At 62.3% G+C, this 57,671-nt stretch carries 47 protein-coding genes (2 of these 47 only partly in view); 27 read left to right on the top strand and 20 right to left on the bottom strand.

The genetic code is table 11. The features are described 5' to 3' along the window. From ACQR1W_RS34780 to ACQR1W_RS34765, 4 genes are all read left to right on the top strand, one after another. Positions 1-685, top strand: partial view of a glycosyltransferase family 2 protein gene (locus ACQR1W_RS34780; RefSeq protein WP_434854993.1) — the 3' portion only. The gene continues 326 nt to the left of window position 1, outside the view; the window shows 685 of its 1,011 coding nt (coding positions 327-1,011); the start codon falls outside the window, past its left edge; it ends in the stop codon at positions 683-685. 189 nt (positions 686-874) lie between these two features. Continuing rightward, entirely contained in the window at positions 875-1,978 is a 1,104-nt protein-coding gene (locus tag ACQR1W_RS34775) for a DegT/DnrJ/EryC1/StrS family aminotransferase (RefSeq protein ID WP_434854992.1), read from the top strand. 2 nt (positions 1,979-1,980) lie between these two features. Further along, positions 1,981-2,667: a GNAT family N-acetyltransferase gene (locus ACQR1W_RS34770; protein ID WP_434854991.1), complete on the top strand. Its 687-nt coding sequence runs from the start codon at positions 1,981-1,983 to the stop codon at positions 2,665-2,667. Next, positions 2,664-4,409 (top strand): thiamine pyrophosphate-binding protein, encoded by a 1,746-nt coding sequence (locus ACQR1W_RS34765; RefSeq protein ID WP_434854990.1) that lies wholly within the window; start codon positions 2,664-2,666, stop codon positions 4,407-4,409. The genes ACQR1W_RS34770 and ACQR1W_RS34765 overlap by 4 nt, the downstream gene beginning before the upstream one ends. Before the next feature lie 129 nt (positions 4,410-4,538). Here ACQR1W_RS34765 and ACQR1W_RS34760 read toward each other — a convergent pair whose 3' ends face one another. Then, a complete protein-coding gene (locus ACQR1W_RS34760) occupies positions 4,539-4,994 on the bottom strand; it encodes a MarR family winged helix-turn-helix transcriptional regulator (RefSeq protein ID WP_434855105.1) in 456 nt (151 codons plus the stop codon). Between the two features lie 110 nt (positions 4,995-5,104). On the opposite strand from ACQR1W_RS34760, the gene ACQR1W_RS34755 reads away from it, so the two are divergent. The 3 genes from ACQR1W_RS34755 to ACQR1W_RS34745 all read left to right on the top strand — a co-directional run bounded on the left by ACQR1W_RS34755 (position 5,105) and on the right by ACQR1W_RS34745 (position 8,354). Next, positions 5,105-7,018: an FAD-binding monooxygenase gene (locus ACQR1W_RS34755; protein WP_434854989.1), complete on the top strand. Its 1,914-nt coding sequence runs from the start codon at positions 5,105-5,107 to the stop codon at positions 7,016-7,018. Positions 7,019-7,157: 139 nt separating this feature from the next. Continuing rightward, positions 7,158-7,403 (top strand): PilZ domain-containing protein, encoded by a 246-nt coding sequence (locus ACQR1W_RS34750; RefSeq protein WP_035980691.1) that lies wholly within the window; start codon positions 7,158-7,160, stop codon positions 7,401-7,403. 96 nt (positions 7,404-7,499) lie between these two features. Beyond that, positions 7,500-8,354, top strand: coding sequence for a tetratricopeptide repeat protein (locus ACQR1W_RS34745; protein WP_008967283.1), 855 nt, complete (start codon positions 7,500-7,502; stop codon positions 8,352-8,354). Positions 8,355-8,360: 6 nt separating this feature from the next. On the opposite strand, the gene ACQR1W_RS34740 is transcribed toward ACQR1W_RS34745, so the two are convergent. Genes ACQR1W_RS34740 through cpaB form a run of 4 tightly spaced genes read right to left on the bottom strand, consistent with a single transcriptional unit; the run spans position 8,361 to position 12,712 of the window. Next, a complete protein-coding gene (locus ACQR1W_RS34740; RefSeq protein WP_434854988.1) occupies positions 8,361-9,635 on the bottom strand; it encodes an AAA family ATPase in 1,275 nt (424 codons plus the stop codon). Beyond that, positions 9,632-10,396, bottom strand: a complete 765-nt coding sequence (locus tag ACQR1W_RS34735; RefSeq protein WP_434854987.1) for a CpaD family pilus assembly protein — start codon at positions 10,394-10,396, stop codon at positions 9,632-9,634. Before ACQR1W_RS34735 ends, ACQR1W_RS34740 begins: the two co-directional genes overlap by 4 nt. 31 nt (positions 10,397-10,427) lie before the next feature. After that, positions 10,428-11,897: a type II and III secretion system protein family protein gene (locus ACQR1W_RS34730; RefSeq protein WP_434854986.1), complete on the bottom strand. Its 1,470-nt coding sequence runs from the start codon at positions 11,895-11,897 to the stop codon at positions 10,428-10,430. A 17-nt stretch (positions 11,898-11,914) separates the two neighbouring features. Then, positions 11,915-12,712: a Flp pilus assembly protein CpaB gene (cpaB, locus tag ACQR1W_RS34725; RefSeq protein WP_008967279.1), complete on the bottom strand. Its 798-nt coding sequence runs from the start codon at positions 12,710-12,712 to the stop codon at positions 11,915-11,917. A gap of 615 nt (positions 12,713-13,327) precedes the next feature. Between cpaB and ACQR1W_RS34720 the strand changes: the two genes are divergently transcribed. The 3 genes from ACQR1W_RS34720 (at position 13,328) to ACQR1W_RS34710 (ending at position 15,524) form a co-directional block, all read left to right on the top strand. Next, positions 13,328-14,017, top strand: a complete 690-nt coding sequence (locus ACQR1W_RS34720) for a PilZ domain-containing protein (protein WP_434854985.1) — start codon at positions 13,328-13,330, stop codon at positions 14,015-14,017. A gap of 167 nt (positions 14,018-14,184) precedes the next feature. Further along, positions 14,185-14,340, top strand: a complete 156-nt coding sequence (locus ACQR1W_RS34715; RefSeq protein WP_434854984.1) for a hypothetical protein — start codon at positions 14,185-14,187, stop codon at positions 14,338-14,340. A gap of 254 nt (positions 14,341-14,594) precedes the next feature. Beyond that, positions 14,595-15,524 (top strand): aspartyl/asparaginyl beta-hydroxylase domain-containing protein, encoded by a 930-nt coding sequence (locus ACQR1W_RS34710; RefSeq protein ID WP_434854983.1) that lies wholly within the window; start codon positions 14,595-14,597, stop codon positions 15,522-15,524. Positions 15,525-16,620: 1,096 nt separating this feature from the next. Here the strand turns inward: ACQR1W_RS34710 and ACQR1W_RS34705 are convergent. The 3 genes from ACQR1W_RS34705 to galE form a co-directional block, all read right to left on the bottom strand. Further along, entirely contained in the window at positions 16,621-17,322 is a 702-nt protein-coding gene (locus ACQR1W_RS34705; RefSeq protein ID WP_434854982.1) for a fumarylacetoacetate hydrolase family protein, read from the bottom strand. A 29-nt stretch (positions 17,323-17,351) separates the two neighbouring features. Next, positions 17,352-19,157: an ABC transporter ATP-binding protein gene (locus ACQR1W_RS34700; protein ID WP_434854981.1), complete on the bottom strand. Its 1,806-nt coding sequence runs from the start codon at positions 19,155-19,157 to the stop codon at positions 17,352-17,354. A gap of 106 nt (positions 19,158-19,263) precedes the next feature. Continuing rightward, entirely contained in the window at positions 19,264-20,277 is a 1,014-nt protein-coding gene (gene galE, locus ACQR1W_RS34695) for a UDP-glucose 4-epimerase GalE (protein WP_434854980.1), read from the bottom strand. A 127-nt stretch (positions 20,278-20,404) separates the two neighbouring features. Here galE and ACQR1W_RS34690 point away from each other — a divergent pair, with 127 nt between their 5' ends. Then, positions 20,405-21,451, top strand: coding sequence for a glycosyltransferase family 4 protein (locus ACQR1W_RS34690; protein ID WP_434854979.1), 1,047 nt, complete (start codon positions 20,405-20,407; stop codon positions 21,449-21,451). On the opposite strand, the gene ACQR1W_RS34685 is transcribed toward ACQR1W_RS34690, so the two are convergent. From ACQR1W_RS34685 to waaF, 3 genes are all read right to left on the bottom strand, one after another. Beyond that, positions 21,433-21,957 (bottom strand): D-glycero-alpha-D-manno-heptose-1,7-bisphosphate 7-phosphatase, encoded by a 525-nt coding sequence (locus ACQR1W_RS34685; RefSeq protein WP_434854978.1) that lies wholly within the window; start codon positions 21,955-21,957, stop codon positions 21,433-21,435. The two genes, ACQR1W_RS34690 and ACQR1W_RS34685, sit on opposite strands and share 19 nt — an antisense overlap. Then, positions 21,954-22,550: a D-sedoheptulose 7-phosphate isomerase gene (locus ACQR1W_RS34680; protein ID WP_434854977.1), complete on the bottom strand. Its 597-nt coding sequence runs from the start codon at positions 22,548-22,550 to the stop codon at positions 21,954-21,956. Before ACQR1W_RS34680 ends, ACQR1W_RS34685 begins: the two co-directional genes overlap by 4 nt. 66 nt (positions 22,551-22,616) lie before the next feature. Then, complete coding sequence (waaF, locus tag ACQR1W_RS34675) at positions 22,617-23,675, bottom strand: lipopolysaccharide heptosyltransferase II (RefSeq protein WP_434854976.1); 1,059 nt, start codon at positions 23,673-23,675, stop codon at positions 22,617-22,619. A 137-nt stretch (positions 23,676-23,812) separates the two neighbouring features. Here waaF and rfaD point away from each other — a divergent pair, with 137 nt between their 5' ends. Genes rfaD through ACQR1W_RS34655 form a run of 4 tightly spaced genes read left to right on the top strand, consistent with a single transcriptional unit; the run spans position 23,813 to position 29,515 of the window. Beyond that, complete coding sequence (rfaD, locus tag ACQR1W_RS34670; RefSeq protein ID WP_434854975.1) at positions 23,813-24,793, top strand: ADP-glyceromanno-heptose 6-epimerase; 981 nt, start codon at positions 23,813-23,815, stop codon at positions 24,791-24,793. A 24-nt stretch (positions 24,794-24,817) separates the two neighbouring features. Beyond that, positions 24,818-26,287: a D-glycero-beta-D-manno-heptose-7-phosphate kinase gene (rfaE1, locus tag ACQR1W_RS34665; RefSeq protein ID WP_434854974.1), complete on the top strand. Its 1,470-nt coding sequence runs from the start codon at positions 24,818-24,820 to the stop codon at positions 26,285-26,287. After that, entirely contained in the window at positions 26,287-27,570 is a 1,284-nt protein-coding gene (locus tag ACQR1W_RS34660) for an O-antigen ligase family protein (protein ID WP_434854973.1), read from the top strand. Before rfaE1 ends, ACQR1W_RS34660 begins: the two co-directional genes overlap by 1 nt. A 31-nt stretch (positions 27,571-27,601) precedes the next feature. After that, entirely contained in the window at positions 27,602-29,515 is a 1,914-nt protein-coding gene (locus ACQR1W_RS34655; protein WP_434854972.1) for an SDR family NAD(P)-dependent oxidoreductase, read from the top strand. On the opposite strand, the gene ACQR1W_RS34650 is transcribed toward ACQR1W_RS34655, so the two are convergent. The 6 genes from ACQR1W_RS34650 to ACQR1W_RS34625 all read right to left on the bottom strand — a co-directional run bounded on the left by ACQR1W_RS34650 (position 29,501) and on the right by ACQR1W_RS34625 (position 40,333). Further along, positions 29,501-30,529, bottom strand: coding sequence for an MraY family glycosyltransferase (locus ACQR1W_RS34650; protein ID WP_434854971.1), 1,029 nt, complete (start codon positions 30,527-30,529; stop codon positions 29,501-29,503). The two genes, ACQR1W_RS34655 and ACQR1W_RS34650, sit on opposite strands and share 15 nt — an antisense overlap. Beyond that, positions 30,526-31,680: a glycosyltransferase family 4 protein gene (locus tag ACQR1W_RS34645; protein ID WP_434854970.1), complete on the bottom strand. Its 1,155-nt coding sequence runs from the start codon at positions 31,678-31,680 to the stop codon at positions 30,526-30,528. The genes ACQR1W_RS34650 and ACQR1W_RS34645 overlap by 4 nt, the downstream gene beginning before the upstream one ends. A gap of 120 nt (positions 31,681-31,800) precedes the next feature. Further along, entirely contained in the window at positions 31,801-33,024 is a 1,224-nt protein-coding gene (locus ACQR1W_RS34640) for an acyltransferase family protein (RefSeq protein WP_434854969.1), read from the bottom strand. A gap of 132 nt (positions 33,025-33,156) precedes the next feature. Beyond that, positions 33,157-36,267 (bottom strand): NF038122 family metalloprotease, encoded by a 3,111-nt coding sequence (locus tag ACQR1W_RS34635; RefSeq protein WP_434854968.1) that lies wholly within the window; start codon positions 36,265-36,267, stop codon positions 33,157-33,159. Between the two features lie 605 nt (positions 36,268-36,872). After that, a complete protein-coding gene (locus ACQR1W_RS34630; protein ID WP_434854967.1) occupies positions 36,873-38,000 on the bottom strand; it encodes an acyltransferase family protein in 1,128 nt (375 codons plus the stop codon). Positions 38,001-38,353: 353 nt separating this feature from the next. Next, positions 38,354-40,333 (bottom strand): acyltransferase family protein, encoded by a 1,980-nt coding sequence (locus ACQR1W_RS34625; RefSeq protein WP_434854966.1) that lies wholly within the window; start codon positions 40,331-40,333, stop codon positions 38,354-38,356. A 602-nt stretch (positions 40,334-40,935) separates the two neighbouring features. Here ACQR1W_RS34625 and ACQR1W_RS34620 point away from each other — a divergent pair. Further along, positions 40,936-42,876, top strand: coding sequence for an acyltransferase family protein (locus ACQR1W_RS34620; RefSeq protein ID WP_434854965.1), 1,941 nt, complete (start codon positions 40,936-40,938; stop codon positions 42,874-42,876). Positions 42,877-42,931: 55 nt separating this feature from the next. Beyond that, positions 42,932-44,167, top strand: a complete 1,236-nt coding sequence (locus tag ACQR1W_RS34615) for a hypothetical protein (RefSeq protein WP_434854964.1) — start codon at positions 42,932-42,934, stop codon at positions 44,165-44,167. Here the strand turns inward: ACQR1W_RS34615 and ACQR1W_RS34610 are convergent. The 3 genes from ACQR1W_RS34610 to ACQR1W_RS34600 form a co-directional block, all read right to left on the bottom strand. Then, a complete protein-coding gene (locus ACQR1W_RS34610; protein WP_434854963.1) occupies positions 44,070-46,085 on the bottom strand; it encodes a hypothetical protein in 2,016 nt (671 codons plus the stop codon). The two genes, ACQR1W_RS34615 and ACQR1W_RS34610, sit on opposite strands and share 98 nt — an antisense overlap. A 273-nt stretch (positions 46,086-46,358) precedes the next feature. Next, positions 46,359-47,093, bottom strand: coding sequence for an ABC transporter ATP-binding protein (locus tag ACQR1W_RS34605; protein WP_434854962.1), 735 nt, complete (start codon positions 47,091-47,093; stop codon positions 46,359-46,361). 71 nt (positions 47,094-47,164) lie between these two features. Beyond that, on the bottom strand, positions 47,165-48,049 hold the full coding sequence (locus ACQR1W_RS34600; RefSeq protein WP_434854961.1) for an ABC transporter permease: 885 nt from the start codon (positions 48,047-48,049) through the stop codon (positions 47,165-47,167). A 488-nt stretch (positions 48,050-48,537) separates the two neighbouring features. Here ACQR1W_RS34600 and ACQR1W_RS34595 point away from each other — a divergent pair, with 488 nt between their 5' ends. From ACQR1W_RS34595 to ACQR1W_RS34550, 10 genes are all read left to right on the top strand, one after another. Continuing rightward, positions 48,538-50,043: a PfkB family carbohydrate kinase gene (locus ACQR1W_RS34595; RefSeq protein WP_434854960.1), complete on the top strand. Its 1,506-nt coding sequence runs from the start codon at positions 48,538-48,540 to the stop codon at positions 50,041-50,043. Between the two features lie 11 nt (positions 50,044-50,054). Next, positions 50,055-50,777: a nucleotidyltransferase family protein gene (locus ACQR1W_RS34590; RefSeq protein WP_434854959.1), complete on the top strand. Its 723-nt coding sequence runs from the start codon at positions 50,055-50,057 to the stop codon at positions 50,775-50,777. A 106-nt stretch (positions 50,778-50,883) separates the two neighbouring features. Continuing rightward, positions 50,884-51,822, top strand: a complete 939-nt coding sequence (locus ACQR1W_RS34585; protein ID WP_434854958.1) for an NAD-dependent epimerase/dehydratase family protein — start codon at positions 50,884-50,886, stop codon at positions 51,820-51,822. Continuing rightward, complete coding sequence (locus ACQR1W_RS34580) at positions 51,819-52,427, top strand: SIS domain-containing protein (protein ID WP_035982336.1); 609 nt, start codon at positions 51,819-51,821, stop codon at positions 52,425-52,427. Before ACQR1W_RS34585 ends, ACQR1W_RS34580 begins: the two co-directional genes overlap by 4 nt. An 11-nt stretch (positions 52,428-52,438) precedes the next feature. After that, positions 52,439-53,437, top strand: coding sequence for an NAD-dependent epimerase/dehydratase family protein (locus tag ACQR1W_RS34575; protein WP_434854957.1), 999 nt, complete (start codon positions 52,439-52,441; stop codon positions 53,435-53,437). Between the two features lie 48 nt (positions 53,438-53,485). Then, positions 53,486-54,334 carry a transketolase gene (locus ACQR1W_RS34570; RefSeq protein WP_008970987.1) on the top strand — a complete coding sequence of 283 codons (849 nt, stop codon included), beginning with the start codon at positions 53,486-53,488 and terminating at the stop codon, positions 54,332-54,334. Continuing rightward, a complete protein-coding gene (locus tag ACQR1W_RS34565; RefSeq protein ID WP_434854956.1) occupies positions 54,331-55,254 on the top strand; it encodes a transketolase family protein in 924 nt (307 codons plus the stop codon). The genes ACQR1W_RS34570 and ACQR1W_RS34565 overlap by 4 nt, the downstream gene beginning before the upstream one ends. Positions 55,255-55,262: 8 nt before the next feature. Beyond that, positions 55,263-56,300: a zinc-binding dehydrogenase gene (locus ACQR1W_RS34560; RefSeq protein WP_434854955.1), complete on the top strand. Its 1,038-nt coding sequence runs from the start codon at positions 55,263-55,265 to the stop codon at positions 56,298-56,300. Positions 56,301-56,315: 15 nt separating this feature from the next. After that, positions 56,316-56,933, top strand: a complete 618-nt coding sequence (locus ACQR1W_RS34555; RefSeq protein ID WP_434854954.1) for a hypothetical protein — start codon at positions 56,316-56,318, stop codon at positions 56,931-56,933. Then, on the top strand, positions 56,920-57,671 hold the 5' portion of the coding sequence (locus ACQR1W_RS34550) for an aminoglycoside phosphotransferase family protein (RefSeq protein WP_434854953.1). It continues 292 nt past the right edge of the window; 752 of the gene's 1,044 nt are visible here — the first part of the coding sequence; its start codon is at positions 56,920-56,922; its stop codon lies off the right edge, out of view. Before ACQR1W_RS34555 ends, ACQR1W_RS34550 begins: the two co-directional genes overlap by 14 nt.

Below are 57,671 nucleotides of genomic sequence, written 5' to 3'. Positions count from 1 at the left end.
TCTGCAGGATCCGCCGGAGCTCATTCCGGACATGGTCGCGCTCTGGGAGCGGGGCTATCAGGTCGTCTATGGGGTCCGTGCTGACCGCGACGAGAACAAGCTTCTCTTTGCCTTGCGGAGGCTGTTCTATCGGATCGTGAATGCCTCGGCACGTTTTCAGGTGCCGGTCAATGCGGGCGACTTTCAGGTGGTCGATCGCACGGTCATCGAAGCGTTACGCCATTCGCGCGACTATTATCCCTATGTCCGCGGGATGATCGCGAGCTATGGCTTCCGCTCGATTGGCGTGAATTACAAGATGACGCGCCGGACCGCTGACAAATCAAAAGCCAATTGGTTCGTGCTCATCGACCAGGCGATCAATGCGGTGATCTCGGTATCTCAGACACCGTTGCGCATTGCCATGTTCGTGGGCTTTTGTCTCGCGCTGCTCAGCGTCCTCTATGGATTACTGCAGCTGATCCTCGTCCTTTTTCTCGGCGTCTCCGCGCCACCAGGCGTGACGACCCTGATGATTGCGGTCTTCTTCCTGTCCGGCGGCCAGCTCTTCTTCATGGGACTGATCGGGGAGTATGTCGGCGCTGTTCACGCCATGGTCCGAGAGCGTCCAATGGTCATTGAGAGGGAGCGGGTCAACTTCTTGGTGGTGCCCGGCGACGGAATCCGTGAAAATGGGACGCGCTGACCGGGATGATGCCCGCCGTGCGCCGAGCAGATCCTTGGAGAATTCAATGGGGACTGTAATTGCAGGAGAATTCTTCCACGACCGCAAGGCAGTCACGCAACGTGACACTAAACGAATGCTCCTGGGCATCCGAAGTTCGCACAGGGACCGTCTCGAGGATGCAGTGAACTTCGGAAGCGGAGCACTGAAATGAAGAAGATCGCTTTCGCGGGTCCGTCGATCACGGAGAAGGAGGTTGACTACGTCGTCGATGGTGTCCGCAACGGCTTCTATGACAACTACGATGCCCATATTCGGCGGTTGGAAAAGGCCGTCGGCAGTTATCTCGGTGTTCCCTATGTCCGCGGCCTCCACACCTGCACCGCGGCATTGCACCTTGCTGCGGTCGTGCTCGGCATCGGTCCGGGCGACGAGGTGATCGTGACGGATTTCAGCTGGGCAGCCACCGCCCACGCCATCGCGTATACCGGTGCCGAATGCGTTTTTGTCGATATCGATCCTGCAACCTGGTGCATCGATCCGGAGGCGATGGAAGCCGCAGTCACTCCGAAGACCAAGGCGATCATGCTGGTTCATACATTCGGCCATCCGGCGCGGATGGACGAGATCATGGCAGTCGCGCGGCGCCATAATCTGAAGGTGATCGAGGATGCAGCACCGGCGCTGGGCGCAATGTACAACGGCCAGAAGGTCGGAACGTTCGGCGACATTTCCTGCTTCAGCTTCCAGGGCGCAAAGCTGACCGTCAGCGGCGAGGGCGGCGTCATCTGCACCAAGGACGAAGCGCTCTACAAGCGCATTCACAACATGGCTTGGATGGGGCGCACTGACCGCGAGGCGACCTTCTGGTGCGATGCCGTCGGCTATCAATATACGATCGCCAACATCGCCGCCGCACTCGCGCTCGCGCAGGTCGAGCGCGTCGAGGAACTGGTCGGGATGAAGCGACGTATCCACGGCTGGTATAGCGAGCGACTATCCGGCATCGAAGGTGTACGTCTTCTGGTCGAACAGCCCGGCTGCCGCAGCAACTACTGCTATCCATCGCTCTTCCTCGAAGACAGTGTCGCCGCCGATCGTGACGCGATCATCGTCGGGCTGCGGGACCTCAACATCCATTGCCGTCCCGGATTCCCGCAGATGAGCGCATTTCCGATGTACCGGCAGAGGTTCGAGAATCCCATTGCCAAGTCGGTGTGGCGGCGCGGCATCTCGCTGCCTTCGGCGCTGAACCTCTCCGAAGAGGATGTCGACTTCGTCTGTCGCAACTTCATTTCCCTGATCGGACGTTAGCCGTGGGCGACGCGTCCGGTTCCGCCGACTGGCGCAAGGAGGTCTGCGAGCGTTTCAGCGCGCTCAAGGCCGCGCCGTTCTCGGCGTTGCGCCTGCCGTCGGTGCAGGGCACCGGTGTCACGCTGGCGCCGTTCACCGCCGACAAGGTGGCCGACGACGCCCTGATCGCCTTGCTTACCCGCTGGCGTACCGAGAACATCGGCGGCTTCACCAAGCTGTTTCGTCCCACCTTCGACGGCACGCGCGCGTGGTCGCGCAGCCAGTTGATCGAGCGGCCGGATCGGATCCTGTTTCTGGTGGTGGATTCCGATTCTCGCCCGGTCGGTCACCTCGGCCTGTCGAGCTTCGATTTCGAGGCCGGGACCTGCGAGATCGACAACGTCGTGCGCGGCGAGGCGACGGCACCGGCCGGTGTCATGACGGATGCGTTGGCAACCTTGCTAGACTGGACCTATCGCGGCCTGGGACCGGCTCAGATCAGGTTGCGCACGCTCGCGGACAACGCGAGAGCGCTGGCGCTCTATCATCGGCTCGACTTTGTTCCGTTGTCGCTCATCGCGCTCGAGAAAGTCGTCTCCGGTGAGACAACCGAATGGATCGAAACCGGCAAGAGTGGACACATCGACAGGTTTTTTGTCTTGATGGCCCATCGCTCGGAAGCCGGTGCAGCAGGGACGGCGAGGCCATGACCGGAGCGGAATATGTCGCGGAGTTTCTGGCGCGGCGTGGGGTCGAGCAGGTATTTCTGCTGACTGGGGGCGCTTGCGCCTTCATGGTCGATGCGGTGGCCAACCATCCGAAGGTTGGCTACGTCTGCTTCCAGCACGAGCAGGGCGCGGCAATGGCTGCGGACGCGGTGTGGCGGACCTCAGGCAAGCCTGGTGTCGCCATGGCCACGAGCGGGCCTGGAGCCACCAACCTGCTGACTGGGATCGCCTGCGCCTATTTCGATTCGATTCCCTGCGTGTTCATCACCGGACAGGTCAACATGCGGGAAAGCGCAGGCTGGGCCGGTGCAAAGGTCCGCCAGTTCGGCTTCCAGGAGACGCGCATCGTCGAGATGGCGGCGCCGATCACCAAATACGCCGTGCTGGTCAGGACCGCTGAGGAATTGAAGCGCGAATTGGCCAAGGCCTTCGACATTGCGTTGGAGGGCCGCGGAGGGCCCGTTCTGATTGACATTCCTATGGATGTGCAGCAGCTGGAGGTCGACGATGACTTCGCGCCACCGGCGGAAATGAACTCAGCGCCGGCCGACCTCGTCTCTGATGATCTCCTCTCCTTCTTCGAAGGCGCCGAGCGACCGGTGGTGCTGTTCGGGGCAGGTATCGGACTCGCCGGCGCTCAGGACGCCGCGTGCGCATGGCTGACACGACACGGCGTCCCGTTTGTCGCGAGCTGGAACGCGCTGACCTATTTCGATCACGACATGCCGAGCTATTGCGGCGCCATCGGCGTCTACGGCAACCGGGGCGCCAACGCTGTGATCCAGAATGCCGACGCAGTTCTGGTGCTCGGAAGCCGGCTCGATAACCGGCAGCGTAGCGGGAACGTAAGATCGTTTGCTCCGGATGCGCGCGTTCACGTCGTCGACATCGATGCGGAAGAACTCGTCAAGTACAAGGCTGATGGTTACGGCGTCACTCAGCTCGACCTGCGTGAGCTCGCGTCACTGCTGTCGAAGCTTCGCGCGCCGGCTCCCGCAGAGGCCTGGTGCGCTCACGTCTCGGATCTCCGCGCGCGCTATCGCGGCCGCAGCGTTGAGCACCTGACGGGCGAGGTTCGAGGACTGTCGCCTTACGCGGTGGTCCAGGAGTTGAACCGACTGATGAAGCGGGATGCGATCGTTGCCTGCGACACCGGCGCGGCTCTATGCTGGGTCTTTCAGATATTCCATCGTTCCGCGCAGACACTCTTTACCGCGGGCGGCAACTCGCCAATGGGCTACGCGGTGCCGGCAGCGATCGGGGCGGCAATCACCAATCCCGGCCGCCAGGTCTTCGCGTTCATCGGCGACGGCGGTTTTCAGCTTAACATCCAGGAATTGCAAACCATCGCACATTACGGATTGGATGTGGTGATCGTCGTCATGAACAATGGTTGCTACGGCATGATCCGCCAGTTTCAGGACAGCTATCTCGGCGGTCGCTATCATGCGACGATTGAAGGTTACAGCGCGCCTGATTTTTCAGGCATCGTTGCTGGTTATGGTCTTGCCTATCACCGGGTCGAGCGCTTGCAGGATCTCTCGCCGGCGCTGCTCTCGAAGAAGGGGGGCGTGGTCATCGATGTGATCGTGCCATCTGATACACAGATAGCGCCCAAACTCGAGATGGGTCGACCGATCAACGATCAATATCCTTATCTGGACGACGAGGCGTTCCGGCGCGACAACCCGTACTGGAACCATCCCCGCTCCCCCCGCGCGTGATGGTCGGCGTGCTGCAAAGGTCGAGCCGCTCCCATCAGCATGTACGCGGTGCCTTTGCTGTGTGGTCTCGTCGGCCGGCGTTTCGTTTGTTTGTATTGCTGATCGTATCTATGGCTCGGCACCCGCCGGTCAGCCCTGTTCCCCCGGTCCGTCCCGCAGCGGCGCGCGGCTGAGCTCGTTGCCGGCGGCGATCGCCTTCTTCAGCAGCCGTACCAACTCCCGAGCTTCCATCTCGGTCAGCCCGCGCAGCATGATTTGTTGTGCAGCCTCGACCGCGGGGGTGATGGCGCGAAAGGTCTGCTGTCCAGCTTCGGTGATCTGGAGCTCGCGCGCGCGCCGGTCGCGGCTGGAGGCCTGGCGCAGCACCAGGCCCTTTTGCACCAGACGGTCGATCACGCCGGTGATGGTGGTGCGGTCATACGCGATCAAGCCGGCGAGGGTGATCTGGTCGATCCCGGGATTGGCATGGATGGCGGCCAGCGCCGCATATTGCACGGGTGTGAGGTCGAAGCCGGCCTGCTCGACCTCCGCCAGAAAGACCGCCACCGCGATCTGCTGGAAACGCCGGGCGAGGTGGCCGGGCATGTCGTTGGTCTTGTCTTGGGTATCTGTCATCTCATCTCTCCAGGATATTGTTGACAAGTATACTGATGATCAGTATACTGATCAATATCAAAAAACGAGAGGAACGTGTCATGCAGTTTCATCTCAATGGATTCCAACCGGGCGATCCAGACATCGTCGACCCCGCAGCGCGGGTCGCCCCCTCCGGCGCGTCGGGCTCCGTTCCCGGCGAGGTCGATGTCCTGATCATCGGCTGCGGGCCGGCCGGCCTGAACCTGGCGGCGCAGCTCGCCGCCTTTCCTGACCTCACCACCTGCATCGTCGAGCAGAAGCCGGGCCGGCTGTTGCTCGGCCAGGCCGACGGCATCGCCTGCCGCACCATGGAGATGTTCCAGGCCCACGGTTTTGCCGAGCGCGTGCTGAAGGAAGCCTGCTGGATCAACGAGACCACCTTCTGGAAGCCGGACGAGGCGCAACGCGGGCACATCGCCCGCAGCGGACGGGTGCAGGACGTCGAGGACGGGCTGTCGGAGATGCCGCATGTGGTGTTGAACCAGGCGCGCGTGCACGATTTCTTTCTCGATGTGATGCACCGCTCGGCGGCCAGGCTGGAGCCCTATTATGCGCGCCGGCTGGCCGATCTGCGCATCGATCCTGCGGCGGGCTTGGACGACCATGGCGTCACCGTCAAGCTCGAGCGGATCGATCCCGCGCATGAGGGCGAGAGCGAGACGATCAAGGCGCGCTTCGTGGTCGGCTGCGACGGTGCGCGCTCGACGGTGCGCAAATCGATCGGGCGCGAGCTGCATGGGGAATCCGCCAATCACGCCTGGGGCGTGATGGATGTGCTTGTTGTCACCGACTTCCCCGATATCAGATTCAAGTCGCTGATCCAGTCCGCCACCGATGGCAGCCTGCTGGTGATCCCGCGGGAAGGCGGCTACCTGGTCCGGCTCTATGTCGAGCTGAGCAAGCTGGAGGTCGGCGAGCGCGTCGCCAACCGCAATGTCACCGTCGAAGAGCTGATCGCCAAGGCGCAGCGGATCCTCAAGCCGTACACGCTCGAGGTGAAGGAGGTCGCGTGGTGGTCGGTCTACGAGATCGGCCAGCGTCTGTGCGACAAGTTCGACGACGTGCCGGAGGCGGAGATCGCGACGCGGCTTCCGCGCGTCTTCATTGCCGGCGACGCCTGCCACACCCACAGCCCGAAGGCGGGGCAGGGCATGAACGTCTCCATGCAGGACACCTTCAATCTCGGCTGGAAGCTGGCGTCCGTGCTGCGCAAGCGGGCCAAGCCGGAGCTCCTGCACACCTACTCCGCGGAACGCCAGGCGATTGCGAAGGAGTTGATCGATTTCGACCGAGAATGGGCGGCGATCCTGGCGTCTGCCGCGAAGGGGGAGGGGTTCGATCCGGCGCAGACCCAGAGCTATTTCGTCCGGCACGGGCGCTACACGGCGGGCACCGCGACGCATTATCGGCCTTCGCTGATCACGGGCGAAACCAGCCATCAGCGTCTGGCCGAGGGATTTGTGATCGGCAAGCGCTTCCATTCCGCGCCGGTGATCCGGCTCGGCGACGCCAAGCCGGTGCATCTCGGCCATGTGCTTCAGGCGGATGGGCGCTTCCATATCTTCGCCTTTGGCGGCGCGGAGAATCCCACCGCCGAAAGCTCTGCCATTCGAGCGCTGTGTACCTTCCTCGGCGAGAGCCCGGATTCACCGATCCGGCGGTACACGCCGGCCGGCGCCGATATCGATGCGGTGATCGACGTCCGCGCGGTATTCCAGCAAGGCCATCGCGAACTCGCCATCGAGGCGATGCCAGCGCTGCTGCTGCCGCGCAAGGGACGCTACGGACTGTGCGACTATGAAAAAATGTTCTGCCCCGATCTCAAGAGCGATCAGGACATCTTTGCGATGCGCGGTGTCGACCGGACAGCAGGCTGCCTGGTGGTGGTCCGGCCGGACCAGTATGTCGCCCATGTGCTGCCGCTCGACGCCTATCGCGAGCTCGCCGCATATTTCGATCGCTTCATGCAATGAGGCGCGGGCCGCCATCATGGTCAACGAAATGCAAAGACGACGACTGGATTTCGCGACATCGCGCTAGCCAGATGCCAACGTTTCGGTCCTAAAACCGTCTTGTCACCGGATGGGTTGGTTAAGCGGGCGAGAGATCGAGATGTTGGCGAACCGTCGCAGAAGCGAACGCCGTTTGTGCAGAAGGCTTGCGAAGATCCATTGGGGAACGGGGAATCTGCCGCGCGACTGCACGATCACCGATATTTCCAACGGCGGCGTCAAGGTGGTGGCGGAATTCGTCGAGGTCCCGCCGCAGTTCACGATCATCTTCTCGCCTGATCATTCGCGCAAATGCCGGCTGGCCTGGCGGATCGGCTGCGAGTTCGGCGCGGAATTCATCGACTAGCCGCAGATCTGTGCCGCATTCGCTGGAACATCTTAACGCGACCTTAGGGTTAATATGTGAGCGTGCCTGACCTGTCGTCCTCGATTGATCAGTCGCATGAGCTTGACGCCGCTCCGCTCCGAACAACTTGTCAGACCGGCCGTCTTCGCGACGGCGTTCGCAGTGGTGCTGCTCGGCCTTGCCGCCTGCCAGACCACCGATCTCGGCGAGATCACGGGATCGCTCCCTGACAAGACCGAAAAGAGCGCCAGCTCCGACCCGCGCGCGGATGTGGAGCTCTATCGCGAGCGCTTCCGCAGCCATCCCAATGACCCCGAGATTGCGCTGAGATATGGCAGCGCCTTACGCGCAACCGGTCAGCGTTCGCAAGCCGTCGCGGTGCTCGAACAGGCAACCCTGGCCAACCCGACCAACAAGGCGCTGCTCGCCGGCTATGGTCGTGCATTGGCCGACAACGGCAATTTCCAGCAGGCCTTCGACGTGCTGAGCCGGGCGCATTCGCCCGAAGATCCTGACTGGCACATTCTGTCCGCGCAGGGCGCCGTGCTCGATCAGATGGGCCGGCAGGAGGAAGCGCGTCAGTACTACGAGACCGCCCTGAAGATCGCGCCGGACGATCCCTCCGTCCTCTCCAATCTCGGCCTCTCCTATGCGCTCTCCAACGACCTGCCGAGAGCCGAGGAAAATCTGCGCAAGGCTTATGGCCGCCCGGATGCCGATCCGCGGGTCAGGACCAATCTGGCCGTCGTCATCGGTCTGCAGGGCCGCGTCAGCGAGGCCGAGGACATCATGCGCGGCGGCGTGGCACCCGAGCAGGCCAATGCCAATGTGAGCTATCTGAAGCGGCTGCTCGCCCGCAAGCAGACCGCGCAAAAGGAGCCGGCGGCGAAGGGGCCGATGGCGAGCCAGCCCGACAAGGAGCTGGCCAAGATGCTCAGCCGGTCGGACTGACTTATCTCACGCCGATCTCACGCCGAGCAGCCTCGCGATCGGGGCGAGCAGCGAGGCACGCGGTGCCTTTGGATCGACGCGGCCGGTCAGGCGGTTGGCGATCTCCAGAAACAGTTTGGGCGTCCGGTTCAGCGCCGCGATCTCGGCGATCATCTGGCCGTTATTGGCGGCCATTCCGAACAGCTTGCAGTCGAACGGAATGGTTGCCACCGGTTCGGCTTCGACCGTCTTGGAGAAGCGCTTGAGATCGATCTCGGGCCGTTTCGGCATGCCGACCTGGTTGAGGCAGTACAGCGGCGGCCGGTCGTTCGGGCGCGAGGCCTTGAGCACGCTCAAGAGATTTCTGGTGTTGCGCAGATTGGCGAGATCCGGCTCGGCGACCACCAGGATGTCGTCGGCGTTGATCAGCGCATGCCGGGTCCAGGCAGACCATTGATGCGGGATGTCGAGCACGATGCATTGCTGGGTCATGCGCAGCGTGTCGAGGATGGCATCGAAGGCTTCGGCGCCGAAATCGTAGACGCGCTCCAGCGTGGCAGGCGCCGCGAGCAGGCTCAGATGCTCGGAGCATTTGGCCAGCAGCCGCTCCATCAGCGCAGTGTCCGGCCGGTCCGGTTGGAATATCGCGTTGGCGATGCCCTGCAAGGGGTCTTGGTTGTAGTCGAGGCCAGCGGTGCCGAATGCCATGTCGAGGTCGATCACGACGGAGTCGAGCACGAGGGTATTGGCCATCGCCCACGCGACGTTATGCGCGACGGTGGAGGCACCGACCCCGCCCTTGGCGCCGACCACGGCAATGATGCGACCGGTGATCACGGCTTCGGACGCGGAAAACAGGCTGCAGATCGAGCGGATGATGTCGAGCGTCTCGACCGGCCCGACCACGTAATCATTGACGCCGCGGCGGACCAGCTCGCGATACGCCACGGTGTCATCGGGACCGCCGATGACGACGACGCGCGTACCGGGATCGCAGACGCCGGCCAGCTCGTCGAGTCCTGAGAGAATATCGCCGCCGGGCGGCGCCTCCAAGACGATCACGTTGGGCGTCGGCTGCGAGTGATAGGTCTCGATGGCTCGCGCCATGCCGCCCATCTTGATGGTGATATGCGCCTTGCCGAGCCGGCGATCCTGACTTGCGGCCTGCATCGCGGCGGAGGTTCGGTCGGTCTCGCAGAAGGCCTGCACGGAGACGCGCGGGACCGGCGCAATGTGATCGTCGGCAGCCGGGTGCGCCGACCCGGGCTGCTCTTCCTGGCTTTGAGGGGAAGCGCTGGTCATTTGCCTACGTCGCTGAGTTTGGCCTTGTCGGCGTCCGGATAGCTGATCGAGGTCGACTCGCCCTTGCGATATTTCTCGAACGCGGCGGAGCGGCGCGGCGTGTAGGCGGCCGACTCGGAGCGCGGCTGTTCGAGATCCGCCGGGTTATCGATCATGGCGGCGAGATTGCGCTGCGTGGCGCAGCCGAAATTCTGATAGTGCTGATTGTCGCTATAGCCGGGGTTGTTCAAGTTCGGTCCCAGGTCGTCCGGCCACAATCCGCACGGTCCGGCAACGGCCTGGATCTTCGGATAGCTAAGCCGGATCGCCGCCAGCAGGCGCGGATCTTCGGGCTGATAGTTGTGCAATTTGATGGCGTGGGCGGGAACGCCGCCGGCCGTCAGCATGGCGCGGATTTCGCGATAGGTCTCGGCCGCGGCACGCGCGTTCGGCGTATCGACGGGAACATCGGCCACGACGGCGCCGGTGCCTTCGCGCAGCCAGGAGCGCGCAAGGCCGGCAATGTCGTTGCGCTGCGGCGCGGTCAGGCCGCCGCGGTCATTGCCGACGAACACGACGATCGATTGCCTGCCTTCTTCGATCGCGATCGGATGCCGCATCTTGTAGTCGTCCGGGATCGTCGCGACGACCTCAGTGCTCGTATAGGTGCAGGCTCCGAGTGAAAGCGAGAGCGCGCCAACGAGGCCGCCGATCAGGCGCAAGGTCCGATGGCTTGTCCGATAGCTCGTCAGATAGCTCTTGGCCGCCGCTGGTTTCGACATAGTGGATTCCCCGTCCCCTCGAGCCGACAAATCAATCGATGATGAAACCGAAGCCGGCAGTGCGCCCCGAGACCGGCTCGATCCGCGCAGCGACGCCGTAGAGACGGTTGAGGCGGCCGAGCAGCGCCGATTCGGAGTCCGTCGCCGGCGCGAAGCCGTCGTCGGGACGCGACAGTTCTTTCTGGGCAACGGCACGCACCACATAGGGGGTCACCATCACCATCAGTTCGGTCTCGTCGTTGACGTAGTCCTGGCTGCGGAACAGCTGGCCGAGCACCGGCAGCTGATCGACGCCCGGCAGACCATTGATCGCTTGCTTGGTCTGGTTCTGGATCAGGCCAGCCATCGCCATCGAACCGCCCGACGGAATCTCCAGCGTGGTCTCTGCGCGGCGGGTCCGGATCGCTGGGATCGTCACCGAGGAATTCTGGCTCGCGCTCAAGGCGTAAGAGACGGTGATCGCATTGTCGTTCGACAGTTCGGAGACTTCCGTCATCACGCGCAGGCTGATCCGGCCCTCGCTGAGCACGACCGGCGTGAAGTTCAAGGAGATGCCGAACTTCTTGAAGGTAACCTGGGTGGTACAGATGCGGGTGGTCGGGTCGCAGCCATAACCGCCCGGAACCGGGAATTCGCCGCCGGCGACAAAGGTCGCGGACTCGCCAGAGATGGCGGTCAGGTTCGGCTCGGCCAGTGTCTTGACCACGCCGGCCTGCTCCATCGCACGCATGGTGGCGGAGACCGAGGACAGGCCGCCGCCGGTGGCGCTGAGACCGTTGTTGGTGACCAGCGACTTGCCGAGGGCGGTGAAGGGATTGGCATTGTTGAAATTCACCACGGCGGTGCCGTAGTTCAGGCTGGCGCTGAGATCGATGCCCATCTGCTTGATGATCTCGCGGCGGACTTCCGCGACGTTCACCTTCAGCATCACCTGATCTCGCCCGCGCACCACGATCGAGTTGACGACCTTGTCCGGGCCGCCGACCAGCCGCGCGGCGATTTCGCCGGCCTGCTGCGCCTCGACCGGGCTCGAGACCGAGCCGGTGAGCATCACGCTGTCGCCGACACCATCGATCTTGACGCCCGGCACACTCTGGCTGAGCGCCTGGCGCACGCCGTTGAGGTCGCGCTTGATGGCGATGTCATAGGACGCGACCTGCTGCCCTTCGGCGTCGAAGAACACCACATTGGTCTGGCCGACCGAGGCGCCGATGATGTAGGCGCGTCGCGCCGAGCGCACGACCGCATTGGCGATCTTGGGATCGGCGACCAGCACGTCTTTCACGTCCTGCGGAAAATCGACCACGACGGACTTGCCGATTCCGAGTGACAGGAAGCGGACCTTCGACGATCCGGCCGACACGACAGGCGCGTCGGCATGGTCATCCGCTGCGATTGCCGGTGTAAACGCCGGGTTGAGCGTCAGGCCGGCGATGGCCGAGGCGGCGAGCGCACGGGCGATGGCGCTCCCCAGCTTCGATCGATGTTGCCCGCAATTCATCTTCCACTTCCTTTCGGTCACTTCTGTGCCGTTTGCGAGCTTGAGACGCCGTAACGCACGATTTCGATGGAGCCACCGCTCTTCGGCGCCTTCGCGTCCGCGCTGGCCTCCACCGCGTTGATGTCTGCGATGCTGCGCAGCGCCAGCGACAGCAAGCCGCTCTGGCGCGCGCGGGCGAGAGCCTCGGCCTGCTCAGGCTTCAATTCGAGCGTGACCGTCTTGCCCACCACCGTGTTCTGGCCTTCCTTTTCCTTCGGGGCCTGATCGATCGCGAGCACGCGGACGTTGGACAGGATGATCTCGGAGTTGATGACGTCGGGTCCGCCGGGGTGGTCGGTGTTCTTGTCGCGTTTCGACAGGATGACGTCGACGCGATCGTTCGGCAGGATGAAGCCGCCGGCGCCGGTCTCGGGCGATATCTCGGTCGAAACGGCGCGCATGCCGGCAGGAAGGATGGCGGCCATGAAGCCGGAGCCGTCGGCCCTCACCAGCTTCTGTTCGCGGATCGGCTCGCCGATCAGGAATGGGCTGCGCGCTATGGAGCCGACCAGCTGGTTCGCCGCATCAGGACGATCGCTGCGACGGATGAAGATGTTGCTCGCGGCTTCCGGCCATGTCTGCCAGATGAGGTCGCCTGGCTTGACGGGTTGCCCCAGTCCGATCTCAGCTTTTGCGACGAGGACTTCAACGGTCGGCAATTGCGCGACGGGTGCGGCAGGCGCCTCCTGCTGCTTATCAGCTGTGCTGACGAGATAGGCCGCGATGCCACCTGCGCCGAGAGCGATGGTCAGCACCACGATGCGTGCGGTCATCATACGCGTTACTACTCTTAACTCATACGCCGGGGATGCGAACAAGCCGCTGACGGCTCCCCCTGTCGCGTATGACTAAGCGCCAATAGTATAAGCGAACTTGCAATCTCGAGCCGATCGCGGTCGTCGCAAATGGCGATTGCGGCAATGGTGAACGCGGAGTTATTCCGGCAATTGTGCAATCAGGCGAACGCGTTGGCGCCCGTGCAAACACTGGATTGCGCGGCAGGGTTGGGCGCCTGTGCGCGTGGCGCTATCACCGGTTGTGGTGAGCTCATTGCAGCGCATTCTGGCGCGGATCAGGAGCTACGAAGTCGGCATCGTCGACGAGCGAGGCATGGTTGTCCAAGCTCAACTACACCCGTAATCGAACGGGGTCCAATCTTCAGGAAGCGGAAAGGGATCGGACATATCATCACTACGGGGGAATCCGACTCCTGCATTTCAAAGTTCGTTAGCAAATTTCCGCGCAGCATCCCCGCGTCAATACGGTCCTATTCCGAACTGCTTCGGCCGGCCTGCGCCTTACGTCGCGGCACGAGCCATCGCAGGCAGCAGCAAGCAACAGCTGGTCGACGGAAGGGAGCCGTTCTGGTCTTCGCGAACGAGAGGCGCGCAATGTCGGTGGCCCGATTCCTTAAACAGCGTGCGGTCAGGATCCAGTCGGTGGGCTCCTACACGCTTGGAAACTGGTATGATCCGCAAGGCAGACCGCGGTGTTTCGCCTGTCGTACCACGCGCGTGTCGCCCTTTCGCATGCTGCTTGATGCGCCCGTCGTCGGCAGGATCGGCGATCGCCTGACGTCGTATTTCCGCGATTTCGGCAAGTTCGACGGTGAGATCAGCGACACCATCCATGGCGGCTTTCTGCTCGAGCTCGCGATGACGCGCGCGCAGCGCGCGAAGTTTGCCGAGAAGCTGGTGTGGCTGGAGAAGAGGCAGAAGGATCCGACGGTTCGCGATTCCCGCAAGGACGCGCGCTTCGTGCCGAACTCGCCGCATACGGCGCTGACCCTCGCTGATGGCAGCAGCGTGCCGTGCTTCCTGATCGACGCCTCGCTATCGGGAGCGGCGGTGTCGTCCGAGTTTCAGCCCGAGATCGGGATGCCGCTTGCGGTGGGCAGTTGTGTGGGACGCGTCATCCGCCTGTTTCCGGATGGGTTCGCTGTCCGGTTCGAGGAGCGGATGGGAACCGCGGTTGAGCTGGAACGGCGTGTCATCACGCCGCCGTGGCGTCCGACGCGACCGAAGCTCTACGTGCCTGACCAGAGGCCGATCGAGCGCGTTCAAGAATTCCACTTGCTCTGAGCTTGCGTGTCGGAGACTCGACGCCACCTCGATGGCCTGGTGGGGGCGGGGAGCGGCGCACTGTGTGACCGAGCTGAGGCCGGGCAATGCCGGGCCTGACGGTTAACGCGACATTAAGCTCATCGTGAAAACTTGACCTGCCGGGTGCTCACGGCAGGAGAACTCCAATGGAGGCTCAGAAGACCGCGGTGGATGCCGTCGTCGCCTTGACCGGCTGCGATCGCGATGCAGTGACTGCTTTCATCCGCAGGCTTTATCTGGCCGGCGTCAGGGACCCCAAGCGTCTCACCTTCAAGGGGCTCCAGGAACTGGCGCGGACCTGAAAACCCCACCGAGGTTTTCACAGCGCCTTGCGCCCGGGAACCGGCCCAGCAGGGGCCACGGCGTGCTGTTGCCGTCCGGGCACGCCCCGGGAATTTTGGGCAGCCCTGGTGTTCACAAGTCGCTCCCGAGGGGGTGCGGCGCTCTGTACTTCCGGCTATCTTCCCGTCTCGCGGCCAATATCAGAACACCCCAGTGTCGGACCAGATTCGGTCCTGCTCTCGTTCTGTGTCGGCCGGTTGATGGGACACCGGACATGCTGACACAGCTTTTCGCGCCACAGCTCGTGGGCCTCTACATCCTCATTGGCTCGACGATCTATGTGCATTTCCGCGGCAAGCAGCGGCTGCGGCTCGCCCGCCAGCTCGGCGACCACTCGACCTATCTCGCGCCCTACAACGTGCTGATGTATGCGGGCTCGGCCGTGCCGAACGAGCCGGTGATCCCGGTCGAGCAGTTTCCGGAGCTGCAGAAGCTGACCGACAATTGGGAGATGATCCGCGAGGAGGCAGTGCGCCTGTTCGACGAGGGCTTCATCCGTGCGGCGGCGAAGAACAACGACTGGGGCTTCTACTCGTTCTTCAAGAGCGGCTGGAAACGCTTTTATCTCAAATGGTACGACGATTTTCTTCCCTCGGCGCGCACGCTCTGTCCGAAAACGGTTGAGCTGTTGAATTCGATTCCGAGCGTGCACGGCGCCATGTTTGCGATGCTGCCGCCGGGCGGCAAGCTCGGCGCCCACCGCGATCCGTTTGCCGGGTCGATCCGTTATCACCTCGGGCTGGTGACACCCAATTCGGACAAATGCCGGATCCTGGTCGACGGCGTACCCTGCGTCTGGCGCGACGGCGAAGCCTTCATGTTCGACGAAACCTTCATCCACAGCGCCGAGAACGCCACCGACGTCAATCGGATCATCCTGTTCTGCGATGTCGAGCGCCCGATGAAATACGGCTTCATGACCGCGATCAACCGCTGGGTCAGCCATCACATCGTCAAGGCCTCGGCGACGCAGAACGTCGACGGCGAGCATGTCGGCGTGCTGAACAAGGTGTTCGGCAAGATCTATGAGTTTCACCTTGCCACCCGCAAGGTGAAGGACTGGAATCGCACCGTGTACTACGCCGCCAAATACACGCTGACGGTGGCGATCGTCGGCCTGATCGTGGTGTCGGCGTTCCGGTGAGGGACGGGTTGATGCCTTACTCTCTGCTGTCATCGTCCGCGCAGGCGGACGATCCAGTAAACACCAGCCTTCCGTTTTCCACACTGCCGTCTCGGCGTACTGGATGCCCGCCTTCGCGGGCATGACGAAGTTTAGCTGATTGGCGCGCAACGACGCACACGCGAGCGACGACCCGTCGGGCAAATCACGTTAATCCGAAGTCGATTGTCAATCCCTTCGGAAAAACATAAATCGCTTTGTCGCTCCCCCAAATCAGCGGTATTGTCCGTCCATTCCGTTGCACGGTAGGGGACGGTTCGCGGTCGTCACGGACGTTGGCAGCGGGATGCGGTGGACGCGGGCGGACGCAGTGTGATCAACACCGACGAACGGTCGCCTGCGGACGGTGAAGGCGTGTGGTCCCGATACTCCGACGCTAGTATCTCGCGCTGATGCGCAAGCATCATGCGCACATGGTGGCCAGAAAGCCCGGCGCACCAGGGAGAGCGCGCTATAGCCCGTTAAAACCATCGCGCGGGGAAGGCCGGGTGTGTTCGGCCAGACCTGTGGTACCTGCCGCCTGCATTTTTGCTGCAGGCGGGCCACGGGCGCGGCCAGCGCCCGGCCTTCCCTGCGCCCTCCACTTCATGAGGGTGAGGACCTCGGGCATAGCTCGGACGCTGAGCGTCGCGAGGTCGCGGATGCTCATGCCATGCTTAACCCCATACGCTGTTTGAGATTGTGCATCAGACGATGCCGCGAGCTCGTACTCACCCTCCCCTGGAGGAGGAGGCTCGATCGCGCGCGAAGCGGGCGAGCGGGGTGGGGTGATCTCTCGACCCGAGAGTGCTGGTTTGAGATGGGATTTCTGAATTGTGCTGCCAAGCGCTCCTGGGTCCCGGCTCTGCGGTGCGTCACTTTGCGCCGCACCGCGTCCGGGACAAGATATCTGGCACTTAAGTCGATGCCGTCTCGACCGTCGCGCACTGCTCCGTGTCCCGGACGCGGTGCAGCACGGAGTGCTGCGCCGCAGAGCCGGGACCCAGCCGTCGTCAATGAAAAGGCCGCGCTGGGCGCGGCCTATGGGGATCGCCTGAAATGCTTAGTCCGGCCCCGCTCAGGCCGGCTCGCCGATCGAGACCTTCAGCGTGCCGACACCGTCGACGCCGCACTCGATCTTGTCGCCGGGCACCACGGCCGCAACGCCGGCGGGCGTTCCCGTCATGATGATGTCGCCGGCACCGAGTTCGACCTGCTGGGACAGCTTCCAGATGATCTCCGGCACGCTCCAGATCAATTCGGTGAGGTCGCCCTTCTGCCGCTCGGTGCCGTTGACCGACAGCCAGATCTTGCCCTTGGCAGGGTGGCCGATCTTGGCGGCGGGCAGCACGGCCGAGCAGGGCGCGGAGTGATCGAACGACTTGCCGACCTCCCAGGGACGCTCCTTCTTGCGCGCGGCAAGCTGCAGGTCGCGCCGGGTCAGATCGATGCCGACGGCGTAGCCGTAGACGTGGTCGAGCGCCTTCTCGGTCGGGATGTTGAGGCCGCCGCTCTTCAGCGCGACCACCAGCTCGACCTCGTGATGCATGTCCTTGGTCAGCGGCGGGTAGGGGATCACGGCGCCTTCCGGCGCCAGCATGTCGGCATGCTTGGCGAAGAAGAACGGCGGGTCGCGCTCGTCATTACCCATCTCGCGGATGTGCTCGAGATAGTTGCGGCCGACGCACCAGATGCGGCGGACGGGGAATGCACCGGTTTCCCCGACGACGGGGAGCGCGGCTTGCGGCGGGGCCGGAATGACGAAATGGGTGGCGCTCATGAATGGTCTCGGCGGCTATGAGGATCGGTTCAGGACGTGGCGCTCATCGGGATGACGACAGGCCCCATGTCGCGCTGCTGCAGGCGGAAGAACGAAGCATAGCGGCCGCCCCGGCGCAACAGATCGTCATGCCGGCCGCGTTCGACGATGTCGCCGGCCTCGACGACGAAAATGGCGTCGGCATGCATGATCGTGTGCAGGCGGTGGGCGATCACGATGGTGGTGCGGTTCTGGCAGAGATGCTCGATCGCCTCCTGCACCTGCCGCTCCGATTCGGAGTCGAGCGCGGCGGTCGCCTCGTCAAGCAGGATGATCGGCGCGTTGCGGATCAGCGCGCGCGCCACCGCGATGCGCTGGCGCTGGCCGCCGGAGAGCTGGGTGCCGTGCTCGCCGGCCGGGGTGTCGTAGCCGAGCGGGAAGCTCATGATGAAATCATGAGCGCAGGCGGCTTTCGCGGCCTCGATGATCTCGGCCTCCGTCGCGCCGGGCTTGCCGAAGGCGATATTGGCGCGGATCGAGTCGCGGAACAGGTAGACGTCCTGGCCGACATAGGCGGTCTGCTCGCGCAGCGAGCGGCGGGACACGGCCGAGATCGACTGGCCGTCGATCAGGATCTCGCCCTCCGTCGCATCGTAGAACCGCAACAGCAGCCCCAGCACGGTGGACTTTCCGCCGCCGGAGGGGCCGACCAGGGCCGTCACCTTGCCGGGCTCGGCCGTGAAGCTCATCCGGTTGAGCACGGGCTCCTTGTTGCGATAGGCGAAACTGACGTCGCGGAGCTCGATCCGCGCGTCGGTCAGCTTCAGGGCCGGCTTCTCGTCATCGGGCTGTTCGGTCGCCGGGCTGTCGACCACCTCGAGCAACATGCGGGCGCCGACCAGCTGGCTGTTGAGGTCGATGTTGAGCCGGGCGAGCCGCTTGGCCGGCTCGGTCGCCATCAGGAACGCGGTCATGAAGGAGAAGAACTGGCCGGGCGTAGCGTTCAGCGCCACCACGGCATAGCCGCCATACATCAGGCAGCCGGCGACGGCGAAGCCGCCGAGCATCTCCATCAGCGGGTTGGAGCGGTTCGACACCCGCGCCATCTTGTTGGCGTTGCGTTCGACAATGGCGATGTTCTCGTCGATGCGTGTGCGCATCGCATCTTCCAGGGTGAACGCCTTGACGGTGCGGATGCCCTGCAGCGATTCCTGCATGGTCTCCAGAATGTCGGCGGTGCCGGAGAACTGGTCGTAAGCGAGCCCCTTGATGCGCTTGACCAGCTTGCGCAGCACCAGCATCGCCGGCGGCACCGCGACGAGGCCGATGAACGACATCAGCGGGTCCTGCGACACCATCACGGCGATCATGCTGATCAGGAGCAGCAGGTCGCGGCCGATCGCGTTGATCAGCATGTTGAGCACATCGGTGATCGATTTCGCGCCCGCGGTCAGCCGCGCCAGGAATTCGGACGAATGCCGCTCCGAAAAGAAACCGATGCTCTCGTTCATCAGCTTGCCGAACAGCCGCCGCTGGTTGTTGGCGAGAATGGCGTTGGAGATCTTGGACAGGATCACCGCATAGCCGTAGGTCGTCACGCCCTTGACGAACAGCAGCAGCACGGTGACGCCGGAGAGCACGGCGATACCGGGAATGCTCTTCTCGACATAAGCCTTGTTGATCACCTGTCCCAGGATGTAGGCGGCGCCTGCGCTCGCGGCCGCCGAGAGCCCCATCAATGCAAAGGCCGTCAGATAACGTCGCCAATAGGCGATGCCCTGTTCCATGATCAGGCGGCGGATCAGGATCGCGGCGCCATACGGATCGTCGGTGATCTTCTTCGGAAAGTCGGCCATTCTGGTCCCTCACCGGCCCCGCGCAGATCGCCGGGCCGGCACCGGGCTGCATGCCCGCTTGGGACGGTTTTTTCAAGCCCAATAAGGGCTTGTCGGCCCGATCACATTAGGCGGAGGCCAGCTCTCGGGCGTCGCTGTTGCGTTCGCGGAACAGTTTTTCCTCCCAGGCGAGCGCGTGCGCAGCAATCGCGTCCAGATTGGCGTAGTGCGGGGTCCAATCCAAGAGCGTGTGCATGCGGCTGGCATCGGCAACCATTGCCATGATGTCCCCAGGGCGACGCGGACCGTATTGGACGGCGATGGCGCGCCCGGAGACCCGCCGCACCGCCTCGATGGTTTCCAGCACCGAATAACCGCGGCCATAGCCGCAGTTCAGCGTCACCGAGCCGCCTCCACCGCAGAGATAAGCCAGCGCTGCGCGATGCGCCTGGGCGAGATCGGTGACATGGATGAAATCGCGGATGCAGGTGCCGTCCGGGGTCGGATAGTCGGTGCCGTAGACATCGATCTTGGCGCGCTGGCCGGTCGCCACCTCCATTGCGATCTTCATCAGATGGGTCGCGCCAACAGTCGCAAGCCCGATGCGGGCCAGCGGATCGGCACCGGCCACGTTGAAATAGCGCAGTACGACGTAGTTCAAGTCATGCGCCGCGGCCACGTCGTGCAGCATGATCTCGGCCATCAGTTTCGACGTGCCGTAAGGCGAGTTTGGGCGCGTCCGCGCCGTCTCCGGCACCGGAACCTGCTCCGGATCGCCGTAAACCGCAGCCGTCGACGAGAACACGAAGCGGCCGACGCCACGCCGCACCGCGGCGTTGAGCAGGCTGCGCGTGGTCATGGTGTTGTTGCGGTAGTAGAGCAGGGGATCGCGCACCGATTCCGGCACCACGACGGAGCCCGCGAGATGGATGATGCTGTCGATGCCATGCTGGCTGATCACGCCGTCGACGAGATTTTCGTCGCTGCAATCGCCGATGAACAGCGGCACGCCTTCGGGGACGAAGCTGGAAAAGCCTGTGGAGAGGTTGTCGATCACGACGACGCTTTCGCCGGCTTCCGCCAGCGCAAGCACCGTGTGGCTGCCGATATAGCCGGCGCCGCCAGTGACAAGCACAGTCATTATTTGACGCAATCCCTGTTGTTTTGCGGCAAACTAGCGCTGGCGCAGTGAACGGCGGGTTTCGCCTGGGCTGAACTGGCTTCCATGCTTAATGTTGCGTATAGGAGCGCGCCTAACGGAGCTTGACGTGCCCAAACAGTCATTTTCAGCCGCCGATCTCGATGTCATCGTGCCAAACCTGCACAGGCGCTATTCCGGGGTCACGGCAACCAACCGTATGGTTGCGCCGAAACTCGCGGTGCGCTGCCGCGCGGCGTGGTTCGGCTCCCATGCGCCCGAAGGCATTGCACGCATGGGCGCGGCGGATCTGCTGCGATTATGGGGCCGCCGGTGGCCGGTGATCTGGCACGCACGCCGCAACAACGAGATGATCGTGGGCGTGGTGTTGCGCGCGCTGGGCTGGCGGCTCAAGCTGGTGTTCACCTCGGCCGCGCAGCGCCATCACACCTGGATCACGCGCTGGCTGATCCGCCAGATGGACGCGATCATTGCCACCAGCGACATCTCCGCTTCCTATCTGAAGCGCGAGGCGACAGTGATCACGCACGGCGTCGACACCGACGTCTACGCGCCGCCGCCGGATCGGGCGGCGGCGTTTGCGGAGAGCGGGTTGCCAGGGGCTTACGCCATCGGTTGCTTCGGCCGGGTGCGGGCGCAGAAGGGGAGCGACGTCTTCGTCGAGGCGATGTGCCGGCTGCTGCCGCATTATCCGGATTTCTCCGCCGTGCTGGTCGGCGCGGTGACACCCGAGCAGATGCCGTTTGCGAATGAACTGCGCAAGAAGATCGCTGCAGCGGGCCTCACGCAACGCATCATCATCACCGGCGAGCTCGAGATCACGCAAGTGCAGCGCTGGTATCAGCGGCTCACCATCTACGCATTCACCTCGCGCAACGAGGGCTTTGGCCTGACCCTGATCGAGGCGATGGCGGCGGGTGCCGCGCTGGTGGCCGCGCGCGCCGGCGCGGCCGAGATCGTGGTCGAACAGGGCGTCACCGGCGTGCTGGTGCCACCAGGCGATGTCGATACGCTGGTGGCTGCGCTGGAGCCGCTGATGCGGGACCCGGCGGCGGCGCATGCGATGGGCGAGCGCGCCCGCGCGCGCGTGATCGAACAGTTCAGCCTGGAGGCCGAAGCCGACAAGATCGCGGCGGTTTATCGTCGGCTGGTCTGAGCGATCACATCGGCTACGAAGGCGTCGAGATCGCCGCCGGCGAACAGAAAGCCGGGCAAGCCGGCGGCCTGCGCCGCCTCGATGTCGGAGGTGCGGTCCCCGATCACAAAGCTGCCGTCGCGCTGGACCGGCCAATGCGCCATCAGGTCGAGGATCATGCCAGGCTGTGGCTTCCGCCACGGGTGTTCCTGCAAATAGCGCGCGACGGTGCCTTCGGTGTGATGCGGGCAATAGCGGATGTCGTCGATCACGGCGCCTTGGGCGGCGAGTTCGGCGCGCATCCAGTCGTGCAGAGCGACGACGTCGTCCTCGGTGAACAGGCCGCGAGCAACGCCGGACTGATTGGTGAAGAGGAAGACGTGATAGCCTGCATCGTTCAGCCGGCGGATGGCCTTGGCCACATTCGGCATCCAGCGGATTCGTTCGCGTGTACCGATATAATTGTCGTCGTGATTGAGGACGCCGTCGCGATCGAGAAACGCGGCCGGCTTCGGCGTGGCGCTCATGGCTTGCCGGCCTCGCGCAGCATCGCCTCTTCCACCATCTCGCAGATGCCATGGGCGGTAGCGAGGTGGATCTGCTGAATCAACGGCGTGTCGTCACTGGGGGCGACCAGAAGTCGGTCGCAAAGATCGCCCATCGCGACACCCTTTGTGCCGGTGAATCCGACCGTGGTCAGCCCGCGCTCGCGCGCCTTGCGCAGCGCATGGAGAATGCTGAGCGAACGGCCGGAGGTCGATATCGCCAGCAGCACGTCGCCGCTGACGCCGAGGCCTTCGACCTGGCGCGCGAATACGTGGTCATAGCCGTAATCATTGCCGATCGCGGTCAGCGCCGAGGTGTCGGTCGTCAGCGCGATCGCGGCGTAAGCGGGACGCTCCTTCTTGTAACGGCCGACGATCTCCGCGGCGATGTGCTGGGCATCCGCGGCGCTGCCGCCATTGCCGATGATCAGGAGCTTGTTGCCGGCACGCAATGCCGCGATGACGATGTCGGCGATCTCACGCGCCGTCGCCAGCAGCGTTGCATCCTTGCTCGCACGCTCGAAGACCGCGAGCGATCGGGCGAGATGGGCTGCGATGAGATCGGGCTGGCTCACGATTCGGGCTCCGTGACCGGGTGCGCTCTTCCGTACTGATCGGTCGCGTGATCCGCAACCATGCCGTTAGCGCGCGGCGCGGGCGCCGACCTCGGCCAGCACGCGGCCTGCGATCTCCGCGACCTTGGTGGCGGGGATGTCGCGCATGCAGCGATGGTCGTTCATCCGGCAGATCGGGCGGTGGCAGGGCTGGCAGGGCACGTGGGTCTTGGTCTGGATGGTGGCCGCGAGCCCGTTCAGCGGCGCCCAGTGATAGGGGCTGGTCGGGCCGAAAATGCCCATCGTCGGCGTGCCCAGGGCTGCGGCGACATGCATCAGCCCGGAATCGTTGGAAATCGCCACCTGTGCGGCCGCCAGCGCAAGCACGCCGTTCCGCAGGTCGGTCCCGGTGAGATCTCGCACCTTCGGCCCGCCGGCGGCCACGATCTCGTTCGCCAAACCCTTTTCGCCGGGGCCGCCGACCACCCAGACATCGACCCCTTGCGCCGTCAGCAGGCGGGCGGCCTCGCCGTAATAGGGCCAGCGCTTGCCGGAGCCGACCGAGCCGGGCGCCAACGCCACCGCGGGTCCGGTGCCCACACCATTGGCCTGCCGCCAGCGTTCGACCTCCTCGGGTGGAACCCGGAGCTGCGGCACCGGCCATTCCGATGGCCGCGGCGCCCCGTCCGGCAGCGCCAGCGCGGCCTTCTTGTCGATCAGCCGGGGCAGGGCCTTCTCGCCCCAGCGCCAGCGATTGACCAGACCGAAGCGGAATTCGCCGACGAACCCAACCCGTTCCGGGATACCGGCCAGCGCCGGTGCGATTGCCGATTTCCAGGTGCGCGGCATGATCAGGCAAGTCTGGTACCGCCGTTCACGCAGGAGGGCAGCAAGACGCCATTGTTGGAGCAGCGCCAGCCGGCTGCGCGGCAGGTTCCACACAATCCCGGCGCGCACACCGGGCATGTAATCCAGCAAAGGGGCGCAGAGCGAAGTGGTCAGGATATCCACCGGCCGATTCGGCCATCGCTCCTTTAGGACGCGCACGACGGTATGGCCGCGGACGAAATCGCCGATCCACATATAGGGGATGATCAGGATCGGGCCTGTCTCGTCCGCTTCCGTCACGATTGAGTTAAGATTCATTCTTTGTTCGCTTCGCGCTCCAGCTCCGCTGGTAGCTGCTCGGCTGCGTGAGGTAAAGCCATCGCGCAAACCGCTTACACTTTGCCGGCGCATGCGCTACGGCAGAGGCCGCTTCAAGCATCGAGGTCTGCAAGGAAATGTTGCTCGTAACCGGCGGCGCCGGCTTTATCGGGTCGAATCTGGTGGCGGCGCTCAACGACGCCGGGCGGACCGATGTCGTTGTCTGCGACCGGCTCGGGGATGAGGGCAAATGGCGCAATCTTGCCAAGCGGCAGATCGCCGACTTCGTTCCACCGGCCGAGCTTGCGGACTGGCTGAAAGGACGGCGGCTCGACGCCGTGTTGCACCTGGGTGCGATCTCCGAGACCACTGCGACCGATGGCGACCTCGTGGTCGAGACCAATTTCCGCTTCTCGCTGCGGCTGCTCGACTGGTGCACCGCCAGTGCGACGCCGTTCATCTATGCCTCGTCGGCCGCGACCTATGGCGACGGCGCGCAGGGTTTTGCGGACGATCCGTCGCTGGCCGCGCTCAAGCACCTGCGCCCGATGAACCTCTATGGCTGGAGCAAGCATTTGTTCGACATGGCGCTCGCCGCACGCGCCGAGCGGCGCGAAAAGATGCCGCCGCAACATGCCGGATTGAAGTTCTTCAACGTGTTCGGCCCCAACGAATATCACAAGGGCACGATGATGAGCGTGCTGGCCCGCCGCTTCGACGACGTCAAGACAGGGCGGCCCGTGCAGCTGTTCAAATCGCACCGCGACGGCATCGCCGACGGCGACCAGCGGCGCGATTTCATCTATGTCGACGATGTCGTGCGCGTCATCCTGTGGCTGCTCGCGACGCCATCGGTATCGGGTCTGTACAATGTCGGTACCGGCGAGGCGCGCAGCTTCAAGGACCTGATGCTGTCGGCCTATGCCGCGCTCGGCACCACGCCCAACATCGAGTACATCGACATGCCCGAGGCGATTCGCGGCAGCTACCAATATTTCACGCAGAGCGAGGTCGATCGGCTGCGCGCGGCCGGCTATAACGGCGGCTTCACGACGCTCGAGGATGCGGTTGGCCAGTACGTCAGAGGCTACCTCGACTCGACTGACCGCTTCCGCTGATTTTCGATCCAGAGACCCCCCGCGATGTTCGATTTCGATGCCCTGTCGCAAGCGACCGCCCGCCAGACTGTGCTCTGTGTCGGCGATCTCATGCTGGACGAATTCGTTTATGGCGAGGTGTCACGGATCTCGCCGGAGGCACCGGCCCCGGTGATCGCGGTCCAGCGCAGCGAGACCAATATCGGGGGCGCCGGCAACGTCGCCCGCAACATTGCCGCGCTCGGCGCGCGCTGTATCTTCGTTGGCCTCGTCGGCGATGACGCGGCGGGCCAGCAGTTGAGGGCAGAGCTGGCGCGGGAAGCCGGCATCGAGAGCGCGCTGGTGACCGATCCGGCGCGGCCGACGACGCGCAAGGTGCGCTTCGTGTCCGAACATTACTCGACCCACATGTTGCGCGCCGACTGGGAGCGCGCGGCGCCCGCCGCAGCCGAGGTCGAACAGAAACTGATCGATACGATTCTGCCGCTGATCAATCGTGCCGACATCGTGCTGCTCTCGGACTATGCCAAGGGCGTGCTGACGGCGCGCGTGATCCGGCACGCCATCGATGCCGCGCGCAAGGCCGGCAAGCGCGTCGTCGTCGATCCCAAAAGTGCGAATTTCGCGATCTATCGCGGCGCCACCCTGCTGACGCCGAACCGCAAGGAATTTTCCGAAGCCACGCGCAGCCGTGCCGACACCGAGCAGGAGATCGCCTTTGCCGCGCAGGATGCGATTCAGCTCGCCGATTCCGAGGCGATCCTGGTGACCCAGAGCGAGCGCGGCATGACCCTGGTGCCGCGCGAGGGCGCGCCTGTCCACGTGCCCGCTTATCCCGTGAAGGTCCGCGACGTCTCCGGCGCCGGTGATACCGTCGTGGCCGTGCTGGCCGCGACGTTGGCGGCCGGCGCTGACTGGGAGGACGCCCTGCGCATGGCGAGCGCCGCTGCGGCGGTTGCCGTCAGCAAGCAGGGCACGGCCAGCGTCACGGCAGCCGAACTGCGACACAAGATCCTGCCGCCCGCCTATCTCGCGGCCGAGGAAAAGATCGTTCGCGGCGATAGCGACCTGGCGGCGCGGGTTGCGGATTGGCGGGAGCAGGGGCTGCGTGTCGGCTTCACCAACGGCTGTTTCGATATTCTGCATCCTGGCCATGTGAAAGTGCTGACCGCGGCGCGCGCCGCCTGCGACCGTCTTGTCGTCGGTCTCAACAGCGATGCATCGGTGAAGCGGCTGAAGGGCGAGAACCGCCCGGTGCAGGACGAGCGCGCGCGCGCTGAAGTGCTCGCGGCGCTTGAGGCGGTCGACATCGTCGCGATCTTCGGCGAGGACACGCCGATCCGCCTGATCGAGCTGGTGAAGCCGAGCGTGCTGGTCAAGGGCGGCGACTACACCCGCGAGCAGGTGGTTGGGTACGAGATCGTCGAGGCTGCAGGCGGCCAGGTGATCCTGATCGATATCCTCAAGGGGTTTTCGACCACGGCCCTGGTCGATCGCGCTCGGGGAAACACGTGATGACGGCGCTCACTGGCGAGTCCCCGGTCGTGCTGCCGTTGCGACGCTGGCGCGACCCTGCGGCCTGGCGGACCACGGTCGACGTGGTCGCGATCCTGCTCGCGGCTGCGCTGCCCTGGTCGACGTCGCTGGTCTCGATCCTCGGTGTTGTCCTGCTGATCACGATGCTACCGCATCTCGATCTCGCGGCGTTTCTGCGCATGTTGCGGCGGCCGATCTCGATCGCACCCGTTGCCTTGTTCGCGCTCGCTCTGCTCGGTACGCTCTGGTCGGACGCAGCCTGGGGTGCACGGCTCTATGCCGTAGGTCCTGCGGCCAAGCTGCTGGTGCTGCCGCCGCTGTTCTATCATTTCGAACGGTCGCAGCGGGGCGTCTGGGTCTTTGTCGCGTTCTTGGGCTCCTGCGTGCTGATGGTGGTGGCGTCAACAGCGGTCGCTTTCGATCCAGCGCTGGCGCTGAAGCCAAATGCGGATCACGGTATCTTCGTGAAGAACTATATCGACCAAAGCCAAGAATTCTCGCTCTGCGCCGTGGCGCTGGCCTATCCGATGGCGCGTTTTGCGGGAGAGAGACGCTGGCCGCTCGCCTTGCTGATGCTTGTGCTCATGCTGGCCTTCCTCGCCAACATGGTGTTCGTGGTCACCTCGCGTACGGCGCTGGTGACGATACCGATCATGCTCGCGGTGTTTGGCCTCATCCATCTGAGGTGGCGCGCCAACCTCGTGATCCTGCTGGCGGCGCTTGCACTCGGCGCAACCGCCTGGACGGTTTCACCGCAGCTCCGGCAGAAGGTCGCGACTTTCACAGACCAATATCAGGCCTACAAGGAAGATCGTGCCGTCACGTCGATCGGCGAGCGGCTGGAGTTTTGGCGTAAGTCGCTGCATTTCTTAGCGGAGGCACCGCTGACTGGTCATGGCACGGGAGCGACGCGCCATCTGTTCGAGCTTGCCGCCAGCGGGCGCTCCGATCTGTCCTCGGGACAGGTGGTCGGCAATCCGCACAACCAGACCCTCTACGTCGCCGTGCAGTGGGGCGCGCTCGGGATCATCATCCTGTATGCCATGTGGCTGTCGCATCTGTTGTTGTTTCGCGGCGACGGGCTTGTCCCCTGGATCGGTCTCCTGGTCGTGGTGCAGAACATCTTCACCTCCTTGTTCAACTCGCACATCTTCGATTTTCACGAGGGATGGATGTATGTCATGGGTGTGGGCGTGGCGGGTGGCATGGTGCTGAAGGCGCGCCTGCAGCGGGCGTCATTCCCGGAGAGCGCCGCGTCATGAAGCTCGGTTTGGTTCACGGGTCGATCGTTGCATGACACGTCTCTCCCATCTGACGTATCGCAATGTGCTGATTGCGGCCCACGACATCCTGGTCAGCGTCGCGGCGCTGTTCGCGGCATTCTACATTCGCTTCGAGGGCGCCAGCGCATTCTGGGACCGGGTTCCGCTGCTGCTGCAGGTCCTGCCTTATTTCATCGCCTTCAGCTTCGTCGTCTTCTATCTGTCGAACCTGATGACCACCAAATGGCGGTTCATCTCGCTGCCCGACGCGCTCAACATCGTCCGTGTGGCGACCGTGCTGACGATAGCGCTCCTCGCGCTCGACTACATCATCGTCGCACCGAATGTGCGCGGCACATTCTTCTTCGGCAAGCTCACCATCATCCTGTTCTGGTTCCTGGAGATCTTTGCACTCAGCGCGCTCCGCTTCGCCTACCGCTATTTCCGCTACACGCGGGTGCGCCATCACGCCAAGACGGAGGATGCTGCACCATCGCTTCTGATCGGGCGCACGGCTGATGCGGAAGTGGTGTTGCGAGGCATCGAGAGCGGGGCGGTGAAGCGGGTGTGGCCGATCGGCATCCTGTCGCCGTCGATCTCTGATCGCGGACAGATCATCCGCAACGTTCCGGTGTTGGGCGGGATCGACGACGTCGAGGATGTCGCGGCCGATTTCGCGCGACGAGGAAAGCCGATCGCGCGCGCCCTGATGACGCCGTCGGCCTTCGAGCCGGAGCTCCACCCCGAAACGTTTCTGATGCGGGCGCGTCGGCTCGGGCTGATCGTGAGCCGCCTGCCGTCACTCGAAAGCGGCGAGGCGCCGCGGCTCGCGCCGGTGGCGGTCGAGGACCTGTTGTTGCGGCCGAGCGAGAAGATCGATTACGGGCGGCTGGAAGCGCTGGTGAAGGGCAAGGCGGTCGTCGTCACCGGCGGCGGCGGCTCGATCGGCGCGGAAGTCTGCCATCGCGTCGTGACCTTCGGCGCAGCGCGGCTCTTGATCCTGGAAAACTCTGAGCCTGCGCTCTATGCGATTACCGAGACGCTCGTGGCGGCGAACGAGGGCGGCGCAGCCGTGGAAGGCCGTATTGCCGATATCCGCGACCGCGAGCGGGTCTTCCGGCTGATCTCCGAATTCCAGCCCGATCTGGTGTTCCATGCGGCAGCGCTGAAGCACGTGCCGATCCTCGAGCGCGATTGGAGTGAAGGCGTCAAGACCAACATCTTCGGCTCGATCAATGTCGCTGACGCCGCCGTGGCAGCCGGCGCCGAGGCCATGGTGATGATCTCGACCGACAAGGCGATTGAGCCGGTCTCGATGCTCGGCCTGACCAAGCGCTTTGCCGAAATGTATTGCCAGGCGCTGGACCGCGAATTGGCTGGGCGGCCGGGAGGGCGGCCACCGATGCGGCTGATTTCGGTTCGCTTCGGCAATGTGCTGGCCTCGAATGGCTCGGTGGTGCCGAAGTTCAAGGCGCAGATCGAGGCGGGCGGTCCGGTCACGGTCACGCATCCGGACATGGTTCGCTATTTCATGACCATCCGCGAGGCGTGCGACCTCGTCATCACCGCAGCCTCGCACGCGCTGGCGCCCGAGCGGCCGGGCGTCTCGGTCTATGTGCTCAACATGGGCCAGCCTGTCAGAATCGTCGAGCTCGCCGAGCGCATGATCCGCCTTTCCGGTCTGCAGCCCGGCTACGACATCGAGATCGTCTTCTCCGGCATCCGGCCGGGCGAGCGCCTGAACGAGATCCTGTTCGCGAGCGAAGAGCCGCCCGTCGAGATCGGCGTGGCCGGCATCATGGCGGCGAAGCCGAATGAGCCGCCGATGCTGGCTTTGAAGAAATGGATCGCTGCGCTGGACCAGGCGATCACGCGCGATGACCCCGTCACCATCAAGGCGGTTCTGAAAGACGCCGTGCCGGAGTTCGGCTCAACCGCCGCGTGATGCCCGCGCCTCGCGAGGCTGCGAAAAACGGCGGAGCACGAGGGCGACGGCAGCGACGCCGATGATCAGCAGCACCAGGCCGGCGCTCAGCGATGCGTATGCGATCGATGCGCCTGAAAGTCCCGCAAGCACCAGGTTGAGCAGGAACACCTCGCCCACCACCTGGGTCACGGTGAAGCCGTTGTCGGTCGCGCGCTGGTAGAAATGCGTGCGGTGCGCCGCCCAGAAGGGCTCGCCGCGCAGCATCCGCCGCAACAGCGTCAAGGTCGCGTCGGCGAGATAATAGAGCGGCAGCATTAGCGCAGCCACGACGTGGCCGCGCCAGGCGAGCTCCAGCAGGCACCAGCCGAGCAAGAGGCCGATCGGCAGGCTGCCGACATCGCCGAGAAACACCTTTGCCACCGGCCGATTGAACGGGGCGAAGCCGAGCAGGGCACCGCACAGCGTCGCCGCGATGACCGTGGCCGGCAGCGGCAACAGGCCGGACAGGCCGATGGCTGCGAGGGCTGCCGTTATCGGCACCGCCTCCGCCACCGTCATCAGGTCCAGCCCGTCCATGAAATTGACGAGGTTGACGAACCACAGGCCGCCGATCAGCAACAGCGTACGCTCGATTGCCAATGGGATCGGGAGGATTCTCAGGTCGTCCGGTGCGGTGTAGACGACCAGACCGACCGCGAGCGCCTGCAGGAGCAGGCGCGGCAGCACGGGAATCGGCCTGATGTCGTCGACCAGCCCGACCAGCGCGATCAGCGGCGTGGCGACGAACAGCAAAGCCGGCGGCGCGGCGCCGGTTGCCAACGCGTAGCCGCCCCCGATCAGAAGCGTGGCCCCGATCACCGCGATCCCCGCGCCTTGCGGCGTCGGCACCTTGTGGGAGGAACGGGCATTCGGCCGCGCCAGGGCGTAGCGCTGTAACAGCGGGCGTAGCGCGATGATCGAGACCGAGCAGACGATGGCCGTCGCAATGGCAGCCAGCAACAGCGTTACGATATTGGGAGCAGCGATTATCATAGGACGGCGGCGCCGGCTGTCAGCCGGTCATAGAGTGCGACCACCGAACGGCCGATGATCCCGGCCGAGAGCTTGTCTTCGACCAGTTGCCGGGCAGCCTTGCCATATCGCGCACGCAAGTCCGGCGATTGCGCGAGCCGTTTCATCGCGTCGGCCAGCGCGACCGGGCTCTCGATCGGGACCGCCAATCCGGTCTGGCCGTTGATTGCAATCTCACGGCAGCCGGGCGCGTCGGTCGAGACCAGCGGGCGGCCGCAGGCGGCGGCCTCCAGCAGGCTCACTGGCAGACCCTCGCGGTGCGACGGCAGCACCGCGATATGGCAGCGCTGCCACAGCTCGGTGATATCCTTGATCTGGCCGAGCAGCATGATCCCGGCTTCGCGCCGCCACTGCTCGATTTCGTCCGGCGAGACCGAAGCCGGGTTGGCAGCATCGGGACTGCCGGCGATCAGCAGGTTGAAATCATGTCCTTCGGCGCGCAACAGCCTGTGCGCCGCGACTAAGGCGCGGATGCCCTTGTCGGTGAGAAGGCGTCCGGCAAAACCAAAGCTGATCGGTCCGTCAGGTTCGGGCAAGGGTTGAAAGCGATCGGTGTCGACGCCTGATCCGGGGATCAGCGCAATCTTTTCCGGCCGGACTCCGAGCGCGCTCAGCGCGTCGCGATCGTCGGGGTTCTGCACCAACACGAAGCCTGAGGATCGGTTCATCAGGCGGGGCAGCAACCACACCATGGCCTGCTTGGTCACCCGTGAACGCAGTGTGGCCGAGGTGAAGACATAGCCCAATCCGGTGATGGCATTGACCACGGGAATGGAGCTGCCGAGCGCCGCCAGCGAGCCCAGCACGCTCGCCTGCAGGCCGGAATGGTGCACGACATCGGGTTTGACCGCCGTCTCGACCGCGCGGATCGCCCGGACCGTCGGCAGCGCCGCCGACGGTGACAGCCCGCCCCGCTGGAACGGGATCGGATGCAGGATGAAGCGCTCAGCTGCGATCGCGGAGGCGCCCGCATTGACGTTGGTCGCGACATGCACCTCATAGCCGGCATCGCGCGCGGCGCGCGCCATCGGCAGGCGGTGCATCAGGAAGGCGTAATCCTCGTTCGCGACATAAAGGAGTCGTCGCGGCGCGGCGGGGTAGGGCGGGTGCATTCGGCTCACGATAGCGGTGGGTCGAAGGCGCCGTATACGGCAAGCCGGCGCTTTCCGCGAGGGGTTATCGGCACCGGTGTAGGTGATGAGCGTCGTGCGCCGTCGTTGACCAGGTATGGATCATTTGCGCTCTGAGCCACCCAGAAGCCTATGTCCGACAGACCTGAACAGAAGTTGGGCCGGTCGTTCATACCGGGTGTAGCAGGCTCTCGATACCAGGATGGCCATGGCCATCCCGACCATCACCCAGAGCTCAGGTATCGGAAACTGCAAACGCGTCGTCGCTCGCGAGAGCGCCCAGATCACGGGATCGTGCAGCAAGTACAGCGAATAGCTCGCTTGGCCGCCCCACACCATGAGTGGCAGGCCCATGAGTTGCGCCGCGCGTGACTTCTCAGTTGACGCAGCGAGACAAAGGCCAGCAAACAGGATCACGCATGCCGAGGTATCGACCATTGAGAACTGCGATCGCATCTGATCGACCGCGGCAATCGCCGCCACGCAGAGGGCAAAGGTAAGATCGGCCCATAGCCGGGGCAGTCGTCCTCCCGCGAGAACGACCTGAGCCGCCGCGACGCCGATGAGAAAGGATGGCAACCGCATGAGCGGTGAGTGATAACCGAGCCAGAACAGGAAGGATGCTCCACTCGATTGATCCACGTCCGCGTAAGTGAAGCCGAGCTTCAGGATCAGATCGGTATATTTCACGAATCCCACGGCCATGATCGCGCCGAGGGCTCCGATCCCGAGTAGCGCGGCCAGGGCCCCCCATTTGCTCAACCGGTTCGCAACGGGCGCAAGGAATGGATAAACAACGTAGAAAAACGCTTCAGTCGCGAGCGACCACATCACGCCCAACAGCGGATTGGAAATCGCGTTGAAGATATACCTGGAGTCATCGACTCGCCAGAACCACCAACTGGTGGTGAAGGTCAGGAAAAATGGGGCTGATCTCACCAGCGGCGCAGAGTTCTGCTTCGCCACGAGTTCATAGAGAAATCCGATGACAAAGACGACCAGGAAGAGCGGATAAAGTCTGGACCAGCGCGCAATGAAGAAATCTCGCAGGCCGCCCGGCTGCTGCACGCTAAGGCGATAGTTCCAGTGGATCACGAAACCGCTGAGGACAAAGAACAATGTCATCCCGACATTTGCCAGATGCGTCAGCGTCCAGACCGTCAGCGTCATGTTGTCCCAGTCGCCGGGCGGATGGATCTGATAGGTCGCGTGCGAGGCCATAACGGAAAAGGCCGCGACGAAACGGATACCATCAAGGGCAGCTATATGACGCAGCGGGACCGGCGAGCCGCACCCAGGCGTGGTCCAAGATGACGCGGCTTCCAAAAGTCCGATCCTAACATGACGAACGGTCAACTTCGCCGAAAGTCATTTCCGGCGGGCGGTATGGGCTGATTATGCATGGGGGAGGGACGACCGTCCATCGGCTCCGTCGGTGGTCATGCGTCGCCGCCACGCTCAAACGAAATGGAAGTCATGCAGTTGGGCCAACTGCTGCGCGACAGTGAGCGGTTGCGGAGGACTTGTGTGGGCCTGGTCGAAGACGGCACCGCCCGACGGATGATCGTCGTGTGCTGCGGCGATCAGGGCGTTGAGGCCTGTCGTCGCGGACTGGACCGACTGAGCGACTGGGGCAAAATCAACGCTGTTGGGGGGGCTAAAGTTGGGCGCGAATACGAACGTATCGTGGACCGTGGAACTGGGGACGACCGGACCGGCGCTCGTGGCGAGAATGGTGGCCGCAATGACCGGTGTTCCGCCGTTGCCACTGTCAGAGAAGTGGAAGTTGTCCTGAGCCGGGACCAAGCTCGTCTGCACCGACTGAGTTGCAGCCGGCGTGGTTGCGGGAGCCGTTCCTGACGGAATGCCGATGGTGCCGTCGCCATTGAGGTCCTGATGGAAGGTGTTTTCGTAGGCTTCAAAAGCGCTGGCAGTTCCCGATACGCCATTGAGAAGGTCCTTGACGTAGTTGCCACTGCCGTCGACGTTCCAAATGATGTAAAGGCCCGAGGTGGTGTTCTTCCACGCAACATCGTAGCCCCCGGACACAGCTTCTGCGCCGACCGGTGTCCAGGCGCCGAATTCGCCGGAGTAGACGGGAGCGCCTTGATACATCAGTCCGGGGCCGCTATTGCCGCCAACCGGTACCATAAAATAGTTGCTCTCGACCTGCAGCAGGCTAGTTGCACCCGATGTCTCGATATTTGTGCCCGCAAGCCCGATCGTGCCGTCCCCGTTGAGATCCTGGTGAAAGGTAATCTCATAGGACTCCAAGACAGCGTTGGTTGTCGGCGCGCCGTTAATGATGTCCTTGACGTAGTTGCCGCTGCTGTCGACATTCCAGATGATGTAAAGGCCTGAGGAGGTGTTCTTCCAGGCGACATCGTAGCCGCTCGACACCGCTTCCGCACCGATCGGTGTCCAGGCGCCGAATTCGCCGGAGTAGACCGGTGTGCCTTGATACATCAGTTCCGGACCAGTGCCGCCGGCCGTCGGATTGAGCAGGTAGTTGACGCCGAGCTGCATCAGGCTTGTCGTGCCGAGTCCTTCGATTGTGGTGCCTACGAGCCCGATGGTGCCGTCGCCGTTGAGATCCTGGTGAAAAGTCGTCTCATAGGACTCTAGGACAGCGTTGGTCGACGACGCGCCGTTGATGATGTCCCTGACGTAGTTGCCGCTGCTGTCGACATTCCAGATGATGTAGAGGCCTGAGGAGGTGTTCATCCAGGCGACATCGTAGCCGCTCGACACCGCTTCCGCACCGATCGGTGTCCAGGCGCCGAATTCGCCGGAGTAGACCGGTGCGCCTTGATACATCAGTTCAGGACCAGTGCCGCCGGCAACCGGATTGAGCAGGTAGTTGGCGCCGACCTGCGTGAGGCTTGTCGCGCCGAGTCCCTCGATCGTGGTGCCTACGAGCCCGATCGTGCCGTCCCCGTTGAGATCCTGGTGAAAGATCGTCTCATAGGATTCCAAAACGCCATTGGTGGCCGACGCGCCGTTGATGATGTCTTTGACGTAATTTCCGCTGCCGTCAACATTCCAAATGATGTAAAGGCCGGAGGAGGTGTTCTTCCAGGCGACATCGTAGCCGCCTGACACCGCTTCGGCGCCGATTGGCGTCCAGGCGCCGAATTCGCCTGATGTGACCGGCGCGCCCTGGTACGTCAGTTCAGGACCAGTGCCGCCGGCGCTCGAATTGAGTAGGTAGTTGACACCGACCTGCATTAGGCTCGTCGTACCAAGTCCCTCGATCGTGCTGCCTACGAGCCCGATGGTGCCGTCGCCGTTGAGATCCTGGTGAAAGGTTGTCTCGTAGGATTCCAAAACGGCATTGGTTGCCGACGCGCCGTTGATGATGTCCTTGACGTAGTTTCCGCTGCCGTCGACATTCCAGATGATGTAAAGGCCGGAGGAGGTGTTCTTCCAGGCGACATCGTAGCCGCCGGATACCGCTTCGGCCCCGATCGGCGTCCAGGCGCCGAATTCGCCAAGTGTGACCGGCGCGCCCTGGTACGTCAATTCCGGTCCGCTGCCGCTAGCGACGGAGTTGAGGAAGTAGTGATAGCCGACCTGAACGAGGCTGGTGGACCCCTGCGCCTCAATGGTGCTGAACGTGTTGGCGGTCAGGTGAAACCCGAGCGCATCGAGCTGCTGGAGATCAACCGAGGTCAGCTGCTGTAGGGTATTGCCGGTGTAATATTCGTTGAACGGGTCGTTCGCGCCCTGCACGCCGCTATTGAGGAAATCGCTGGCGTCGGAAGACTGGCCGTAGTCCGCGATCTTCGTGGATCCGCCGTTCAACGAGAAGTATGCCGCTGACGCGGTGCTGCCGCCCGTGAACAGTCGAACGCCCGGGCTGGTAAAACGATAAAAATCGAAAATATCCGGCTGCGGTCCATAGGGCACACGGCCCATCGCGTGCGTCAGTTCGTGAAGTGCGACTCCGACCAGCAAATTCGGATTGATATCGGTCGCGAAGGTGGCGCTGCCATCGTCCGTGCTGGTGTCATTGGCACCCAACAAACCCCAGAGCTTCAGCTGGGCATTCCAGACTGCGACGCTGGACTGACCCTGGATTGTCGATCCGGTCGGCAACGCGATGAAAGTCGCGTCGCTCGCGCTTGCATTGTTCACGAGGTCGGCCTTGACAGCCGAATAACTCATCCATTGACCATTGTCAGGTGCAGCGGCCGCTCCGCCACCCGTGCCGCTGTAGTCAATATTGAAGTTCAGGGTGATATGGTCGGAAATCGCTGCGCTCAGCAGCGCCGCCGCCTGCTGGATTCCGGCTCGGAAGCTGGCGGGCGCGGCCAAGGCGGCCGCATCGAAGATGAGATTGATCGTAAGGCCGCCGGATGTTTCCGACACCACAGAACTGATGCCGCCCGAACTAGAGTTCGAGGCGCTGACCGCAGCCTGGGCCTCGATCGCCTCGTCAGGGATGACGACCGGGGTCGACGGAAGGGTGTTCTCCGGAGCAGCGGCCATCGATGGAACGACGTACAAACCGTCATCGCCGTCCAGAGAGTTGTCCTGCGCGCCAAGCAGTCCCGGTTTGTGGCTCATCTTCGCCCCTGCAATACTCAACGTCTCGACTGCGAGCCCTGGCTCGAACCCTGACCCATTGCCGTTGTGCTCCGGCCGATGCTCAGCGTAAGGATTGTGACGACGACGTTAATTCGGTCTTTACAGCGCCAGTGTGGTCCCGCTAGCGCCGCTTCCAGGCCGACTGCCACCGAGCAAGGATATTGGGCTGTCAAGACATTAACATCAAGATCATCCGCGCCGCTTGGCCGAATCAGCGGCGAACTTACGCGTTATTCTCGACGGCTGCTCGGGAGAAATCTTGGGATAGACCGCGCCGAGTTCCGATTGTTTGGGGCGAGTGGCTGGAGCGGAGGGCGTCTTAACGCGCATGTGCATTGAGCGATCACGAGGTGGTCGGAACGCTGCGCTGAGTAGGCCTGCTGGATGTCGCCCGGAACTTGCGAGCGGCTGTCGCGGTCGCCGCAAACTGACATTGACGGCAAGAGCGCCGGGCACGGCAAGCTCCGAAGTCCACGAGCTATTGGGGACGTGTGGCAAACCGATTTTTGCTTGCGATGTGACGTTGCTACACGGGTCTGGAGAGCCGATCACCCTCCGTCGCCATAGGCGGAAGAAGTTCGTCTTCAATTTGTGCTTTTGCTTGGAATCGATAGGGTCATCGCAGAGCCCGCTGAAGCTCGGGCCTCTCTCGTTCTGTACAATCTGTCGATGCAGTTTTGCAGAAAAGATGTGAGCGGCTTCTCAACGACACGATGGCTAATTATCGATACTGCGATGACCTCGCTCAGGATGAGAATAGAGTAGATGACCCGGTGGTCAGCGGGACCAAAGGTTTTGACGAGGATGTCGGGCGGCTCCGTAAGGACGAGCCAATGTGCGATGTACATCGAATACGACGCTTCGCCAAGTTGGACAAAGACGTTGCGAGGCGAAATTCGATTTGACCAATCACAGAGCACGACGGCGACAAAGAGCAGAGCGCTGCCGATACCCCATGTGAGAACTCGATCGCGCGGACTAGGGCTTTCTGTCCAGCAGATCAATCCGATTCCCAGTAGAGCGATTGGAATTGCATACCTGAGTCGGAGGGTTATGCCTGAGCGAAAGGCGAGTGCTATCCAAGCCCCGAAGATGAATTCCAAGATAATGGGCGACGCCAAGTATCGAATCCAGAAAAAGGAATTCGTAAATGACCCAATGAGCTCACTTAACGTTACCAAGCCGATCAAAGCTGCGCTTAGGGCGAGAACCACATTGAGGCGCTGCTTTAGCCAAAGGAGGGAGGCAAAGATGAGATAAAAAAACATCTCGTAATTCAGCGTCCATCCCGGAATCAAGATCGGGCTGACCTGACCTGTCCCTCGCGGGATGGGGAGAAAAAAGAGCGATGCAAGCAAATTCCGCCATACCGGTTGGATCGACTCCAGGCCCGGGCCGCCATAGTAAAAGTAGATCGAGCATTGGAATGCGGTTGCCGCCCAATAAAGCGGAGCAATTCTCGCAACCCGTCGAAGCATGAATTTGCCGGAAGCTCCTGGCGAGCCGAATAGGCCTTCCGACGCGTAGACCATGATGAAGCCGGAGATGACGAAGAAAAGGTCGACGCCAGCATTGCCCAAGATGAATCCGGGAATCGGGTTAAGGCCCATCATCGAGAGCGAGGCGCTCAGGTGGGCCAGCGTCACCTCGAAGGCTGCAACGGCGCGCAGTATTTGGACGGACTCGATGCGGCTTTGGCGAAAGGAAGGCATTCCATTTCCAAAAGTGTCTCGACCTTCTGCTCCTTACCATCACAGCTGGTCCGGGATCAAACACGAGGCGGCGGTAACCGATGCCAGCCATTGGAGTTTTTGGATCGACGTGTCGATCGAGCAACACTCCAAACCCGGCCAACATAGTGTCAGCAGCGCTGATAGTCTCGACAGCGCGGATACAAGAGGCGTGATGGTCGAAGCCATCCAGCCAAGACAGGCGGTCGGACTGCTTGCGCCTCACTGTTTCGGGGTCACGCGGCTTTTCGAGACCGGGTCAACAACCAAACCAAGCGGCCGCTACGAATCTAGGACGGCCTCGCGGACGTCGGCAATTGGGAGAGCGAGTCGGACTAGCGAAGGAAGTTCAAATACCCTACGTGGTGGATCAGCGTACTAAGCGACAAGTGGTCATAGTCTTTTAGGACAGGGAAGCCATCGGACGTGATGGCAGGACAACCTGTATCATTGCACAACGAGTCCATTGGATCGATCACCCTCGCGCCGACCCTCGTCGCAATCTCCCTGACGCGCGAACGATAGGGTTCCGTCCTCTCGATCGCCTCGGCGCGTGACAGAGCGACACCCGCGTTGATCTGAATCCCGGACAAAATATTGCGCCGAACCAGCGACCGTGGCGCTAAATCGCTGCCAAAGGGGTTGTCGAGAATGACGTCGACTTCTCTTCCGTCTCGGCGCAGAGCCGTCAGAAGCTGCTCTAGCTCCGCGTCGAGCGATCGCATCTCATTCTCAGAGGGCGAAGAGCCACCCTTGGTCCCGACTGTTTGAAACAGTCCGGTTCCACAACAGCGAATCTCGTAGTCAATTTTCGGGCTGCCGTATTTGATCGACCAGAAATAGCTGACCACGACGCGTGTGATTGCCTGGTCATTTGCAATCTTGTTGAGAAGGTCCTGCGGTATGCCGAATCTTGACATTACAGAATAGAACATGAGTTGCGGGGAGGGCCGATCTGCGGAGCTGTTCAAGCTTGCGACGATCGCGTTGATATACTGCTCTGCGTGGCTATCACCAATGAGTAAGATCTTGTTCTCCGTATTTGCCCTCCATGAGACGAAATTGTACTTCGGGTCGTGAAATGCACCTGGAGGTTCGGGGTAACCAGCGAAGTCCCAAGCATCGATTATCTTTTGGATGTTCGCATCGTAGTGCCTCCCCCAACGCCCAGCCGTTAAGCCCAGCGCGACTGCTAAGGCCATGAAACCTGCAAGGCCGGTTGCCAATCGGAACTTAGCGCGCTTGTTCGTACGAATGGGATATTCGACGAACTGAAACGTGAGCCATGCAAGCGCGAGACTTAAGCTGACTGCTAGGACGCGGGAAGTAAGGTCGATCGACTTACCCTCAATGATGGTCCAAAACGAAAATATCGGCCAATGCCAGAGGTATAAGGGGTAGCTGATCAGCCCCACAAAGACGAACGGACGGGTAGATAATAGGAAGCGATTCAACGAAACTGCCGGGCCTGACAGTATCAGTAGTGCGGTACCGAGGGTGGCCATCACGTTGATAAGGACAGGACGAGCAAAAAGCGAAGTCGTTAGCGATCCGAAAAAGCTCAACCCAATCAGAAATAGCCCCAAAATACTAAAACTGGATCCGTAAAAGCTGCGGCCAGCCGACTTGGGAGCTAAGGTTTTCGGCGCCAAGCATGCGCAGGCCGCGCCAAGCATAAGCTCCCAAGCCCGGCCAAGTGGAGAGAAGAACGCTGAGATAGGAGAGCTGAACACATAAACCAAGAAAGAAATCAGACCGATCGCCGCAACGAGGAGTGGCCACTTGATTCGCGTCCTCCATGCGAGCCAGCTGATGATCGGAAAGACGAGGTAGAACTGTTCCTCAATAGCGAGTGACCAAAGGTGCATAAGCGGCTTCAACGTAGTCGCAACGTCGAAATAGCTTGACTCGCGCCACAAAACGAAATTTTCAACGAATCCGGCGCCCGCAGCGGCGTGGCGGCCGAACACGGCGAACTCGTTTGGCAGCATTACGTTTCGGGCGACCAGAAGCGAAACGATGAGTACGAGGATCAGGGCAGGAAAAATCCGCCGAATCCGATGAGCGTAGAACTCCGCAAATGAGAACTTCTTCTGCTCCAGGCTCCGGAAAATAATCGTCGATATCAGATAGCCGGAAATGACGAAAAAGACATCCACACCTAGGAAACCGCCGGGAACCTCGCCCGGGAAGGCGTGATACCCGAGGACTCCGAGGATGGCGATCGCACGCAGTCCATCAACATCAGGTCTGTAATTCTGGTGAACATTATGCTCCGTCAGCAAATTGCCTTCGGAGATTGGGCGCGTTAGCATGTGCCTTCCTCGAAAGCATTCTTCCGAAAATCGGAACGGTGGCGGAGAAGCGGTGGCATTATGTGTCTGGATGTTTCACCGAAACAAATGTCCCATTACCACTTGAGGTGCGCGACGATCAACACATGCGGTAGTTCCGAGCCGCTTTTTGCTAGGCGTGGTCGCGCGGCAACAGTCGCCCTGATGCGGTGTGTCTTCCCTGATGCCATCCTGAGCGCATCTCCTGCCGATCAATCTACGTTGCGGCCGTCGCGGATTGCGGAGACGCGTCATCCTGGATCGCGGTTGCGGCATTGACGCGGCAGCTCCGCGCGATGATGCGCTCTTGCGGTCGCGTTGGCTGAGCGGCTTGAGGCTCGTGCACTCGATCCTGAACACTTGACTGGAGTAGGCTCGGCTTGCGTCGCGAGCAATTCTACCGGGCGGTGCTGGTTGCTCACGTCGGGCGCCGGTCTCGCCGCGCTGGAGCCGGTGGGCGACCGAAATGAGCCTGGAACTCCGGCAAGTCGCGTTCGATTTCCAAGTGTGTGCCAATAGGCAAACGCAGAGGTTGCGTCGATACGGAGAGTATGCGATTTTCGTGCCGAAACGGGGGGCTTGCATTGGAAGTCAAATATCGGACGGACATCGACGGGCTGCGCGCCGTCGCGGTTCTTGCCGTGGTTGTCTACCACGCGGTCCCATCGCTTATTCCTGGTGGGTTTTTCGGCGTCGACATCTTCTTTGTGATCTCAGGATACCTGATCACCGGGATCATTCACCGCGCCCTCTCCGAGGGACGCTTTAGTGTCGCAGAGTTCTATGTTCGCCGTGTTCGGCGCATTTTTCCTGCCTTGATCCTCGTCGTCTCCGCCACATTTGCGATCGGTTGGTTCGTTTTGCCGACGCATGAGATGCAATCGTTAGGTAGTAATATTGCCGGAGGCGCTCTGTTCGCACAGAATTTCGTGTTGCTCGGACAGATCGGCTATTTCGATGTTGCGGCTAACCTGAAGCCACTCCTGCATCTCTGGTCGCTTGGGATTGAGGAGCAGTATTACGTTGTATGGCCGTTGATACTGCTGCTGGTCTGCAGATGGCGCCTGAGCGCCTTGCACGTCGCGCTGGCGCTGGCCCTGGCCTCATTCGTGGCATGTCTGCTGGTCGGAGAGACGGCTCCACAGTACGCTTTTTATCTCCCTGGCACGCGGGCATGGGAGCTATTGGTAGGATCTGCCCTCGCGCTATGGCACGGCGGCAATTTCCTGGGGCGGCCAAACACGAGGACAAGCGCCGCGATCTCGATTGTCGCAGCGCTGATCATCGCCGGAAGTTTTTGGATCTACAGTCCGTCTTTTCGCGATCCTGGTTGGTTCACACTGTTGCCCGTGCTGGCCACCGCCGCCCTGGTTGGATGCAGTGAAACCGTCGTCCATCGTGCGCTCTCAACGCCTCTGGCTGTGCTCCTGGGACTGATCAGTTATCCGCTCTATCTGTGGCATTTTCCTTTGATGGCATATGCGCATATTCTGTTCGGTGATAATCTGAGTGCGCCCTACATGCTTGTGATTGTGGTCATCAGCTTTCCCGCGGCTTGGCTCACGTATCGGGTCGTTGAAACTCCGTTACGATACGGCAAGAAACGCGTATTGACGAAAGTCGTAGGGCTCATCACGGCGATGGCTCTGTTGGGATGCGTCGGGATCGCGGCCGCCTCGACCGGGTTGCCGCAGCGTTTGCCGCGCGAAGCCCTGGCGCTGGAAGCCGCTCAAGATTGGAGGGAAGATAAGGCCCTCTATGCTGCCCCAAAGATCGTGATCCTCGGCGACAGTCACGCCGGCCAGTGGGAGCCGGGTTTGAGAAGCGTTTTTCACGATCGGGTGGTGAACGCGTCCATGGCAGGGTGTCCATCCTTGTTGGGGCTGGACGTGTGGGCTAACGGTCTTGGCAAGGGTAACTGCGCTCCGCACACCGAGAATGTATTCCGAGACGTGATCTCCAAGGACTCCGTCGAGTACGTGATCATTTCGAATTACGTTATCTTTTACGTAACGGGAATTGTTCTTGGCGACCGCGCTCAGCCGTGGGGGATGGCGCTTTCCAACTCTAACGCCACCGACGGGCGTACGATCTACGAGCAGGCTTTCAAAGCAACTGTTGATGCTCTATTGAAGCTGAACAAGAAGGTCATCGTTATAAAGGATGTACCCGAACTGGGTTTCAAACTGTCCGAATGTATCCCGAGAATTCTCGTAGGCCAAAGAAGAAGCGTATGCGGAATTGAATCCGAAGAGTACCGGAAGAGAGTTCAAGAGTTCAAACTGTATGAGGACGAACTTCTGGACGCGTACAGGGACAAGATTGCTGTATACGATCCGGCGCCCCAACTTTGTGATGAACATTTTTGCTATGCGACGAAAGATGGGCAGTTCCTGTATCGGGATTCCCACCATCTCAGTGCTGCAGGTTCGGCCTACCTTTCGCGGGAATTGCTCGCCTATTTCAGCGAAAAGAGCGAGATAGGCTTGTTGCCTCAGGACCACGCTCGCTCCGCTGTCCCTTGACTTGGCGCGTTGAGAATTGTCCCGGTGCTGCGCGCCTTAGTTGAGGAAAATCGACATGATACCACTGCTGTTTGTAGTTCCCGTATGGGGCGAGAGTTACGTCCGTACTTTCATTGACTATTGCGTTCCGGCCCAGTTGGCGCCAGGCAACATCCCATCGTTGCGCGATAGCCGCCATCGATATCTGATCTTCACAAAACAAGCAGATCATCAGCGCTTTCTGGACTCGCCCGTATTCCAGAAGCTGACTGGGCATATCGACGTCGAGTTCCAGTTCGTTGACGACTGGCTCGGCCAAGATAAATACCGGATCAACAGCCTCTGCTACATGAAGGGATTGGAGGCGGCCTTTCGGCTTGGCGCGGCGGCTGTCCTGCTCAATGCCGATCATCTTATCGCAGATGGTTCGGTTGTTGCGTTCGAGAGGATCCTGGCGACGGGAAAGCGAGTCGTCGAGGTGCCCGGACCACGTGCGGTCAAAGCCGACCTCGGTGAGGCACTCGGAAAGTTTCGTACCAATGACGGTGCGATCAGCGTCGGCGCCACCGAACTGTCTGCGCTCTGGCTGAAGCATATCCACCCGTTGCTTGCGATGCATTTCGTGGAGGGCGAACAGGATGGGCCGTTCCATCCGGCGCATCTTTATTGGCGGGTAGGTAACGAAGGCATCATAGCGCGTTGCTGTCAGGTCTATCCGATTGTGGTCTATCCGAACCGGCCGTCGGTCTCCTTCAACTCGACCACTGATGACGATCTGGTGGCCAATCTCGGTTTTTCGTCCCGCGAAATCTATTTGTGCAAGGACAGCCGCGAGGTGTTCGCCTGCGAGCTCAGTGACCCCGATCACTTCGTTGGGACCATGGCACGACGCGGCGATTTGAAGCGCTACATGGACTTTTATCTCGAGAACCCACCCCATAACCGGCGCAACCTGGAACGGGAGATCTTGATTCCCGGCGTCGATCAATTGGGGGCGGATTGGGTCTTGCGCCGCAGAGAGAGCGCAGCATTCGTATCCATGATACTCCGCAAGTGCCGCGGCGAGGAGCTGCGGCGTTTGTACTGGTACGGCGTTGTCGGCCAAGGCCGCAAGGCGGCGAAATGGGCCATTGCGCGGATAAGCTTCTGTGAGTCCTGCCAGCGTGCAATGCTGGATGCAGGCCGCCTTGCTCAGCAGGCCCTCATTATCATGATTAAGGGGCCGCCCGCGCAGCGCTGGCGCGTGGTGAAGGCGATTCCGAGAAAGCTTGGTGGCGGATTGCGGCGGATTGCGGGGACGCGCAAGAGCTAGTCGTTCTCGGACGCGTGCCACGCCGAAAGCGGACAAGAATACTGCTGCAGGACTCAGGACACGACGAAAGTCTGTTTCTCAGCCGCCGGTTGTTGACCGCGGTCAATCCCCAGACGATTGAAAGAAGGCCGGCGAGCAATGGGAGAAAGAGAACGCTCTTTGCATTTATGCTGACCAGGCGATTGAGCAGGAGCACTTCCATTGCACGCAGCCATCGCTTGATCCGCCCGCCGGCGAAGGTTGCGGTGACCTCGAAGTCCAGCCATTCGTCAGGAAGGAAATCCTGAATGATGATCGGCAGCTTGCCCGAAAGATCGTGGGCCGTCGATCCGAGGTTCCAGTTCTCGGCATATATCGCAATTTCGACGTCCTCATCGAACAGTGATGAGATCTGCGCGAAGATGGTTCGGACCGCACGGAGGCTGCCGTCGACCACATGAAGCAGGACGTTGCCATATCGTGTAGAGGATGATCCTTCGTCCCGAGCCTGCAGATCAAGGACCGTGTCGAGCTCCACATGATCGAATGACGCCAACTGCGGATCCGGTCGCGTCAGGAAACTTCCCGTGCTGTACAGCATCAGGCTTCTGCGTTGGCGCCGCTCGCCAAGGCCATCCAGCCAGTTGAGGACAAGACGAATATCCAGCCAGTTGTGTCGCCAGATCGGGACTTTCGAAGCTCTCCCGAAATGTTGGCGCAACCGGTCGATCAAGCTGGACCGGGATGGACTGGAAAGCTTGGTCTCGAGGGGGTCCTCGGACTTTGGCGCAAGCGATTGGAGTTGGTCCGGAGGAACTCCGCCGAGTTCGGCGATAAATCGTTGCGTGGGCGGGCGCGCTTTGAGCCAAGTGTTGAACCAGACGGTCCAATAGGGATGATCAAGGTGACTGACCGGGCGCGGCGACATCAACCTACACAGCGCCGTCATATAGGTAAAGGCCTGAGCGCGAACCGCCGGAAGATTGGCCGGCAGCTCGCCCGAGTGAAAGACGAAGTCATGCTCCGCGACGAAACGATGCTCACGCGTGGTCCAGCGCGATAGCTCCGCCGCAATCTCCACTTGATTAGGCCGACCGCAGCGGAGGCGTTGGTTTTCCTGTGCCGTCCGCTGCAACTCTAGCATGAAGAAATCATCCGAGTCCCCCAGCGCTGTCATTCGCCCGGAGGGGACCAGTTCCGGGACAAACCCGTAGTCACTATATGAATTCACCGGCGGCATCGGCCGCTCGGGTTTGATCATCGGTACGAAGATCAGATAATTTCTTGCCAGGAGCGTCGAGCCATCCACCTGCCAATAGAGGTGATTATATTCGTTGCACCGGACGAGCCCCTGCGTGATGGTCTTGGCGATCACAGTCGGATGCAGATTCTTCAGAGCTATACGCACCATCTCGCGCGGCCCCATCTCGAGGCAAGCCGTGGCGGGATTAACAGCATCCAGGAGAACCGTGGCGGTGGGTTCCGAGCAGACGCGCAAGGATGGCGCGAACACGGCCGCATGTCCTTCCTTGATTTTCCAGTAAAGCGTTCGGAGTGAGCCATTAGCGACAACAAAATCAGCATTCATAAAAATAAAATAAGTGCTGGTCTGCTCTTCGCCGCTGTCGCGTATGCCCCGCGCATAGGCGAGCGTAAGAGTGATTCCGAAGTTCCCGCCCGGGATCAGATCGTCGATAAATATGAATCGCACGGGGCAGAGTGCGCCCAAGGCGCCATACGCCGGCTCGCGGTCGAAGAACGGCACACTGCCCCGCTGTGTCATGATCAGGACCTCAAGGTCCGTCTCTTGCGCAAGAACGGGCAGATTTCCCGACGCCAGCAGCGCGGGCAAGGCTATCTGCGAAAACTCCCGGACGTATCGGTCACCCCAGACCACGACCAGAAGCTTGACTTTTTGCCGGCCGGTCATGGTGCGCAACAGGTCGCGCGTTGAGCGGAAAGCGCCAGGCTGCTCTTATGGAAGGTCGTCGTCGCACCCGATTCGCAAGAAGTTGTGAGAGCCGGTTTCACCGAGCTGTCATGAGGGGTCGAGCAATTCATGCGCATTCGGCCGAATTTTGCTTGGGCGTCGTCAATTGCACCTTTAGCAACAATCGATGCGGAAATCCAAACTCTAATACGACCACAACGGGAACCGAACTGCGGCCACAACGGGAACCGGCTTCCTCACCAACCAGCAGCGAGGGCATTCTCACCCATGATCCCGGGTGCTCCAGGTGTGATATTCGCGCCAGACGTCCGCCGGGTTGCCATCACTGCGGATTGCGCCCTTTTCGAACCACATGGCACGGGTGCAGTTGTCCCTGATGATCTCTTCGGAATGCGAGGCGATGAAGAGAATGCCCGTGCGTCCAAGCAGGCCCTCCAGGCGCGCCTGCGCCTTTTTGACGAAAGACGCATCTCCCGTTCCGATCCATTCGTCCATCAGGAGAATGTCGGGTGTGATCGAGGTCGAGATTGCGAAGGCAAGACGGAGCATCATGCCGCTGGAATAGGTGCGCACCGGCATTGCCAGGAAATCGCCGAGCTCGGTGACATCGGCGATGTCGTCGATATGCGCGTCGATTTCCTGCGGCGTGAGACCGAGCAGGAGGCAGCGAATACGGATGTTTTCATAGCCGTTGGCTTCCATGTCCATGCCCAGGGTCAGATCGATCAGCGATCCGACATGGCCGCACACGGAGATCGTCCCCGCCATCGGCTCATAGACGCCGGCGACTGCGCGCAGAAGGGTCGACTTGCCGGCACCGTTGTGGCCGATCAGTCCGATATGCTCGCCATGTTCCGCTGTGAACGAGACGTCGTTCAGCGCAGACACCACGACGCGGTGATCGGTGCCGACACCGATTTTGCCGCCGGTCGTGTATTCCAGGACGGAACGTTTGAGGGATCGTCCATGCGCGGAATAGATCGGAAATTCGATCATGACATGATCGAATTTCACCGAAGTCGCAGATTTACGACTGGTTGCTGGCTGGAGCATTGAGGGTCCTGAACTCAGAGCCAATAGGCGATACGGTGGCGGGTCCTTGCGAACAACCGGAACGCCAAATACGAGCCCGCTGCCGCAAAAAGCACGAGGACGGGGTAGGTGAGCGCGGGTGGCGCCTGCCCGAGCATCGGCGCCCGCACGGCTTCGATCAGATAATAGAACGGGTTCAGCTGGTAGATGAAGCTAAGGCGTGGGGGCAGCGTACCCGGCCGATACATCACCGGCGTCACGAAGAACAGGATCTGCAGCAGATTGCCGATGATCGGCGGCAGGTCGCGAAAGCGCGTGCAGAGGATGCCGATGATCAGCGAGATCCAGACGAAGTTGATCAGCATCAGGGCGAGGCCCGGGATCAAGAGCACGAGGTGCCAATTCAGCAGCGACGGCTGCCATAGATACAGCAGCACCATCACTGAGACGTTGTGAGCGTTGATGATGAAGTTGCGAAAGATGGTTCGCAAAATATGCAACAGCTGCGGGATGCCGCCCTGCTTGATCAGGCCCTCTGCGCCCGAGAAAGCGGTGGCGCTCTCGTTGATGGTGCCGGTGCAGAAGTTCCAGACGATGAAGCCGCCGGCAAGGTAGGGCAGGAAGGAGTGTACGTCCTGTTTGAACAGTCCCGCATAGACCGTGCCCAGCGTCAGCACCAGGATCGCCATGCTGATGGTGATCCAGAAGGGGCCGAGTACTGCGCGCCGATAGCGCTGCTTGACGTCGAGCCAGCCGAGCGAGATCCACAAATGCCACCGGCGCAGCGCGCCCGTTACATCCTGGATCGTAGCATCCCGCTTGGAGCTGGCTGCGCCAAAATGCACGACAATCGGCAACTCGTCTGAAGCGTCGCGCAGCTGCTGCTGTGCGCTCGTATGTTCGACCAAACCTGTTGTCATTCGGAATGCTTTGCTGGACCCCTAATTCGGGGGCTGTATAGGCCATATCCCCAGTCCAATCAACCGAGGCCAGTCGGACGAAACAGTGCAAAACCAGTCAATTAGAGCGCGGCGTCCAGCAAAAAGGAGGATCCTGGAGCTCTCGCGTGAAACGGTGGCGCGTAGCCCTTGACGCCAACGCGCTTGAGGCCTCTGTCAGAGGCTCGGCCGTTGCGGACGAATTTGCTTTTACGCAAGAGCTGTGGCTTGCGGCTTGCATCGCTCTCCACTTAATCGCTCGCGGCAATCGGGCGCACGGAAACGCGAAGCATATCATGAGTTTAAAGACAAGGCGTCGGCGGCGTGGTTCCAGGAGCGGCAACAAAATTCGATGATCTCGCTTCTCTCTCGGGCCTAGTTGGGCTAATTCGTTTCCCCGCTTATGCCGCGCGCGAGTCGAGCAGGATCATGGACTGCGCGCCGAGGGCCGTGAACTGGAGGCAAGATCCTTGCACCAAACGATTGACACGGCGCACGGCGACGTCGTGTGTCAGACGATCCGCGCTTCGTGCGAACCCGACCAGACGATCGCGTTCGTCTCCGGCAATTTCAATGTCGTGCATCCCGGACATCTCCGGCTCTTGAAGTTCGCCGCCGAGCAGGCCGACGTTCTCGTTGTGGGCGTCAATCCGGATTCTACGCCTGGCGTGACGCTGGCGCAGGATATGCGCCTCGACAATGTGCGCTCGATCTCGTTTGTGCATCATGTAGTGCGTTTGGAAGATTCCCCGACCGCCTTCATCCGCCAGCTTCAGCCGACGGTGGTTGTCAAGGGCAAGGAGTTCGAGGACCGCGACAATCCCGAGCAGGAGGCGGTCGATGCTTATGGCGGTCGGCTGCTGTTTTCGTCCGGTGAATTGCGTTTCACCTCGCTTGCGCTGCTCGAGCGCGACGCCAACGTCGACATCTCCACGGTCCGCAAGCCGCTCGAATTTCCCAAGCGTCATGGCTTCGACATCTCGCAGCTGAAGGGGCTGCTCGGCAAGCTTGCCGGGATGCGGGTGGCCGTGATCGGCGATCTGATTGTCGATGAATATGTCACCTGCGATGCCGTCGGCATGTCGCAGGAGGATCCGACCATCGTGGTGACGCCGCTGATGACGCGCACCTTCGTCGGGGGTGCCGGCGCTGTTGCTGCCCACGCGCATGGCCTCGGCGCGGACGTCAATTTTTTCACCCTCGTCGGCGACGACGAGGCGGCCCGCTTCGCGCGCAATACGTTGGAGCAGCATGGCGTCCACTTCAATCACTTCACAGATTCGAGCCGGCCGACCACCCGCAAGCAGCGTTTCCGTGCGCTGAACAAGACGCTGCTGCGGGTCAATCATCTGCGTCAGCACGCGGCCGATGGGGAAATTCAGAGGCAGATGCTGGCTGCGGTCGAGCGGGCGCTCAAGACCAGCGATCTGCTGTTGTTCTCCTGCTTCAACTACGGCTGCCTGCCGCAGGATTTGGTGGATGCGATCGCCGATCAGGCGCGATCCCGAGGCGTCATGATGGCCGCCGACAGCCAAGTCTCGTCGCAGACCGGCGACGTCTCGCGTTTCAAGGGCATGACCCTGCTGACGCCGACCGAGCGCGAGGCGCGTGTCGCACTCAACGATTTCATCTCGGGGCTCGCGGTCATCAGCGAGCGGCTGGTGGAGCGCGCCCGCACCAAAAACCTCGTCATCACCCTCGGCGCGGAAGGTGCGCTGATCAATACGATGGCAGACGGCATCTTCACTTCGGATCGCCTGCCGGCTTTCAATCCGTCGCCGAAGGACGTGTCCGGTGCGGGCGACAGCTTCTTCATGGCATCGTCGATGGGCCTGCGCGCAGGCGCCGACATCTGGCAGGCGTCCTATCTCGGCTCGCTGGCCGCGGCCTTGCAGGTCTCCCGCGTCGGCAACCTGCCCCTGACGACGGCAGAGCTGGTCCGCGAAATCGACGAGGCCGGCTTCAGCCACGAGTGACGGATACACTGATGCGCGCGCTCCTTCTTGCGGCCGGAATCGGCAGCCGGCTGCGGCCGTTGACCAACACCACGCCAAAATGCCTGGTTACAGTGCACGATCGCCCGCTGCTCGACTATTGGCTCGATCTGGTCTTCGAGGGCGGCATCGAGCGCGCGCTGCTCAATACCCATTGGCTTGCGGATCAGGTCCGCGCCCACGTGGCGCAGTCGCCCTGGCGCTCCCGCATCGATCTGGTTCACGAGGATGAGCTGCTCGGGACTGGCGGCACCGTGCTTGCCAACCGCGAATGGTTCGGGGGCCGGCCATTTCTGGTCGCCCACGCCGACAACCTGACCGATTTCGACGTGGCGGGCCTGATCGCTGCCCACGACAAGCGGCCGGCTGGCTGCATCATGTCGATGCTCGCGTTCCGGACCGACGACCCGAACTCCTGCGGCATTCTGGAATTGGACCGCCAGAACAGGGTGATCGCCTTTCACGAAAAAGTCCCGAACCCGCCCGGGAACCTCGCCAATGGTGCGGTCTATATTTTTGAGCCCGAGGTGATCGACGATATCGCGGCACTCGGAAAAGCCGTCGTCGATCTCTCCACCGAAATCATCCCGAACTATTTGGGACGAATTTTATGCGTGGAAACTGCAGGTTATCACCGGGACATCGGCAACCCGGAAAGCTTGCGCCGGGCGCATTTGGAGTTTAAGCACAAGCCGCGCCATGGTGGGGGCGGTTGAGGGCGGCTGTCGTCGCTGGGGCTGATCGCGTTTTTCCTGCCATAGTCGACAGATGCGCCCGAGGCGAGATCGGGTGGGCAACAGGCGAGCGACGGGGAATCGGCAGATGAAGATATTCGTGACCGGTGCGTGCGGCTACAAGGGAAGCGTGCTGGTTCCCAAGCTCCTGAAAGCGGGCCACCAGGTCGTCGCCTTCGACATCATGTGGTTCGGCAACTTCCTCGATCCGCATCCGGACCTGACGGTTGTCAAAGGCGATGTCCGCAATCCCGACGAAATCGATCTCACCGGCGTCGACGCGATCATTCATCTGTCGAGCGTCGCGAACGATCCCTGCGGCGATCTCGACCCCAAGCTGACCTGGGAAATCTCCTGCCTCGCCACGATGCAGCTCGCCGACCGCGCCTACCGCCACGGCATCAAGCGTTTCATCTACGCGTCATCGGGCAGCGTGTATGGCGTGAAGGAAGAAGAGCAGGTCACCGAGGATCTCGAGCTGCTGCCGATCTCCGAATACAACAAGACCAAGATGTGTGGCGAACGCATCGTGCTGTCCTACAAGGACGACATGGTGGTGCAGATCGTGCGGCCCGCCACCGTTTGCGGCTACTCCCCCCGGCAGCGTCTTGACGTCTCCGTCAACATGCTGACGATGCAGGCCCTGATGAACGGGCGCATCACGGTGTTCGGCGGCGACCAGACCCGCCCCAACATCCACATCGACGACATCACCGACCTCTATCTGTTCCTGCTCGATCACCCCGAGCACACCGGCATCTACAATGCCGGCTTCGAGAACATCTCGATCCTCGACATCGCCCACATGGTCGCCAAGCATGTGAAGGCGGAGATCGTGGTGACGCCTTCGAACGATCCGCGCAGCTACCGGGTCAATTCCGACCGCCTGCTCGCGACCGGCTTCCGCCCGAAGAAGACGGTGGAAGACGCGATCAAGGAAATCATCGGGATGTACTCGCAGGGGCAGCTCAAGAACGAGGACCGCTGGTACAATCTCAAATGGATGGAGAAGGAGGTCGTGAAATGAATGTTCTGGCCTTCAAGACCCCCGGAAGCCTGTTCGCTGACTACACCAGCCGCTTCAGCACCGTTCTGAAGGATTTCGATTGGAGCCCGGTCGAGAAGCTTGCGTACGATCTGCGCGACTGCTGGCAGACCGGCCGTCAGGTCTTCTTCTGCGGCAATGGTGGCAGCGGCGGCAACGCCAACCACCTCGCCAACGATTTCCTGTACGCGTTGTCGAAGACCCCGGGGTCCGGCCTGCGCGTGCATTCGCTGTCCTCGAATCCCTCGGTCATCACCTGCCTCGCAAATGACGAAGGCTATGACCAGGTGTTTTCGCTGCAGCTCGCAGTGCTCGCTCGCAAGGGCGACGTTCTCATCACCTTCTCCGGTTCCGGCAATTCGCCGAACATTCTGAAGGCGCTGGAGGAGGCGAAGACAATCGGCATGACCAGCTACGCCGTGCTCGGCTTCTCCGGCGGCAAGGCCAAGGCGCTCGCCGACGTGCCGATCCACTTCGCTGTCAACGACATGCAGATCGCCGAGGACGCCCAGATGGTGATCGGCCACATGATCATGCAGTGGCTGTACGCCCAGCGGGCTGACATCACCCCTGCGCGTGAGGCCTGACGGACCAAACGATGGCGGGACACGAAAAGTACCTGATCCTGGGCTCGAACTCGTTCTCGGGCGCGACCTTTGTCGACTTCCTGGCGGCGGCCGGTCACGACGTGATCGCGACCAGCCGCTCCGACGAGCCGCACGACGCCTTCCTGCCTTACAAATGGCAGAAGCGGGCAGGGAGCGTGCGCTTCCATCGCGTCGATCTCAACCACGATCTCGAAGCGCTCAAGGCGCTGCTGGCAGCCGAGCGACCCACCCACGTGGTGAATTTCGCCGCCCAGAGCATGGTCGGCGAGAGCTGGCTCTATCCTGACCATTGGATGATGACCAACGTCGTCTCCGCGGTGCGGCTGCACGACCTGCTGCGCAACTATGATGGCCTGGAGCGCTACGTCCACGTCACCACGCCCGAGGTCTACGGTTCGACCGAAGGCTGGGTCCGCGAGGATGCGCCGTTCAATCCGTCGACGCCCTACGCGGTCTCTCGCGCGGCCGGCGATATGAGCCTGCGTACCTATTTCGCCAACTACCAGTTCCCCGTCGTCTTCACCCGCGCGGCCAATGTTTACGGACCCGGGCAGCAGCTCTATCGCATCGTGCCGCGCACCATCGTGGCGGCGATGACCGGGCAGAAGCTGCGTCTGGATGGCGGCGGCAAGTCGGTGCGCGTGTTCATCCACATGACCGACGTGTCGGACGCGACCGTGAAGATCGGCCGGAAGGGCACGCTCGGCGAGACCTATCACATCTCCGGCTATGAGCTGGTTTCGATCCGCACGCTGGTGGAGATGATCCTCGCCCGTCTCGGCAAGAAGTTCGAGGATTGTGTCGAGATCGGCCCCGAGCGCCCGGGCAAGGACACCGCCTATACGCTCGACAGCTTCAAGCTGCGCACCGAGCTCGGCTGGCGCGACACCTTTTCGCTGGAGCAAGGCATCGACGACGTGATCGCCTGGGCGCGGCGTTTCGAGCGCGACATGGCGAAACTGCCGACCAAGTACGACCACAAACCCTGATGACGACCCCTGCGCTTCCCGCTTCGGGCGGCGCCACTGGAGAGCACGATGAACGTTGCAGTCCGGAGCACAGCAAACGCCCCCGACGCCGCGGCCCTGAAGGCCCAGGCTGCGAGGCTGCGCGGCAAGATCATCGAGATGTCGCACAAGGCGCAGGCCGCCCATCTCGCCTCGTCGCTGTCCTGCGCGGACGTGCTGACCGCGGCCTATTGGCACGTGCTCAACATCGATCCTGGCAAGCCCGCCGATCCCTTGCGCGACCGCTTCATCCTGTCAAAGGGGCATGCGGCGGCGGCGCTGTTTGCGACCCTGGCGATGAAGGGCTATTTCCCGATCGAAGAGCTCGACACCTATTGCCAGGATGGCGGCCGGCTCGCCGAACATCCGCCTGCGAACCTGTTGCCGGGGGTCGAGGCCGCTACCGGCTCGCTCGGCCACGGCCTGCCGCTCGGCTGCGGCATGGCGCTGGCGGGCCGCATCAAGGGCGAGAGTTTCCGCGTGTTCGCGCTGCTCTCCGACGGTGAAAACAATGAGGGCTCGGTGTGGGAGGCCGCGATGTTCGCCGCCGCCCAGAAACTCGAAAACGTCTGCGTTGTCGTCGACTACAACAAGTGGCAGGCGACTGCGCGATCGAACGAGACGCTGATGCTGGCACCCTTGCGCGACAAATGGGCAGCGTTCGGCTGGGATGCGCATGAGATCGACGGTCACGACGTCGGCGCGCTGGCGGAAGCCATGCAGAACATCCCGAATGGCTCCGGCAAGCCGGTGGCGTTGATCGCGCACACCGTGAAGGGCAAGGGCGTCTCATTCATGGAAGACGACAACAACTGGCATTATCGCGCACCGACTGCCGAGGAAGTCGTCAAGGCGAACAAGGAGCTTGGGCTGGCATGAGAAACGCATTTGCCGACGAGCTGACCAAGCTCGGCAATGAGGACAGCCGCGTCGTCATGCTCTCGGGCGACATCGGCAATCGCCTGTTCGACAAGTTCAAGGACAAGCATCCCAGCCGGTTCTTCAACTGCGGCGTCGCCGAAGCCAACATGATGGGCGTCGCGGCCGGCATGGCCATGAACGGCCTGCGCCCAGTCGCCTACACCATCACGCCGTTCGTCACCACGCGGTGCCTGGAGCAGATCCGTACCGACGTCTGCTATCACGAGGCGCCGGTAACCATCGTTGCGGTCGGCGCCGGCCTTGCCTATTCCGGCCTCGGCCCGACCCACCACGCCTGCGAAGACATCTCGTTCCTGCGCTCGATCCCGAACATGGTCGTGATCTGCCCGGGCGATGCGTTCGAGGTCCGCGGCGCGCTCCGCGCGGCCATGCAGCAGGACCGGCCGGTCTACATCCGCATGGGCAAAAAGGGCGAGCCGGTCGTGCACAAGGGGCCGATCGCCGACTTCAAGATCGGCAAGGCGATCACGATCGAAGAGGGCTCCGACGTCTGCCTGCTCTCGACCGGCAACATGCTGCCCGAGGCGATCGAGGCCGCGCACAAGCTCAAGGAAAAGGGCATTTCCGCCGAGGTCGTCAGCTTCCACACCGTCAAGCCGCTCGACGAAGAGAAGCTGAAGCAGGCGTTCGGTCGCTTCAAGCTGGTTGCCACCATCGAGGAGCATTCGCTGATCGGCGGCTTTGGCGCCGCGGTCTCCGAATGGCTCGCCGACACCGAAACGCAGCACAAGAAGTTCCTGCGCTTCGGCACGCCCGATGCCTTCTTCAAGAAATCAGGCGAACAGGAATATGCCCGCGAGGTGCTGGGACTGACCGGTCACCAGATCGCGGACAAGATCATCCACGCGTTGAACTGAGACATCACATGAAGACCCAAGCTGCCCTCCTGGTCCAGACCGGCCAACCTCTCGTGCTGGCCGAGATCGAGACGCCCGCGCTGAAGCCGGGCCAGGTGCTGGTCGAGATCGCCTATTCCGGCGCCTGCGGCACCCAGGTGATGGAATGGCGCGGCGACAAGGGCGAGGACAAATGGGTCCCACATTGCCTCGGCCACGAGGGGACCGGCACGGTGCTGGAGGTCGGCAGCGCGGTGACCAAGGTCAAGCCGGGCGACAAGGTCGTGCTGTCCTGGATCAAGGGCAGCGGCATCGAGGCCGGCGGCGCCGTCTATGATTGGGATGGCAAGAAGGTCAATGCCGGCGGTGTCACCACCTTCCAGCGCCACTCGGTTGTCAGCGAGAACCGCCTGACCTTGCTGCCGCCGGACCTGCCGATGGACGTTGCGGTGCTGCTCGGCTGTGCGGCGCCGACCGGCATGGGCGCGGTCTACAACGTGCTCAAGGCGCAGCCGGGCGATGCGGTCGCCGTGTTCGGCACCGGCGGCATCGGGCTGAACGCGCTGATGGCAGCGGCGCTGGCCGGCGCCATGCCGGTGATCGGCATCGACCCGAACCCGACGCGTCGCGCGTTGGCCCAGCTCTATGGGGCGACCCATGTGATCGACGCGGCCGGCGACGTGCTGGCGGAGATCAAGAAGATCGTGCCGCAGGGCGTTGATCTCGCGGTGGAATCCTCCGGCATCCCAGCCGTCATGGAGCAGGCCATCAATTCCACCCGCCAGCAGGGCGGCCGCGCGGTGGTGATCGGCAATGCCAAGCATGGCGCGGTGCTGCCGCTCAATCCGGGCGTCTTCAACCAGGGCAAGAGCCTGCTCGGCACCTGGGGTGGCGATAGCGTGCCGGATCGCGATTACGGCCGCTATGGGCGGCTTCTGAGCTCCGGCCGCTTCCCGGTGCGGGATCTGCTGTCCAAGCCCTATAGTCTGGCCCAGGCCGATCAGGCGCTGCAGGATTTGGCCGCCGGCAAGGTCGGCCGTCCCCTGATCGACATGTCGTTGCGCTGAGGTTCTGGTGGGGCGATGCGGATCGGGATCGACTTCGACAACACGATCGCCTGTTATGACGGCGTGTTTCATGCGGCCGCGCTCGAGCGCGGCCTGATCCCGGCCGACCTCGGCCGCGACAAGAACAGCGTTCGTGACCACCTCAACGGAAGCGGCCGCAAGGACGATTTCACCGAGCTGCAGGGCTACGTCTACGGCGCCCGCATGGATCTGGTGTCGCCATATCCTGGCTTTGGCGACTTCATCGCCGCGGCGCGCCGGACCGGCCACGACCTCTTCATCGTCAGCCACAAGACCAGGCATCCGATCCTCGGCCCCAAGCACGACATGCACGCCGCGGCGCGCGGCTTCCTGACCGATCGCGGGCTGATGGGGCAGGGCGGTGAGCAGATCCCGTCGGATCAGGTGTTCTTCGAGCTCACCAAGGACGAAAAGGTTGCCCGCGCCCGTGCGCTGTCCTGTGAGGTCTTCATCGACGACCTGCCCGAAATCTTAGGCATGGACGGCTTCCCGGACGGCATGCGCAAGATTTTGTTCGATCCGGAAGGCCAGTTCGCTAACCCGGCCACGCCCTACGAGCGCCGCGGATCCTGGGCGGAAATCGCTGCGGATTTCGCCCGTGAACGCGTCTGAGGCAGTCCCCGAAACGGACGCCACGCTGATCGCGCTCGCACAGCGGCTGACGGCGGCGGCCAACAAAGCCGCGCCGCGCGCGCTGACGCGGCTGGCCGGCGGCCGCAACAACCAGGTCTACCGGCTCGACACCGATGGCGGCCCGCTGGTGCTGAAGCGCTACTTCACCGATGCGCGCGACAGCCGCGACCGGCTCGGTGCCGAATGGAGTTTTGTCAGCCATGCCTGGTCGCGGGGGATCCGCGTCGTCCCCGAACCGCTGGCGTGCGACCGTGCGGAGCAGGCGGGCCTCTATGGTTTCGTCGAGGGCCGCAAGCTCGCCGCGTCCGAGCTGACGCCGGACCATATCGAGGCGGCGATTGATTTCGTGCTCGCGGTAAATGAACGGCCGCGTCCCGCCCTAGCGGCGGGCTCGGAAGCGTGCTTCTCGCTGGCCGATCATATCAGCACCATCGAACGCCGCGTGGCGCGCCTCGCCAAGCTTGACGATGACGTGCCGCATGTGAGCGAGGCGCGAAAGCTCGTTCCGCATCTGCAACTGACGTGGGACGCCGTGAAGGCCCGGATTGGCGAACGTGCGATCGTCGAAGGGCTCAAGATGGATCAGGCGCTCAGCATCGAGCAGAGCTGCCTGTCGCCGTCCGATTTCGGCTTCCACAATGCGCTGATCGACGACGCCGGCAAGCTCACCTTCCTGGATTTCGAATATGCCGGCCGCGACGATCCGGCCAAGCTGGT

The organism is Bradyrhizobium sp. HKCCYLS1011 (assembly GCF_051167795.1).
Lineage (GTDB): Bacteria > Pseudomonadota > Alphaproteobacteria > Rhizobiales > Xanthobacteraceae > Bradyrhizobium.
This window is presented reverse-complemented; position numbering and strand designations above follow the sequence as displayed.

Bases quoted from the DNA above. Each gene is read 5' to 3' on its own strand.
- ACQR1W_RS34705 (WP_434854982.1), bottom strand. From the start codon at position 17,322: ATGAGCGCCACCCATTTCGTCATTCCGGCCCCGCCGCAAGCCGCGCTC.
- ACQR1W_RS34625 (WP_434854966.1), bottom strand. From the start codon at position 40,333: ATGCTAACGCGCCCAATCTCCGAAGGCAATTTGCTGACGGAGCATAAT.
- ACQR1W_RS34715 (WP_434854984.1), top strand. From the start codon at position 14,185: ATGGAGGCTCAGAAGACCGCGGTGGATGCCGTCGTCGCCTTGACCGGC.
- waaF (WP_434854976.1), bottom strand. From the start codon at position 23,675: ATGAATCTTAACTCAATCGTGACGGAAGCGGACGAGACAGGCCCGATC.
- ACQR1W_RS34735 (WP_434854987.1), bottom strand. From the start codon at position 10,396: ATGTCGAAACCAGCGGCGGCCAAGAGCTATCTGACGAGCTATCGGACA.
- ACQR1W_RS34565 (WP_434854956.1), top strand. From the start codon at position 54,331: ATGAGAAACGCATTTGCCGACGAGCTGACCAAGCTCGGCAATGAGGAC.
- ACQR1W_RS34585 (WP_434854958.1), top strand. From the start codon at position 50,884: ATGAAGATATTCGTGACCGGTGCGTGCGGCTACAAGGGAAGCGTGCTG.
- ACQR1W_RS34765 (WP_434854990.1), top strand. From the start codon at position 2,664: ATGACCGGAGCGGAATATGTCGCGGAGTTTCTGGCGCGGCGTGGGGTC.
- ACQR1W_RS34630 (WP_434854967.1), bottom strand. From the start codon at position 38,000: ATGCCTTCCTTTCGCCAAAGCCGCATCGAGTCCGTCCAAATACTGCGC.
- ACQR1W_RS34555 (WP_434854954.1), top strand. From the start codon at position 56,316: ATGCGGATCGGGATCGACTTCGACAACACGATCGCCTGTTATGACGGC.
- ACQR1W_RS34760 (WP_434855105.1), bottom strand. From the start codon at position 4,994: ATGCCCGGCCACCTCGCCCGGCGTTTCCAGCAGATCGCGGTGGCGGTC.
- ACQR1W_RS34590 (WP_434854959.1), top strand. From the start codon at position 50,055: ATGCGCGCGCTCCTTCTTGCGGCCGGAATCGGCAGCCGGCTGCGGCCG.
- galE (WP_434854980.1), bottom strand. From the start codon at position 20,277: ATGACTGTGCTTGTCACTGGCGGCGCCGGCTATATCGGCAGCCACACG.
- cpaB (WP_008967279.1), bottom strand. From the start codon at position 12,712: ATGATGACCGCACGCATCGTGGTGCTGACCATCGCTCTCGGCGCAGGT.
- ACQR1W_RS34575 (WP_434854957.1), top strand. From the start codon at position 52,439: ATGGCGGGACACGAAAAGTACCTGATCCTGGGCTCGAACTCGTTCTCG.
- ACQR1W_RS34685 (WP_434854978.1), bottom strand. From the start codon at position 21,957: ATGAGCGCCACGCCGAAGCCGGCCGCGTTTCTCGATCGCGACGGCGTC.
- ACQR1W_RS34755 (WP_434854989.1), top strand. From the start codon at position 5,105: ATGCAGTTTCATCTCAATGGATTCCAACCGGGCGATCCAGACATCGTC.
- rfaD (WP_434854975.1), top strand. From the start codon at position 23,813: ATGTTGCTCGTAACCGGCGGCGCCGGCTTTATCGGGTCGAATCTGGTG.
- ACQR1W_RS34605 (WP_434854962.1), bottom strand. From the start codon at position 47,093: ATGATCGAATTTCCGATCTATTCCGCGCATGGACGATCCCTCAAACGT.
- ACQR1W_RS34775 (WP_434854992.1), top strand. From the start codon at position 875: ATGAAGAAGATCGCTTTCGCGGGTCCGTCGATCACGGAGAAGGAGGTT.
- ACQR1W_RS34570 (WP_008970987.1), top strand. From the start codon at position 53,486: ATGAACGTTGCAGTCCGGAGCACAGCAAACGCCCCCGACGCCGCGGCC.
- ACQR1W_RS34660 (WP_434854973.1), top strand. From the start codon at position 26,287: ATGACGGCGCTCACTGGCGAGTCCCCGGTCGTGCTGCCGTTGCGACGC.
- ACQR1W_RS34730 (WP_434854986.1), bottom strand. From the start codon at position 11,897: ATGAATTGCGGGCAACATCGATCGAAGCTGGGGAGCGCCATCGCCCGT.
- ACQR1W_RS34710 (WP_434854983.1), top strand. From the start codon at position 14,595: ATGCTGACACAGCTTTTCGCGCCACAGCTCGTGGGCCTCTACATCCTC.
- ACQR1W_RS34645 (WP_434854970.1), bottom strand. From the start codon at position 31,680: ATGCACCCGCCCTACCCCGCCGCGCCGCGACGACTCCTTTATGTCGCG.
- rfaE1 (WP_434854974.1), top strand. From the start codon at position 24,818: ATGTTCGATTTCGATGCCCTGTCGCAAGCGACCGCCCGCCAGACTGTG.
- ACQR1W_RS34615 (WP_434854964.1), top strand. From the start codon at position 42,932: ATGATACCACTGCTGTTTGTAGTTCCCGTATGGGGCGAGAGTTACGTC.
- ACQR1W_RS34720 (WP_434854985.1), top strand. From the start codon at position 13,328: ATGTCGGTGGCCCGATTCCTTAAACAGCGTGCGGTCAGGATCCAGTCG.
- ACQR1W_RS34655 (WP_434854972.1), top strand. From the start codon at position 27,602: ATGACACGTCTCTCCCATCTGACGTATCGCAATGTGCTGATTGCGGCC.
- ACQR1W_RS34745 (WP_008967283.1), top strand. From the start codon at position 7,500: ATGAGCTTGACGCCGCTCCGCTCCGAACAACTTGTCAGACCGGCCGTC.
- ACQR1W_RS34740 (WP_434854988.1), bottom strand. From the start codon at position 9,635: ATGACCAGCGCTTCCCCTCAAAGCCAGGAAGAGCAGCCCGGGTCGGCG.
- ACQR1W_RS34600 (WP_434854961.1), bottom strand. From the start codon at position 48,049: ATGACAACAGGTTTGGTCGAACATACGAGCGCACAGCAGCAGCTGCGC.
- ACQR1W_RS34650 (WP_434854971.1), bottom strand. From the start codon at position 30,529: ATGATAATCGCTGCTCCCAATATCGTAACGCTGTTGCTGGCTGCCATT.
- ACQR1W_RS34560 (WP_434854955.1), top strand. From the start codon at position 55,263: ATGAAGACCCAAGCTGCCCTCCTGGTCCAGACCGGCCAACCTCTCGTG.
- ACQR1W_RS34700 (WP_434854981.1), bottom strand. From the start codon at position 19,157: ATGGCCGACTTTCCGAAGAAGATCACCGACGATCCGTATGGCGCCGCG.
- ACQR1W_RS34750 (WP_035980691.1), top strand. From the start codon at position 7,158: ATGTTGGCGAACCGTCGCAGAAGCGAACGCCGTTTGTGCAGAAGGCTT.
- ACQR1W_RS34580 (WP_035982336.1), top strand. From the start codon at position 51,819: ATGAATGTTCTGGCCTTCAAGACCCCCGGAAGCCTGTTCGCTGACTAC.
- ACQR1W_RS34635 (WP_434854968.1), bottom strand. From the start codon at position 36,267: ATGAGCCACAAACCGGGACTGCTTGGCGCGCAGGACAACTCTCTGGAC.